58 protein-coding genes and 3 pseudogenes (2 of these 61 cut by a window edge) are annotated in these 57,671 nt (G+C 35.4%); 43 read left to right on the top strand and 18 right to left on the bottom strand.

Annotated elements, in window-relative coordinates:
- From CEQ83_RS18030 to CEQ83_RS18020, 3 genes are all read left to right on the top strand, one after another.
- Window positions 1-364, top strand: partial view of an alanine dehydrogenase gene (locus CEQ83_RS18030; RefSeq protein ID WP_033580028.1) — the final stretch only. Its footprint begins 803 nt before the window's first position; 364 of the gene's 1,167 nt are visible here — the last part of the coding sequence; its start codon lies off the left edge, out of view; its stop codon occupies window positions 362-364.
- Between the two features lie 21 nt (window positions 365-385).
- Complete coding sequence (locus tag CEQ83_RS18025; RefSeq protein ID WP_098112463.1) at window positions 386-1,804, top strand: sodium/glutamate symporter; 1,419 nt, start codon at window positions 386-388, stop codon at window positions 1,802-1,804.
- 385 nt (window positions 1,805-2,189) lie between these two features.
- Window positions 2,190-2,576: a hypothetical protein gene (locus CEQ83_RS18020; protein ID WP_098112464.1), complete on the top strand. Its 387-nt coding sequence runs from the start codon at window positions 2,190-2,192 to the stop codon at window positions 2,574-2,576.
- A 134-nt stretch (window positions 2,577-2,710) separates the two neighbouring features.
- Here CEQ83_RS18020 and CEQ83_RS18015 read toward each other — a convergent pair whose 3' ends face one another.
- Entirely contained in the window at window positions 2,711-3,823 is a 1,113-nt protein-coding gene (locus tag CEQ83_RS18015) for a type II asparaginase (protein ID WP_155017458.1), read from the bottom strand.
- Window positions 3,824-4,097: 274 nt separating this feature from the next.
- Between CEQ83_RS18015 and CEQ83_RS18010 the strand changes: the two genes are divergently transcribed.
- Window positions 4,098-4,580 carry a PTS sugar transporter subunit IIA gene (locus tag CEQ83_RS18010; RefSeq protein ID WP_228123017.1) on the top strand — a complete coding sequence of 161 codons (483 nt, stop codon included), beginning with the start codon at window positions 4,098-4,100 and terminating at the stop codon, window positions 4,578-4,580.
- A 111-nt stretch (window positions 4,581-4,691) separates the two neighbouring features.
- Here CEQ83_RS18010 and bioC read toward each other — a convergent pair whose 3' ends face one another.
- Genes bioC through bioF form a run of 3 tightly spaced genes read right to left on the bottom strand, consistent with a single transcriptional unit; the run spans window position 4,692 to window position 7,427 of the window.
- A complete protein-coding gene (gene bioC / locus CEQ83_RS18005) occupies window positions 4,692-5,513 on the bottom strand; it encodes a malonyl-ACP O-methyltransferase BioC (protein ID WP_155017457.1) in 822 nt (273 codons plus the stop codon).
- The gene (locus CEQ83_RS18000; protein ID WP_155017456.1) at window positions 5,506-6,252 is read right to left on the bottom strand and encodes an alpha/beta fold hydrolase; all 747 of its coding nucleotides are present in this window, start codon (window positions 6,250-6,252) and stop codon (window positions 5,506-5,508) included. Before CEQ83_RS18000 ends, bioC begins: the two co-directional genes overlap by 8 nt.
- Window positions 6,249-7,427: an 8-amino-7-oxononanoate synthase gene (gene bioF / locus CEQ83_RS17995; RefSeq protein WP_155017455.1), complete on the bottom strand. Its 1,179-nt coding sequence runs from the start codon at window positions 7,425-7,427 to the stop codon at window positions 6,249-6,251. The genes CEQ83_RS18000 and bioF overlap by 4 nt, the downstream gene beginning before the upstream one ends.
- An 854-nt stretch (window positions 7,428-8,281) precedes the next feature.
- Between bioF and CEQ83_RS17990 the strand changes: the two genes are divergently transcribed.
- Both CEQ83_RS17990 and CEQ83_RS27200 read left to right on the top strand, forming a co-directional pair.
- Window positions 8,282-9,202: a CPBP family intramembrane glutamic endopeptidase gene (locus CEQ83_RS17990; RefSeq protein ID WP_155017454.1), complete on the top strand. Its 921-nt coding sequence runs from the start codon at window positions 8,282-8,284 to the stop codon at window positions 9,200-9,202.
- A 43-nt stretch (window positions 9,203-9,245) separates the two neighbouring features.
- Window positions 9,246-9,392: a hypothetical protein gene (locus CEQ83_RS27200; protein WP_014458831.1), complete on the top strand. Its 147-nt coding sequence runs from the start codon at window positions 9,246-9,248 to the stop codon at window positions 9,390-9,392.
- A 53-nt stretch (window positions 9,393-9,445) separates the two neighbouring features.
- Here the strand turns inward: CEQ83_RS27200 and CEQ83_RS17985 are convergent, their stop codons facing one another.
- Window positions 9,446-10,159, bottom strand: coding sequence for a hypothetical protein (locus tag CEQ83_RS17985; protein WP_014458832.1), 714 nt, complete (start codon window positions 10,157-10,159; stop codon window positions 9,446-9,448).
- 608 nt (window positions 10,160-10,767) lie between these two features.
- On the opposite strand from CEQ83_RS17985, the gene CEQ83_RS17980 reads away from it, so the two are divergent.
- Window positions 10,768-11,151, top strand: a complete 384-nt coding sequence (locus CEQ83_RS17980; RefSeq protein WP_028414874.1) for a hypothetical protein — start codon at window positions 10,768-10,770, stop codon at window positions 11,149-11,151.
- Between the two features lie 196 nt (window positions 11,152-11,347).
- The gene (locus CEQ83_RS27195; protein WP_165573610.1) at window positions 11,348-11,515 is read left to right on the top strand and encodes a hypothetical protein; all 168 of its coding nucleotides are present in this window, start codon (window positions 11,348-11,350) and stop codon (window positions 11,513-11,515) included.
- 401 nt (window positions 11,516-11,916) lie between these two features.
- On the opposite strand, the gene CEQ83_RS17975 is transcribed toward CEQ83_RS27195, so the two are convergent.
- Window positions 11,917-12,108 (bottom strand): hypothetical protein, encoded by a 192-nt coding sequence (locus CEQ83_RS17975; protein WP_028414873.1) that lies wholly within the window; start codon window positions 12,106-12,108, stop codon window positions 11,917-11,919.
- Window positions 12,109-12,519: 411 nt separating this feature from the next.
- Here CEQ83_RS17975 and CEQ83_RS17970 point away from each other — a divergent pair, with 411 nt between their 5' ends.
- Both CEQ83_RS17970 and CEQ83_RS17965 read left to right on the top strand, forming a co-directional pair.
- Window positions 12,520-13,029, top strand: a complete 510-nt coding sequence (locus tag CEQ83_RS17970; protein ID WP_028414872.1) for a GNAT family N-acetyltransferase — start codon at window positions 12,520-12,522, stop codon at window positions 13,027-13,029.
- Between the two features lie 80 nt (window positions 13,030-13,109).
- Window positions 13,110-14,312: an iron-containing alcohol dehydrogenase gene (locus CEQ83_RS17965; protein WP_028414871.1), complete on the top strand. Its 1,203-nt coding sequence runs from the start codon at window positions 13,110-13,112 to the stop codon at window positions 14,310-14,312.
- 79 nt (window positions 14,313-14,391) lie between these two features.
- Here the strand turns inward: CEQ83_RS17965 and CEQ83_RS17960 are convergent, their stop codons facing one another.
- From CEQ83_RS17960 to CEQ83_RS17945, 4 genes are all read right to left on the bottom strand, one after another.
- Complete coding sequence (locus CEQ83_RS17960; RefSeq protein ID WP_028414870.1) at window positions 14,392-14,985, bottom strand: hypothetical protein; 594 nt, start codon at window positions 14,983-14,985, stop codon at window positions 14,392-14,394.
- Window positions 14,986-15,096: 111 nt separating this feature from the next.
- Window positions 15,097-15,330: a hypothetical protein gene (locus CEQ83_RS17955; protein WP_028414869.1), complete on the bottom strand. Its 234-nt coding sequence runs from the start codon at window positions 15,328-15,330 to the stop codon at window positions 15,097-15,099.
- A 144-nt stretch (window positions 15,331-15,474) separates the two neighbouring features.
- A complete protein-coding gene (locus CEQ83_RS17950) occupies window positions 15,475-15,906 on the bottom strand; it encodes a hypothetical protein (protein WP_028414868.1) in 432 nt (143 codons plus the stop codon).
- 1,055 nt (window positions 15,907-16,961) lie between these two features.
- Complete coding sequence (locus tag CEQ83_RS17945; RefSeq protein WP_034328168.1) at window positions 16,962-18,191, bottom strand: MFS transporter; 1,230 nt, start codon at window positions 18,189-18,191, stop codon at window positions 16,962-16,964.
- A gap of 390 nt (window positions 18,192-18,581) precedes the next feature.
- On the opposite strand from CEQ83_RS17945, the gene CEQ83_RS17940 reads away from it, so the two are divergent.
- From CEQ83_RS17940 to CEQ83_RS17925, 4 genes are all read left to right on the top strand, one after another.
- Complete coding sequence (locus CEQ83_RS17940; RefSeq protein WP_155017453.1) at window positions 18,582-19,574, top strand: LacI family DNA-binding transcriptional regulator; 993 nt, start codon at window positions 18,582-18,584, stop codon at window positions 19,572-19,574.
- A 319-nt stretch (window positions 19,575-19,893) separates the two neighbouring features.
- Entirely contained in the window at window positions 19,894-21,603 is a 1,710-nt protein-coding gene (locus tag CEQ83_RS17935; RefSeq protein ID WP_081732912.1) for a glycoside hydrolase family 13 protein, read from the top strand.
- A 54-nt stretch (window positions 21,604-21,657) separates the two neighbouring features.
- The gene (locus CEQ83_RS17930) at window positions 21,658-23,172 is read left to right on the top strand and encodes a glycoside hydrolase family 32 protein (RefSeq protein ID WP_028414865.1); all 1,515 of its coding nucleotides are present in this window, start codon (window positions 21,658-21,660) and stop codon (window positions 23,170-23,172) included.
- A gap of 152 nt (window positions 23,173-23,324) precedes the next feature.
- Window positions 23,325-23,522 carry a ChaB family protein gene (locus CEQ83_RS17925; RefSeq protein ID WP_098999678.1) on the top strand — a complete coding sequence of 66 codons (198 nt, stop codon included), beginning with the start codon at window positions 23,325-23,327 and terminating at the stop codon, window positions 23,520-23,522.
- Between the two features lie 231 nt (window positions 23,523-23,753).
- Here CEQ83_RS17925 and CEQ83_RS17920 read toward each other — a convergent pair whose 3' ends face one another.
- Window positions 23,754-23,948, bottom strand: coding sequence for a hypothetical protein (locus tag CEQ83_RS17920; RefSeq protein ID WP_028414863.1), 195 nt, complete (start codon window positions 23,946-23,948; stop codon window positions 23,754-23,756).
- 286 nt (window positions 23,949-24,234) lie between these two features.
- Between CEQ83_RS17920 and CEQ83_RS17915 the strand changes: the two genes are divergently transcribed.
- From CEQ83_RS17915 to CEQ83_RS17880, 8 genes and pseudogenes are all read left to right on the top strand, one after another.
- Window positions 24,235-24,864 carry a TetR/AcrR family transcriptional regulator gene (locus CEQ83_RS17915; protein WP_028414862.1) on the top strand — a complete coding sequence of 210 codons (630 nt, stop codon included), beginning with the start codon at window positions 24,235-24,237 and terminating at the stop codon, window positions 24,862-24,864.
- A 68-nt stretch (window positions 24,865-24,932) separates the two neighbouring features.
- Entirely contained in the window at window positions 24,933-26,630 is a 1,698-nt protein-coding gene (locus CEQ83_RS17910) for an MFS transporter (protein ID WP_028414861.1), read from the top strand.
- A 149-nt stretch (window positions 26,631-26,779) separates the two neighbouring features.
- Entirely contained in the window at window positions 26,780-27,313 is a 534-nt protein-coding gene (locus CEQ83_RS17905) for an SF0329 family protein (protein WP_098999679.1), read from the top strand.
- 535 nt (window positions 27,314-27,848) lie between these two features.
- Window positions 27,849-29,294, top strand: a complete 1,446-nt coding sequence (locus CEQ83_RS17900) for a DHA2 family efflux MFS transporter permease subunit (protein WP_028414859.1) — start codon at window positions 27,849-27,851, stop codon at window positions 29,292-29,294.
- A gap of 280 nt (window positions 29,295-29,574) precedes the next feature.
- Window positions 29,575-29,940 (top strand): DUF2089 domain-containing protein, encoded by a 366-nt coding sequence (locus tag CEQ83_RS17895; protein ID WP_028409887.1) that lies wholly within the window; start codon window positions 29,575-29,577, stop codon window positions 29,938-29,940.
- Window positions 29,941-29,951: 11 nt separating this feature from the next.
- Window positions 29,952-30,341, top strand: coding sequence for an SHOCT-like domain-containing protein (locus CEQ83_RS17890; RefSeq protein ID WP_016766321.1), 390 nt, complete (start codon window positions 29,952-29,954; stop codon window positions 30,339-30,341).
- A 10-nt stretch (window positions 30,342-30,351) separates the two neighbouring features.
- Window positions 30,352-30,633: a hypothetical protein gene (locus CEQ83_RS17885; protein WP_108674859.1), complete on the top strand. Its 282-nt coding sequence runs from the start codon at window positions 30,352-30,354 to the stop codon at window positions 30,631-30,633.
- A 373-nt stretch (window positions 30,634-31,006) separates the two neighbouring features.
- Window positions 31,007-31,186, top strand: a pseudogene (locus CEQ83_RS17880) (IS3 family transposase); the annotation flags it as partial.
- Window positions 31,187-31,233: 47 nt separating this feature from the next.
- Here CEQ83_RS17880 and CEQ83_RS17875 read toward each other — a convergent pair.
- The 3 genes from CEQ83_RS17875 to CEQ83_RS17865 form a co-directional block, all read right to left on the bottom strand.
- Window positions 31,234-31,443 (bottom strand): hypothetical protein, encoded by a 210-nt coding sequence (locus CEQ83_RS17875; protein ID WP_028414856.1) that lies wholly within the window; start codon window positions 31,441-31,443, stop codon window positions 31,234-31,236.
- A 139-nt stretch (window positions 31,444-31,582) separates the two neighbouring features.
- Entirely contained in the window at window positions 31,583-32,764 is a 1,182-nt protein-coding gene (locus CEQ83_RS17870) for a cation:proton antiporter (RefSeq protein ID WP_098999680.1), read from the bottom strand.
- Between the two features lie 403 nt (window positions 32,765-33,167).
- Window positions 33,168-34,670, bottom strand: a complete 1,503-nt coding sequence (locus CEQ83_RS17865; protein ID WP_108674267.1) for a BCCT family transporter — start codon at window positions 34,668-34,670, stop codon at window positions 33,168-33,170.
- Window positions 34,671-35,243: 573 nt separating this feature from the next.
- On the opposite strand from CEQ83_RS17865, the gene CEQ83_RS17860 reads away from it, so the two are divergent.
- The 11 genes from CEQ83_RS17860 to CEQ83_RS17810 all read left to right on the top strand — a co-directional run bounded on the left by CEQ83_RS17860 (window position 35,244) and on the right by CEQ83_RS17810 (window position 47,377).
- Window positions 35,244-36,512 (top strand): glycosyltransferase, encoded by a 1,269-nt coding sequence (locus CEQ83_RS17860; RefSeq protein ID WP_098112472.1) that lies wholly within the window; start codon window positions 35,244-35,246, stop codon window positions 36,510-36,512.
- A gap of 184 nt (window positions 36,513-36,696) precedes the next feature.
- Window positions 36,697-37,464 carry an FUSC family protein gene (locus tag CEQ83_RS17855; RefSeq protein WP_224980445.1) on the top strand — a complete coding sequence of 256 codons (768 nt, stop codon included), beginning with the start codon at window positions 36,697-36,699 and terminating at the stop codon, window positions 37,462-37,464.
- Between the two features lie 611 nt (window positions 37,465-38,075).
- The gene (locus CEQ83_RS17850; protein WP_013084346.1) at window positions 38,076-38,474 is read left to right on the top strand and encodes a DoxX family protein; all 399 of its coding nucleotides are present in this window, start codon (window positions 38,076-38,078) and stop codon (window positions 38,472-38,474) included.
- A 142-nt stretch (window positions 38,475-38,616) separates the two neighbouring features.
- Window positions 38,617-39,555 carry a ring-cleaving dioxygenase gene (locus tag CEQ83_RS17845; protein ID WP_108674266.1) on the top strand — a complete coding sequence of 313 codons (939 nt, stop codon included), beginning with the start codon at window positions 38,617-38,619 and terminating at the stop codon, window positions 39,553-39,555.
- A gap of 155 nt (window positions 39,556-39,710) precedes the next feature.
- A complete protein-coding gene (locus tag CEQ83_RS17840) occupies window positions 39,711-40,277 on the top strand; it encodes an NADPH-dependent FMN reductase (protein WP_028414849.1) in 567 nt (188 codons plus the stop codon).
- A gap of 172 nt (window positions 40,278-40,449) precedes the next feature.
- Entirely contained in the window at window positions 40,450-41,094 is a 645-nt protein-coding gene (gene ycaC / locus CEQ83_RS17835) for an isochorismate family cysteine hydrolase YcaC (protein ID WP_033580062.1), read from the top strand.
- Between the two features lie 256 nt (window positions 41,095-41,350).
- On the top strand, window positions 41,351-42,442 hold the full coding sequence (locus CEQ83_RS17830) for a low temperature requirement protein A (protein ID WP_189643470.1): 1,092 nt from the start codon (window positions 41,351-41,353) through the stop codon (window positions 42,440-42,442).
- Window positions 42,443-42,478: 36 nt separating this feature from the next.
- On the top strand, window positions 42,479-43,315 hold the full coding sequence (locus tag CEQ83_RS17825; RefSeq protein ID WP_098112475.1) for an alpha/beta fold hydrolase: 837 nt from the start codon (window positions 42,479-42,481) through the stop codon (window positions 43,313-43,315).
- Between the two features lie 337 nt (window positions 43,316-43,652).
- Window positions 43,653-45,695 carry a BglG family transcription antiterminator gene (locus tag CEQ83_RS17820; protein ID WP_098112476.1) on the top strand — a complete coding sequence of 681 codons (2,043 nt, stop codon included), beginning with the start codon at window positions 43,653-43,655 and terminating at the stop codon, window positions 45,693-45,695.
- The gene (locus CEQ83_RS17815; protein ID WP_028414844.1) at window positions 45,695-45,976 is read left to right on the top strand and encodes a PTS sugar transporter subunit IIB; all 282 of its coding nucleotides are present in this window, start codon (window positions 45,695-45,697) and stop codon (window positions 45,974-45,976) included. Before CEQ83_RS17820 ends, CEQ83_RS17815 begins: the two co-directional genes overlap by 1 nt.
- A 21-nt stretch (window positions 45,977-45,997) precedes the next feature.
- Window positions 45,998-47,377 (top strand): PTS ascorbate transporter subunit IIC, encoded by a 1,380-nt coding sequence (locus tag CEQ83_RS17810; RefSeq protein WP_028414843.1) that lies wholly within the window; start codon window positions 45,998-46,000, stop codon window positions 47,375-47,377.
- 233 nt (window positions 47,378-47,610) lie between these two features.
- On the opposite strand, the gene CEQ83_RS17805 is transcribed toward CEQ83_RS17810, so the two are convergent.
- Window positions 47,611-48,510 (bottom strand): alpha/beta hydrolase family protein, encoded by a 900-nt coding sequence (locus CEQ83_RS17805; RefSeq protein ID WP_098112477.1) that lies wholly within the window; start codon window positions 48,508-48,510, stop codon window positions 47,611-47,613.
- 133 nt (window positions 48,511-48,643) lie between these two features.
- Window positions 48,644-49,087 (bottom strand): Lrp/AsnC family transcriptional regulator, encoded by a 444-nt coding sequence (locus CEQ83_RS17800; protein ID WP_098112478.1) that lies wholly within the window; start codon window positions 49,085-49,087, stop codon window positions 48,644-48,646.
- Window positions 49,088-49,224: 137 nt separating this feature from the next.
- On the opposite strand from CEQ83_RS17800, the gene CEQ83_RS17795 reads away from it, so the two are divergent.
- From CEQ83_RS17795 to CEQ83_RS27490, 7 genes and pseudogenes are all read left to right on the top strand, one after another.
- The gene (locus tag CEQ83_RS17795) at window positions 49,225-49,809 is read left to right on the top strand and encodes a DJ-1/PfpI family protein (RefSeq protein WP_098112479.1); all 585 of its coding nucleotides are present in this window, start codon (window positions 49,225-49,227) and stop codon (window positions 49,807-49,809) included.
- Window positions 49,810-50,051: 242 nt separating this feature from the next.
- On the top strand, window positions 50,052-50,279 hold the full coding sequence (locus CEQ83_RS17790; protein WP_028414839.1) for a helix-turn-helix transcriptional regulator: 228 nt from the start codon (window positions 50,052-50,054) through the stop codon (window positions 50,277-50,279).
- Between the two features lies 1 nt (window position 50,280).
- Entirely contained in the window at window positions 50,281-50,631 is a 351-nt protein-coding gene (locus CEQ83_RS17785) for a DUF2178 domain-containing protein (RefSeq protein WP_014458864.1), read from the top strand.
- Between the two features lie 1,016 nt (window positions 50,632-51,647).
- Window positions 51,648-52,202 (top strand): SF0329 family protein, encoded by a 555-nt coding sequence (locus CEQ83_RS17780; protein ID WP_155017452.1) that lies wholly within the window; start codon window positions 51,648-51,650, stop codon window positions 52,200-52,202.
- A 19-nt stretch (window positions 52,203-52,221) separates the two neighbouring features.
- Window positions 52,222-52,848: a hypothetical protein gene (locus CEQ83_RS17775; RefSeq protein WP_155007766.1), complete on the top strand. Its 627-nt coding sequence runs from the start codon at window positions 52,222-52,224 to the stop codon at window positions 52,846-52,848.
- A gap of 114 nt (window positions 52,849-52,962) precedes the next feature.
- Window positions 52,963-53,154 (top strand): annotated as a pseudogene (locus tag CEQ83_RS17770) (tautomerase family protein); the annotation flags it as partial.
- A gap of 66 nt (window positions 53,155-53,220) precedes the next feature.
- Window positions 53,221-53,391, top strand: a pseudogene (locus CEQ83_RS27490) (carboxymuconolactone decarboxylase family protein); the annotation flags it as partial.
- Between the two features lie 85 nt (window positions 53,392-53,476).
- On the opposite strand, the gene lepB reads toward CEQ83_RS27490, so the two are convergent.
- Window positions 53,477-54,031: a signal peptidase I gene (gene lepB, locus CEQ83_RS17760; protein WP_155017451.1), complete on the bottom strand. Its 555-nt coding sequence runs from the start codon at window positions 54,029-54,031 to the stop codon at window positions 53,477-53,479.
- Between the two features lie 404 nt (window positions 54,032-54,435).
- Complete coding sequence (locus tag CEQ83_RS17755; RefSeq protein WP_228123016.1) at window positions 54,436-54,783, bottom strand: DUF2834 domain-containing protein; 348 nt, start codon at window positions 54,781-54,783, stop codon at window positions 54,436-54,438.
- 130 nt (window positions 54,784-54,913) lie between these two features.
- Here CEQ83_RS17755 and CEQ83_RS17750 point away from each other — a divergent pair, with 130 nt between their 5' ends.
- The 3 genes from CEQ83_RS17750 to CEQ83_RS17740 all read left to right on the top strand — a co-directional run.
- Window positions 54,914-55,453: a TetR/AcrR family transcriptional regulator gene (locus tag CEQ83_RS17750; RefSeq protein WP_028414833.1), complete on the top strand. Its 540-nt coding sequence runs from the start codon at window positions 54,914-54,916 to the stop codon at window positions 55,451-55,453.
- 674 nt (window positions 55,454-56,127) lie between these two features.
- The gene (locus tag CEQ83_RS17745; RefSeq protein ID WP_028414832.1) at window positions 56,128-56,337 is read left to right on the top strand and encodes a hypothetical protein; all 210 of its coding nucleotides are present in this window, start codon (window positions 56,128-56,130) and stop codon (window positions 56,335-56,337) included.
- 406 nt (window positions 56,338-56,743) lie between these two features.
- Window positions 56,744-57,671: the 5' portion of a DUF418 domain-containing protein gene (locus CEQ83_RS17740; RefSeq protein ID WP_098112481.1), read on the top strand. The gene runs 251 nt beyond the window's last position; the window shows 928 of its 1,179 coding nt (coding positions 1-928); it begins with the start codon at window positions 56,744-56,746; the stop codon falls past the right edge of the window.

The raw sequence follows: 57,671 nt of genomic DNA, 5'->3' as shown, positions 1-57,671 counted from the left end.
GATTGAGTCCTTCCGTGAAACAACTCATGAAAATCCTACATATATCGAAAATGGTGTCGTTCATTATTGTGTCAGCAATATTCCTGGAGCTATTGCTAATTCTACTTCTGTAGCTTATGCGGCATCTGTATTGCCACATATCCAATCTATCCTAAATTCAGGTGTGAAATCAGCCTGTATTAAAGACGGATTTTTAAGACGAAGCTTAACCGCTTATAAAGGATACCTTACACATGAAGAAACAAGTGCTATCCAAAATAGACCTTGGATCAAACCAGAAGACGTATTACATATAAAAGAAGAAAAACTAGACCCAGCACCACCGGCTACATCAACAAGATCAACTAATTTTTTAAGCATGTAACGTTACGAAAGGAGGATATGAATGACTGTATATACGATACTAGTAGATTTTGCTTGTGCCAGCGTCCTGATTCTAATAGGCATGCTGCTTCGCGCAAAATTTAAATTTATTCAAAGAAGCTTCATTCCAGCAAGCTTATTGGCAGGTTTTTTAGGTTTAGCACTAGGACCTAGCTTTCTAAATGTTCTACCTTTTTCTGAAGATATTAGCTCCTATGCAGGAATCATCACCATCTTTGTGTTTGCGGCAGTTGGGATAAACGGGTTTTCTTTTTCACCAGGCAATATGAAAAAGGATATTAATCGAATGGGCGCATATGCCACTTATAAAATTCTTTGTATAGGTCTTCAAATGTCTATTCCAATTGTTTTTTCTATTTTAGTGATTTCAAAGTTTGCCCCGGAGATTAATAACGGATTTGGTTTGCTTTTAGCAGCCGGATTTTATGGAGGTCATGGAACGGCGGCAGCGGTAGGTACAACCTTTGAAAATTTAGGATGGGAAAATGCAACTGACTTAGGAATGACAGCTGCTACCGGCGGTATTTTAGCAGGTATTTTTGGTGGACTTATCTTTATAAAATGGGCAACGCGAAAAGGTTATACTCACTATGTGAAAGATTTTTCGGAAATTTCGGAGGATCTAAAAACAGGATTAGTTCAGCCTAAAAATAGAACGGCAATGGGGAATGACACGATTTCACCAATTGCCATGGATCCATTAGCTTTTCATTTAGCATTATTAGTTGTGCCGTCAGGTTTGGGCTATCTATTAAATAACTATATTGCTACTGCTTGGGGACTAGAATTCCCAACGTTTACAATAGCATTTTTGATAGCACTGCTTATGTACATATTTCTAGGCAAAGGAGAAAAAGGCGTTTACAAATACGTTGATAGTAAGATAGTCGATCGTTTAGGAAGTGCAGCAACCGATTTTCTTGTATTTTTCGGTGTAGCGTCAATTAAATTACCGATTGTGGTTGAATATGCACTTCCGCTTGGTTTATTAATGCTTTCAGGCATAGTAGTAGTGGTGGTGATGTTAGTCGTAATTGGACCTGCTATGAACTATGAAAGCTGGTTTGAACGTTCTATATTCGTGTATGGCTACTCAACAGGTGTATTCGCTATCGGACTTACATTACTAAGAATTATTGATCCTAACAATAAATCAAAAACACTTACAGACACAGCGGTAGTTGGACCGCTTAATACGCCATTAGAATTATTTGCATGGTCAGCGGGGCCTGTTATGCTGCTAAGCGGACAGCACTGGACGTTTGTTGGAATTTTTGCAGGCATATCAATTCTATGTTTCGTCATCGCTCGAATCTTCAAATGGTGGCACTGGAAGGTTCCTTTAGGCGAGCGTCCTCCTGTTCCATTAGATAGAAATGAAGGCTTTATTCGGATATCGGGAGAACATATTGAAAAATAACGTAGGTTAAATAAAATATGTATACTTGACTAATTATATTTATATCTTATGAACGAGAAACAAGAGCCCGTAAACATATGTTTACGGGCTCTTACAATCCGATGAGAAGTTTGTGATAGAGAAGGATAAATTCGTCCGTTTTCTACCATGATTTATCTCTTGTTTTTCTTAATTAATGGATTGTTAGTGCTTGACCTATATTAAGCTGATTGTCTAGATATTTATAGTCTCTGTAGGTAGAAATCTTTAAAAATATACCTTCTTTTACTCGGAAACCGGAATATTTTTCAGAGTTGTACGATACTATTTTCTGATACAACCTATTCTTACAACAGGTGGTTTCTTTGTTTTACCTATAAATCGCTATTGAAAGGAGCAAAAGTAAATGAAACGAAATGTTGTGTATGGCTTATTACTAACAGTGTCTTTAGTATTTGCGCTTTTTTTAATTGTTGATTGGCGTCAATATGAAACTGGGTTAGAACACGCTATTAAACCTGCTGATCAAAACTATGAAAACAGCGAAAACTATATTTCTGACAAACGTATGATAGATGTAATTGTAAAGCTAACGGAAGAAAGTCCTGCAACATTTGGAACGAGATTAAAAAGTGCGCAAAGAATAGACGAGAAGCGTGTCCATGTGAATACCAATAAGCTCGAGGGAACTATTGAACTAAAAGATATAGAAGGTAAGACCTTGGTATGGCGTGTGCTAGACGCCACATCCAATCATTTAATTATAGAAAGCAAGAACTGGGGAAATGAATAAGGGACCTGCTGATGTTTCTTCTTATGAAAACAGGCTGAGACAAAAGTATGCTAGTGGTGGTGTCTCGGCCTGTTTATACTTTTGTTACCGATTGTTCTTAAAATACCAAAATAGAGGAGAAAAGATATTTTTGATTAATACTCATTAAAATATTCTTGAATCTTTTTAGGATCCTTTGTTTTCGTTAAAGCAAGCATTAAAAGAATACGGGCTTTTTGTGGATTTAATGAATCCGATGTAACAAACGTATCTTTATCATCTGATTCTTCATGTGTCACAACCCCGCTTCCTACGCGGCTGGATCTCACAATAACTACGCCTTTTTTTACCGCATCTCTAGCACCTGCTAGAGCAGCATCGGATAGCAGCCCATTTCCTGCTCCTGCGACGACTATTCCTTTTGCTCCGGCTTTTACGGCTGCGTCATAAAAGTTCCTAGAGTCGTTTTGATACCCATATATGATGTCTACTCGAGGAAGCTTATCTAATTTTGATACATCGAATAGTGATTGCGTTGTATGCTTACGAGTTGCTTTATTATAAAATAATACCTGATCTCCAGCTATTTCTCCTACATATCCCTGTTCAGGGGATTTAAACGTATCCACTGCCGTTGTATGTGTTTTCGTTATATAACGAGCTGCGCCAATTCGATCGTTAAGCGCTACTAAAACGCCGTTATTTCGTGCTTCTTTTGTAGAAGCAATTTTTACTGCGTTATACAAGTTTAGCGGTCCATCTGCACTTATAGCGGTAGCGGGTCTCATTGAACCAACCACAACCACAGGCTTGTCACTCTTTACTACTAAGTTTAGAAAATAAGCCGTTTCCTCCATCGTATCAGATCCGTGTGTCACGACAATCCCGTCAACATCCTTAGACGCTAATAGCGTATTAATTCGTTTGGCTAACTTTAACAAAATGCTGTTATCTATATTTTGACTTCCGATATTTACAACTTGTTCTCCGCTTACATTCGCTAGTTTTTTTAACTCAGGAACAGCTTTAATGATGGTTTTAATATCAAGGGCTCCTGATTCATATCCAGTTGTGTCTGTGCTGCTTTCAGAAGAACCTGCAATCGTACCTCCAGTGGCCAAAATCTTTATATTGGGCAACTCTTCTTTCACTGAATGTTTTACAGTCATTTTAGAATCATTTATAGATGCATTGACCAATGATAAAGGTCCCGAAAATAAGATAACGCTTGATAAACAGGTGATGCCTATTATTCTTTTCAGTTCCATCGTTACGTAGCTCCTTTTACGCCAAAGACATGTAACGGTATTATTAGTAATTTGAGTTTGAAATATCCAATCATTTGTCCGCACGAAGAATAAATAGATAAACGCATTATTTTTATGAGATTTCTTTTTGCTTTTTCTCTTAACAATTTTCTAATCTCCTCACATAAGTGAATTTGGCATACCAAAAGAGGCTATTACAGAAGGCTCTAATAACAAAGAAGTACTTGAAGCGAAGACAAAAACTGAAGTTGCTGCAACAGGTTAGAAAAAAGAAATGAAGGATACAACTTTAGGAAGCGTATTCAAACTTCCGTTTGATGGATATATTGTGCCTCTAGAAGAAGTCCCTGATGCTGTTTTTTCTTCAAAGATGATGGGAGACGGTTTTGCCATCGAACCAACTAATAATACTCTTATTTCTCCTATCAATGGGGAGGTTGTTAGCATCTTTCCTACAAAACATGCCATAGGTCTAAAAACAGATCAAGGTCTAGAGTTATTAATTCACGTAGGGTTAGAAACAGTGAACTTGAATGGGAAAGGGTTTACATGTCTAATTAAAGAGGGAGAAAAGGTTACACAAGGAACCCCGCTTTTAAAAATAGACCTAAACTACATTAAAGAAAATGCTAAATCACTTGTTACACCAATCATTTTTACAAATTTATCTGAACATAATCAAATACAGTTATTAAAAACAGGGTACAATGAGCAAGGTATAACAAATATTATTGAATTAGCTTCTAAAAAACAGTAAGTTAATTAAATCTAATTGATTATTTAAGGGTACTTTTCTAAATAGAAGAGTACCCTTTTTTACTGGCGGTAATTCATCACTTCTAGAGAGTAGCCAGGGCTGGATTGGCTATTAGTTCGTTTTTGTAATATTAAACATTAAGCAATGATAGGTTACTTTTACGCCATTTTTGTCACGATGATTATTTTCGTATAGGTTGATTAATTCACGAAAAAAGGAAGGGCGCTGACAGTAGCTTTCCTCGTTACTGTTACTTGCTCCAATCTTTTTTATTGATGTAAAAAATGCCTTAACCGTCGGAAAGTATTGAACCTCTAGCTCCTCAGTTTTTGATAGTTTAAATGGATGCTCTCTCAATGGAACTAATGCTTGTTCACAAATTTGAGACAACTCTTCAAGAGAAAAAAACGATTGGCCAGGTGAACTGTTACTGAAAAGACCAAGCTTTTGTTTCACATGGCTGTAGCATGAATGAAGCTCTTGAAATGTACGGTTACCAAAGGTTGAAAATAGCAGGCTGCCTGTAGGCTTAAGTTGTTTATACAATTTTTTAATTGTCGTATGAAGACTATTAAACCACTGAAATGTTGCATTCGAAATAATAAGGTCATAATGTCTTTCTATACTTAGTTCCTCGATATCTCCGCATATGAAAGAAACTCGATCTTCCCTTACTTTTTCCTTTGCTAACTCAATCATTCCTGATGACAAATCAACTGCTGTAATAGCAGCCTTAGGGAATTTTTCGCACAATAATTGTGTTAAATAACCTGTGCCGCAGCCAATTTCAAGAATAGCTATTTCCTCGTTAAAGAAATTGGTGGAAAGCTGATCTATTAATTGGTTTGCCATGCTTTTTTGTACATCGGCATAAGCATCATAAGTTTTAGCATGATTATTGAATCTTTTCTTTAAAAGTTGCTTATTAATCATAAATGAGCTCCTTTTCGAGAAATTTCTCTATAAGTTGCGTACATTGGTGAGGCTTTGTAAAAAAAGGAATATGGCCAGCTTTTTCTAAAATACACAGCTGCGCTTTTCCACCAATTCTTTCAGCTATGAAAGAAGAAGACTCAGTCAAACATATTTGATCATCTCTTCCATGGATCAACAAACAAGGAGTTTGAATTTGATTGAGGTGCATTCTAACATCTTTTTGAAGTAAATAATCTAGCCCTTTAAGGAGAGAGTACGTACTGTCTCCTTGATAATCACGCTGAACAACTTCAATAAATTGATGATGAAATTCTTCTTCTTTTTCAGATTTAGTGAACATGGCGTTATAAAATGCAGTAAGGGTTTTTTCTTTATTACGCTGTAGTTGTTTTTTCATACGTTCAACGATGCGTTGCTCCCATCCAAATGTATTATGCATGTCGTTTATAAAGCGACTAGTTCCGCCAATTAATATGAGTCCTTCTATCTTGTTAGGGTATAAATTTGCAAGTTCAAGCGTTACAAGAGAACCTAATGACCAACCCATTAAATAAACAGTACCTGGAGTAGAAATAAGCAATTGGATTGCTCGTTCTCTAAAGTCACTTAGTTCTTTTACGCCTCTCCAGTCTGTACACAAAACGTTACATATAGTAGACAATGATTTTATGATTGGTTGAAACGCTGCTTTTTCCATTCCCCATCCGGGAAATATTATAATAGTTGATGGTTTCATTGAATCACACTCATTTCTTTTCCAATTAGAGAAATTCTCTTTATGGCCCAATCTAAATCTTCTCGCGTATGATCGGCTGTTACAGTAAAACGAATTCTTGCTTTATTTTCAGGAACAGTAGGAGGCCTAACTGCAATAGCAGCAATTCCTTCTTTCTGTAAACGCTCTGCAAACTGCATTGTTCTTTTGTTTTCTCCCGTTAAAATTGGAATGATTTGAGATTGACTATTACATGTGTTAAATCCTTCGTATGTAAGTGCCTTCCTAAAAAATAGTGCATGTTCTTGAAGAAGTGCGCGGCGCTCTGTGTCTTGTTGCACCTTTTCAATTGCAGCCGTTATTGCACCGAGTATAGCAGGGGGAAGAGCAGTTGAATAAATGAGTCCTCGCATTCTATTTTTCAAATAATCTATGAGCCACTGTTTTCCCGTAACATAAGCTCCAAATGACCCTAGCGCTTTACTAAACGTTCCCATTTGAATATCAATTTTATCTTGCAGATTAAGAAAATGTGCATATCCTTCACCATTTCTTCCGTATACACCGCTTGCATGAGCCTCATCAACCATTAGTAGGGCGTTATATTGCTCTTTTAATTTAACAAGCTCCTTGAGCTTGGCGAAATCACCATCCATGCTGAAAACAGTATCTGTTACAACTAACTTCCGTGACTCTAAGGGAACTTTTTTTAATAAATTTTCTAGATGGTTCATATCGTTATGGCGATAGCGTTGAAGTTTTGCACGGCTTAGTAGGGCCCCATCAATGATACTTGCATGATTTAACTTATCGCTGAAGATGAAGCCATTACGCGGAACCAAGGCTGAGACGATTCCTAGGTTTGCATTATAACCACTATTGATAATAAGTCCTGCCTCAGCTTTTTTCCAATTAACAAGGGCTCTTTCTGCTTTCTCGTAAAGGAAGTGATTTCCTACTATTAAGCGTGAAGCTGTTGCTCCTACTCCATACGTCATCACAGCATCACTCATTGTTTTCTTCAGTCCACTATCTCCTGCATAGCCTAAATAGTTATTAGAGGCAAGGTTTAACATTTTACGTCCATTGACTGTAAGCCATGGTTGTTCAGCAAATTCTGTAGTAACAAGGTGCCGTTTTTGAAAAATTTCATCTAAATAGGCAAGTTCTCTCTTAATATCTTCTTCCCAATACAATACACTCTCACCACCGACAATGAAATAAGTTAACTTTAATTTTTAAATAGTTAACATATATATCTAATCACTCCTTTAGAAGAGTGTCAAGATGAGAGAGGTTATAAAAACTCTTGAATAAAAGAAGTAAACTCCTAACGGTAGGGAGTTTGCTTTTTTTGTTCTTTAAATATTCCTGTTTAATAACAAACGTCTTTTCCAACATGTTTTGGATTTATTTACACGCATCATATTAATCTAGCAATTTTATTTGCTTTACTAAACACTTCATATTGATTATCCTCATTTTCTTAGTTATAATGTAATTGTTACATTTGTAATAATAATGTAATATAATTGTAACTTATATACATTTTTGCGGTGTTAGATAGAATGGTAGCTAATTTTAAAAAATGAAAAGCTATTTATGGATAAGCCCTTAGCGATTGTCGAAGCAGCCGCGAGGGGAAAACTTTAGATAAAAAGGTGAGGACGATGTTGAAAAAAATATTTATTTTAGTTGTTCTAGGATATATATTCTTGAGTAGCAAGTATTTTCTTCAAAATTATGTGTATGCGGGCACGTATGAGCAGGATATAAAGGTTAACGATGACTTAGTGTCGAGTCTTCTTTTAGAAGAAGCTGTTTTTTGACGGCTTTTAAGGCGCTAAATTTTATATAAAGAGGTAATGGGTAGAGTTGTAATTTCTTAATGTTGTCAGTCTCTTCCCTTATCTTCAAAGGTAAAAAGCAGGCGGTAGTTAACATAATTGCAGGACCTCGGGTCCTAATAGATTTTTACATTGCCTAGACAACAACGAAGTAGAGAAGAACGATGTAGTTGAGAAGAGAAGGCTGAGGGAGTAAGAATAAAATGAAAAACTATTTAAATTTGGAAGAAGGAAAAAATAGCTGGAAGCGTTATGTAAGTACAACAATCCTTGCTTCTGTGTTTATGCTGTTAGGATCCATTATTTATATTATTGCTGAAATGATAATGGTTGCAGCTGATGAAAGTGGAAAATCATATGTTGATTTTGATAGCGGATTAGCTGTAGGAATCAATGCTAATCTTGATTTTCTGTTGTCTCATATTATGTACATATGCTGGATTTTTGGTTTATGGATCGGGATTCGTTTTATTCACAAACGAAAAATGAAATCACTAATCACTGCTAACAAACGTGTGAACTGGAAGAAAGTAATATGGTCTTTTGGAGCTTTTAGTCTGTTACTAATCGTTTCACAGTTAATTGATGTCGTGTTTAACCACTCGGATTATTCATGGAATCATGTAAGTTTAAAAGAGTATGTCCTGTTAGTACTGATTACGCTTTTGTTAGTACCTATTCAAACAACAACGGAGGAGCTGTTTTTTAGAGGACTTCTTCTTCAATGGGTGAGTAAGAAAGTGAAGCGTCCAATTTTACTTGCTATTATTGTTGGGCTAATGTTTTCAATAGGTCATTTTGCTAATCCCGAAATGAATAAATCCATTATATTGGTGGGACTAGATTATATTGTAGCTGGTTTTGCTCTTACATATATCGCGGTTAAAACAAAAAGCTTAGAAATTACCATTGGCGCACACGCAGCCAACAACATGTTTCTCGCTCTGTTCCTTACAACGAATGATTCTGTTTTCGGGTCTATACCGAGTTTGTTTAAGGTAGCTAACACTGAGCCAGGAGCTAACCTTATTTGGTCGATTGTTATGTTCAGTGTTTTCTATATCTTATGTAGAGGGAAGATAAAAAAGGAAGAAGCAGCTGACAAAGATCAGCTTATTGCTTAAATTAGTAGAACCAATACCTAAACAGGATAGGAGATGTAACAGAGTGAGTGGAAATCACGATGAAAATAAACCATTGACTCGTGCAGAAATGAAGCGGGGCCACTTAGCTACTCAACATCGCATTTTAAATGTGCTTATCGTTCTTGCATCGATTGCTGCAGTATATCTAGTAATAAAAACCATACTTTAAAAGAGCAGCCTTAAAGGCTGCTCTTTTTATTTTGTAAAAACACGCGCACGCAACTACCAATTGAAAAAAGCTTTTAACGAAATCATTGTAGCCGCGTAGACAAGAGATGAGATTAAAAAGGTTGGCAAATGCGCATGTTTTTCAAAAGGGAGCTCTTTACTGATGACGTTAAATAACATTGCACCTGAACTAAAAGCAATCATCGACTCAATAAGCAGGCCTGATGAGGGGCCAAAGACGCCCAAAATTGACCCAAGAAAAGTTGCTCCGGCAAGCATATAGCGACCTCTAGTTTTGTGTAAGCGCGGATGTTTTTTTCCTAGATGGTAAGACCACCCGATAAAATGAAGGCTGATAGCCAGTCCGTAGAATACTGATTCAACTCGCTTAACATCGGTTGAAAACACGACATAAGAAATGATAAAAGAATAAATCATAAAAAAACTAGCCTGTACCATATAAACGGTCAGTTCCGTTAGGTGAGTGGCTGCTTTTGTCTGAGCAAATGAATACACTGAAAAATAGACGAGTAAGCCGAGAAGACCAAGAAAATATAGTTCAGTATCAAGGGCTAGCGATCCTCCAAACTCTTCTTGTTTCTTATGAAGCGTCGGTAAGATATAAATAAATACATAAGCAATAGCTACACCGCCTGATAATGAGAGCAGCTTTTGCTCCCCGATTGGAGAACGTTCGACAATCGTTAATGCGTATAATTGAATGAGGATAAAAACAATACCTATTATAATTGATTCAATTGTAACCATGGTGGTCTCCTTTTAAGGTTCACTTTTAGGGTTTAATTCCCTTTAATAGAAGAAGAGAAACCATGATTTAGATAGAAACATTGCTCAATTATAGGTAGATGTTCGTAACCATCATACTTTTAAGAATGGTGTTAGTTTATAGTATATACATATTTTACTTACTTATTATTAGCTAGAGAAAGGGTATTTATTATAAAGGAAAGCTGTTGAGTTCGTGGATGAAGGCAAATTCATTCTGTATTTTGGTATAGCTAGAACGTTTAAATGGCGGCCCTGAAGGTTTTCTTTAAGAGAACACTTTCCTATTCCTTTTATTTATTATGTTAACTAAGAAACAACATTATGATATAAAATATAGAAAAAATGTTATTATATAGATATTGTTCTGAAAATAAAATGATGTATGGGGGATATCAGCTAATATGTTTTTTGTCATTATAGGATTTATAGCCGTCTTTATCACTTTATGTTCGTTAGAAGCTAAGCTAAGAACGATAGTGAAACAAAATGATAGATTAATTAAATTACTTGAAAAAAAGAACAGATACTAACAAAAAATCACCTAATAGGATAGTTGGGTGCTTTTTTATCGTGTAGGAGGATTTAAATTGAAAAGGAAGTTTTTGTTTTTAGGACTTATATCTATTTTTTTATTAGTATTGGGTAGCTGTGGCAGCAAAGAAGAAAGTGTGCGTTTCGAAGGTGAAGGAGATCATTGGAAAGCTTTATATCTTTTAAATAAAGGAGAGAATACTGAAAATGGGCAAGGCAGTATCATCTATAAAGGAAAAGACAAGGAGAAAGTAGGAAAAGTTTCTTATGTTGTTGAAGGGGAAACAAGCAAATTATCAGGTACGGATGACGAGACAGAAGGGAAAATTAATTTAAATGGAAGCTGCAGCGGGTGTTCGACTCAAAGCAGCAACGCTCCTTATCACGTGACAATAAAATGGAATGGGAAAGAAGATAAATTTGATTTAACATCAAAGTAGAACGATAAAACGTTGTATGTATATGAAACTAAAAATCTGGCCACGTTAATAACATATTTTTCCTATTCTAATCAAGTTAAAAATCCTTTGCCTACATCAGGGAAGGATTTTTTTAAAAAATTTTGCATTTATTGGTTGTTAATCTGAATAAAGGGGAATTACATCTAGTAAGAGCATACAAAGGGGATAAATAGTAGTGACAAATTATAGGTACTATACGGGATCCCTGTTCGTCAGGGAATTAGAACGTTTAAAAGAAGAATATATTCAACTTGATCTCGATGATATGAAAAGAATGGTTGAAGAAGATATTTTACTGTTGGAAAAAGCGGTTAATATGCTGTCTACGAATACCATTTCTTAAGTTAAGCAACTTACTCAAGAAGCAATAAAGCATTATTTAATGACTACTGTTCATTCAATTTTTAAAAAAAGCTACCTCTTTTGACTGGGAAGAGGTGGTCTTTTTCAATTTCTAGACTGGATAGGGCATATGAAACAAAAAAAGCGTTTGAAAGAAGTTTTATAACATTTCCTAGTTTCTAACAAATGTTGCCCAAACAAAAAAAGGACATTTCTTCTATGCCCTGTTCCCTCATATCAGCCCCGCCTACGCTAAATACTATGACAGCCACTCATGCCATCCAACCTATACTTAGTATAAACGAAAACGTTTACAAAGTAAAGATATTAATGAAATATTCTGTCTATTTTTATATTAAACGTATCTATTTCGAATAATATCAAATATAATAGATGAAATTTTTAATGTCTAGAGATTAGCTCACTCATTAATCTGTTTAAAGCAATGTGTAATATATCATGTTCTGTATACTCTTGTTCAAAGGCTAGACTTCTTTTTTCTTTTTTCCTCAACAGCTTTCTAATTTCCTCACATAAGTAAAGTTGAGAATCCAAAAGCTTTATTTCTTTTCTATCTTTTGTTTGTTTAGACATGAAATCAACTCCTTTATGATTCTTTAAGGAACTATTCTACCTTAAAAAGTAAAAATCCTTCTTCTATTACATCGGATTAACGTAATGGGGTTTATTAGAAGAACCAACCTCAGATTAGAGAAAATTGATTTAATAGCTCAAACCGATGAATTAACCCTAATTAAAAACAAAGATTAACTATACGTAAAATGTAAGAGAGGGTTTTTTTATTGATTCCAGAATTATATACAAAAGTGTTCTATTTAAACAGATTAATGGCTTCATTCAATTATGCACCTACTTATTTTAATTTGGCTGTTGTATATCGTAAGTAGAAATACACATTTACCTTTGTCAGCGATATTTATGGAATCAAGTATGGAATGAATTGTAATTTGTGATTGCATTTCTTTAGAAGGAGAAGATAAATCAATGAGTACAAAAAGAATACATCTTACGCCATTTGAAACTACTCACATTCAATACTTACATAAATGGTTAAATGATGAACGGGCAATACGAATGATAGGCAGAACACCTTTAACTTATGAAGAGGTGGTACAAGAAGTAGAAAACAAAAGAATGAACAACGATTTAATTTTAGGAATTGAAAGCAATGAAAAAGAATTAGTCGGATGGGTATTTCTGAAGGATATAGACTATGCACATGGAAGAGCTAGTATAGGAATTCTCCTATCTTCAGAATCTAGAGGTCACGGATATGGTCGAATGGCTATGGAGCAAATGATTGATCTAGGGTTTAAACAGCTTCGTCTAAATAAAATCTATTTAACCACAAGGGGAATAAACGAACAGGCCATTGCACTATATGAAAAGATTGGTTTTGTTACCGAAGGAAAATTAAGAAACCATGCCTATGTGGATGGGAAATACGTAGATACATATTTTATGGGTATATTAGCTTCAGAGTGGAATAAGTAAGCTTACCGGCCATGATGAAATTTTAAAAACTAGTACTTCTTAAGATATGTATTTGATTTTAGACAACGGGAGGGGTATAAATGAAATCTTATAACTATTTTTGTTCTACTCAAATTGAGGTAGGAATGGGGAAAGCTAGAGAATTACCAGAAATGCTGACATCTTTAAATATTGGTTCATCAATTTTAGTCGTGAGTGACCCTGGTGTAGTTCGTGCAGGATTAGTTTCACCAATTGTAACTTCCCTGGAGGATTCTGGTTACCGGGTGCTGGTATTTGATTCAATTGAACAAAACCCTCGAGATACGAACTGCTTGGAAGGTGCTAAGTTATTTCATGACTTTAGTGCGGATGCAGTTGTTGCCATTGGTGGCGGGAGTGCGATGGACACGGGAAAAGCTATTGCGCTGTGCGGCCCAAACGGCGGAGAACCATCTGACTATGCAGACGGCCGACTTCTGTATTCAAACGTCGCACCAGTTATTTGTATTCCAACTACTTCAGGTACGGGCTCAGAGGTTACTCGGTCTGCTGTAATTACGGAAGCATCTACACATCGAAAGATGACGCTCAAACATGCTTCATTAAGACCTGTCTTGGCGATTCTTGATGCTGAACTAACATTAAGTCTTCCTCCTTCTGTTACGGCTGCGACTGGCATTGATGCACTCGTTCATGCGATTGAAGGTTATACGTGTAAAGTAACAAATCCTATATCACAAGCGCTTGGGGCTCAAGCAATGAGAACGATTGTTTCAGCATTGCCTATCGTTTTCCGAGATGGTAAAAATGAAGCGGCTCGTCAAGATATGCTGGAAGGAAGTCTCTTAGCTGGCTTGTGTTTCGGATCTGCAGATGTTGCTTCGGTACACTGCCTAGCAGAAGCGCTTGGAGGACTTTATGATACCCCGCATGGAGTTGCTAACGCAGTATTTTTACCATACGTATTACGATTTAATTCTATGGAGAATAAGCAGCTGCATGCTACATTAGCAAGGTATATGAGTTTTGCCAAAGATTTAGATTCAGATGAAATAGCTGTTGAAAAATTAATTCAAGGAATTATAGAATTAACAGAATCATTAAATATTCCTAAATTAAAAGAGCTAGAGGGTGTAAAGAAAGAAGACTTTCCGAGCATTGTAAAGTTGGCTATGCAAAACAACTCAACGCCAAGTAACGTCCGCTTAATTACCGAGGCTGATTATATGCAAATTCTTGAACAAGCTTACTTTGACCGTGTAGATAAAAAACGGCATTCTGAAGTAGAGAGCTTGAAGTAAAGAATGAAAATTAAAAACTAGCCCTAATTGTCAGACAGTGTCTAACGATTTGGGGCTAGTTTTTAAGTAGTATCTATTTTTAATAAGAAGATACATAATACCAGTTCTTATGTACTTTTTCTATCTGTTTAAAATCTCCGTCAAAATCGCTTTTTGAAGGTTTATGATCATTTGGGTCATAAACAAATCCTGAGAAATTGTCTAGCATCCCGCGGTACGTAAAGAAAAGAATTGATGTCGACTTTCCTTTTGTCTCTACTTCAATGTCGCCTCCGCCTTTAGACAATTGAGTATACTCTTTTGGCAATTGAATAAGTGATGGACTATCGGGTACGTTAGGTTTAATCATGCCATTTTCTATTTTAGCCGCAGCTTCTTCTCTCTTCTCTTGATGGATTTTAAAGTTCAAATCCAAGTTGACTTGAGTAAAGGGAAAGAAGAACCATAATATAATAGTAATGAGCTGAATAACAAGCGGCTGCCACTTTCTATTTTTAAAAAGATGAATCAATGCCCATACAGTTATGATGATAAAGAAGGCATATACAAATAACCAAACAGGCAACATTAAAAATTCCGTTATCATATCAACCAGATCCCACTGGAACAACGATACTGAAATAATTAACAAACTACTCATTAACGATAAAAGCAACAAACGACTACGTTTCACACATTTTCCTCTTCCTGAAATCATTCTTTTTTAGTGTTCATTATATATCAAAATCCTTATAAAGACGTATGTATTATAATGTAATTTGTCGATAGAAACAAAAGCAGATCTTTAATTAAAGATCTGCTTCTTTTCTTTGGCAAAAACTAAATATGTTCCCACTATAAGCATAATGCCCAAGCCAATAAAACCTAACCAATATACCCAAGGGTAACTATACGAAACTGTCACTGCTCCCGTATTGTTATTCACTGTTGTAGTTGTATAAGGAGTATAAATCATATTAATAGTTAAGTACGTTAATAAAGCTTGAGCAATAAGAAATATTCCTATTGCACGTTTCATTACCTTGCCTCCAGACTCATCGATATTTCTATGTACAGTTTAACATAGGACTAGTGAATATTTTTACTATAACAATTCTTTACGAAATAAAAATCAGAGAGACTCCAACAACAGAAATGCTCATCGTTGCTACAGGTTCTTTCATTAAATTTTCTGCTTATTAAAAACCTTATTTATAAGTAGCAAAACATGATAAAAAGTATTAGATGCAAAAATACCCAGGGCAAAAAAATAAAATAACAATTGATAATCTAACTGAATTCCTTCAAACAGAAAGTAAAATGCTAAACCAGGAACTATTCCTGCTAACGAGTACATTAAGAGTTTAGACAAGTACATTTTTCTTGTCTGCCTGTTATGTGCTAGCATATCAATTAGATAGGAACAAATAATTCCAACAACTATATAAACGGGTAAAGTATACATAAATGTAAATACGAATGTATCTGTAAAGCTGAAGTAATAAATATTAGGTTCTTTTTCACTTTCAGGTGTTAAGCTGATTATCCCGTAGACAGCACCAAAAATAGCAGTAGATAAAAGGGAAGTAACAACTAATTTTATAAAACGACTCAAGACAGTGCTCCTTTAATTTTATACTTAGTTCAGCTTTTTATCTTTTCTAGTCTTCTTGTTTGCTTAAAATGAATTTTAGTAGAGGTAAATCACTAATGCTAAATAAATCTGTGGGCTAGCTTGCCCCACCCCAAGTAAGAGATTCCTAAAATAAAAGCCCAAAGAAATGCTACACGAATATTTCTAGGTATAGAAATCCACAGCTTTAACATGTTCCAAAGTAAATGATCTTTATTCGATTTTTTCATTGTTCGTAGATCCTTCCTCAGTTAAGTAGTTCTAAACCATTCTTGCTTACTTAATAGACTAAGTTTCTTTTTAGCAGCAATTGTTTTCTTGGAAGGCAAAAACGGTAGTGTTCCTCCAAATAAATCTTCTATCAACAAAATCACCTATTATACAATTAAAGGTAATTATATCATTAGTTCCCATAAGTAGAGTTCTTTTTTAATTAACTATCATATGAATTCCTTAAAATGTAGTATGTACAGCAACGACATAATAAAATTCTTGTTTTTTCACACAATGTTTACGTATATACCTTACTAGAAGGGGATTCTTTCTATCTAAAATTGTATGACAACCTTTCAATTAATATGCTATAATTATTTATAGACCTAATCTTTCTTAAACTTTTGCAATGCTTAAAATTCGAAAAAGCCATCTCACTTTTTAATATCAAAAGAATGAGGTGGCTTTTTATTTTATTTTATGATGTAGTTTATTCCTCTTCAGGAATCTTAATTAAAATAGTGATAGCAACTGTTGTCAGAAATATAACCCCTAAAATGATCAATAGATTTGTACTCATATGTCCCATCTGCCCTTCTGCTATAATCCCTATAATTTCATTCTAACAAAGGAAATGAGTTAATAGAATAAAAAAATGAAAGCGTTTTATTTTTTGTTTTTATCCATGAACTCTTTTGAAAAGATATATACTTTAGTTCCATATATTATTAATAGAAGAAACTCATCAAAAAGAAGCCCTTGCTAAAATTAGCAAGGGCTTTCAAAATTATGAGAATCACAGTTAATAAATATTTTTCCTTGTTCTAAGCAGTAAGCTTTGAATCATTATTATCTTTAGATGCTTGATTGTTGTTTCTTAAAAGAAATGCACCAAATAGAGTAAAGACAGTCACGATAACCCCCATGATTAAGTATGTGTGACGAAAGCCAATGGAATCGTATAGGTTTCCTACAATAGGGGAGAGTATAACCGCTCCTAGTTGCATTGCGAATTGGTATCCAACTAAATATAAGATGGAAGAGAATTTCGTATCAAAATGTGTAGCCAGATATTTAAATACAGAAACGATGATAATGGCAAACTCTGGTGCGTTAAGAAGCTTGATAAAGGAAATGCTGTATGGATCGGATACTAGCCCTGAACCTACTACGCGTAAAATCATAATGATTCCCGCTAAAATTAAACCGCCTTTAGGACCTACTTTGCGCACAATGAATGGAGCAACTAATAACATCCCGGATTCTAAAAAGACTTGACCTGCATTCAAGTAACCAAAGATTTGATTTCCTAATTGTTCTGTTGGGAACAGGGAGGCATAATATACAGGAAATTGCTGGTCAAAAACATTATAAATGCAGCCAGTCCCGAGCATAAAAATCATAAAAATCCAGAAGTCTTTTCGTTTAAATAAGCTACCTAAATCTTGAATAGAAAGGGACTTTGCTTTCTTTTCTTCAATAGTGGATACTTCTACTTTTGTAAGGAAAATAACAAGTAATAAGATAACGCCTGATCCCGATGCAATCCAAAAGTTGATATCAGGGTTAATATTAAGCATTCGTCCTCCAATAGCAGCAGCAACGGCAGCTCCTATTGATCCCCAAAGTCTTGCACGACCGAATTCAAACGCATACTTTCTGCCAACTTTTTCGATATATGACTCGATGACTGAGATTCCAGCTAAAAAGGTGATGGCAAGATAAGCTCCGCCTGTCAGAGCTCCTACCCAAAAATTCCAGTTTAAAAGAGGTTGATAGATGAAAATTAGAAACGGTCCAGATAAAATAACTAAAATTGAAATGAAGTATAATAAATTCTTTCGTAACCCCAATTTATCAGAGATATATCCATAAAGAGGTTGAAAAAGCATAGTAAAGACAGCGTTTACAGAAAAAACAATACCTGTTTGTGCTCCGGAAAGGTTAAGGCTTTGTCCCAACCAGATAGCAAAAAAAGTAAAAATAGAGGCAATAGATAAGAAGAATAAGAAAAAGAAACTGCTTAGTTTCCAATAAAGTTTATTGTTTTCCATATTTAAATCCCCTTTGCTGTTTATGTATCTAAATATTATTTAGAAAGCGTTTTCGATTGATTGTATTATATATGGTACCGATTTCATATGTCAACAAGAAAATAATTAACAAAAATACCTTCCAAAAAAGGTTTGTTTAAGTGTAATGTGTTTTTTTAATATGGTACTGATTTCTTACATATAAAATAAACAATTTGATATGTACTGATTTATTAATCATGAAACATTTTATATAAAAAGGGCTGTTTCAAAGACCTATAGGGATTCTACTGTATTCTTATTGAACAGATGGTATAGAGTTGCAAACGAATTCATTCATTGCATTTTGCCTCTTTTTTAACGTAAAATAAGTATGAAACTGATTTCAGTTAGTGATGGAGTGATAAACACATGCCTACAATATACGACGTAGCCAAATTATCGGGGTTATCAAAAACAACGGTTTCCCGTGTTATAAACAATCATTCGTATGTTTCAGAAGAGAAAAAAAATCGTGTGCTAAAAGCAATGAAAGAGCTTAATTATACGCCAAATCCTTCGGCAAGAAAGTTAAGAGGACAGGTAACGACTACAATTGGTGTTATTGTACCAAGGATTATAAATCCATTTTTCTCTTATTTAGTCGATTCAATTGAACAAGTTGCTTATAAAAAGGACTATCATGTATTAATCTTTCAAAGTAATGAAGATAAAGAGAAAGAATTAGCATTTTTAAATTTACTGAAAACAAAGCAAGTTGACGGAATTATTATGACGTCCATTGAAAATGACTGGAGTCTCATAGAGCCTTTTACTGAGTATGGTCCTATTTTGTTGTGCAACGAATATGTAAACAACGCAAATGTTCCAATCGTTCGATTAAATCAATATAAGGGTGCGTATATAGGCGTAAAGCATTTACTTGAAAAGGGACACCGGAAAATCGGGTACTGTACAGGTGGATTGTTCGCTGAGGAAGGTAAGGACAAGGACCGTAACCAAGGTTATCAAAAAGCACTTCAAGAGGCAGGAATTCAGCCGGATCCAAAATGGATTTTTGTTAATCAACATAGTATTGAAGACGGAAAACAAGTAGTTAAAAAAATCCTGTCAATGGAGGATCGCCCAACGGCTATATTTACAGGAAGTGATGAAATTGCTGGAGGAATGATGATCGAAGCCAAAGAGTCTGGTCTAAGTATACCTAATGATTTGGCGATTATTGGATTTGATGACCAACCTCTTGCACAAATGTTAGATCCAAAGCTAACAACTATACGACAACCGATTGATCAAATGGGGATTAAAGCAATGGAAATCCTGATCGATATGCTGAATGATTCTGAATCGACAGTAGAAACGTTTGAACTCCCAATCGAGCTAGTTGTTCGAAGCTCAACGTGATAGGAGATAATAGATGAAGGTGAGAGCTAAATCTATTAGTTCTCACCTTTTTTGAAAAATTTTCAGAAAAGTAATTGAAACCGTTCCCATAATATAATACAATAAATTTACCTTAAAGCAGAAGACAGTTCCTCTACATTCAGCTATTTATCGCATACTAGAACAAAGAGTTTGAGGTAAGTATAGAAGCGTGAGGTATAAAGGGTTATATCAGATTTTTTAATAACATAAATTTTTTTAATTACATATGGTATCGATACCATAAAAGCAGAAGAATATATACATCATTTTAATATAAATACATAGGAGCTGATAAGCAATGGTTCAACTAAGCGAAAGAAAGAATCCAGAAAGCGCTATAACGATGAATAAACAGTGGTGGAAAGAAGCAGTTGTATATCAAATTTATCCGAAAAGTTTTTACGATTCGAATGGTGATGGAATTGGCGACTTAAAAGGAGTTATTCAAAAATTAGATTACTTAAAAGAGTTAGGTATCGACGTTATTTGGCTAAGTCCAGTTTATCAATCTCCAATGGATGATAACGGATATGACATCTCTGATTATCAAGCCATTGCAGAAGAATTTGGCTCTATGGAAGATATGGATCTACTGATTGATGAAGCCAAAAAAAGAAATATAAAGATTATTATGGACCTAGTCGTTAACCATACTTCGGATGAACATGAGTGGTTCCTAGAATCAAAAAGTGATGTAAATCATCCGAAAAGAGATTGGTATATTTGGAAAGATGGAAAAGAAGATAGAAGCCCTCCTAATAATTGGGAATCTATTTTTGGCGGTTCATGCTGGGAGTATGATGAACAAACAGAACAGTATTATCTTCATGCATTTTCTAAAAAGCAGCCTGATCTTAATTGGGAAAACCCTGATCTTCGAAATGCTGTCTATAACATGGTCACATGGTGGTTAGAAAAAGGAATTAGCGGCTTTCGAGTAGATGCCATTACATTTATAAAAAAACGACAGGACTTTGCTAATTCGGATGGTGAAATGAATGTAATTGAAACAAATCAAGAAGGCATTCATGAATTTTTAAGTGAACTAAGTAAAGAAGCTTTTGCTTCACATGATATCTTAACTGTGGCGGAAGCTCCTGGAGTATCACACAAAGAACTGCCTATTTACGCGGGAGAAGAAGGACATTTTAGTATGCTTTTTGAATTCGATCATGTCGATTTAGACGTAGGAAAAAAAGGAAAATGGTATGAACCGCATAAGTGGAATCTGCTTGATTTCAAAAGAGCCATCTCTGATAGTCAAACGTTCTATAACAATACAGGGTGGGGAGCGCTTTATTTAGAAAACCATGACCAGCCTCGTTCTTTAAATAAATTTATTAAACCAGAAGATATAGGACCTACGTCAGCAAAAATGTTAGCTACGGTCTATTTTTTACTAAAAGGCACACCATTCATCTATCAAGGACAAGAAATCGGAATGACAAATGTAGAGTATCCGTCGATTGAGCATTACAATGACTTAGCTTCAATTGATCAATATCACTCTGCGCTGAAAGAAGGATTTTCAAAAGAAGAAGCATTAGCAGCAATTTGGAGACGCAGCCGTGATAATTCCCGAACACCTATGCAGTGGAATCATTCTCAATATGCAGGGTTTAGCCAAGGCACACCGTGGCTAGAGATAAATGCTAATTACTCTTCTATTAACGTTGAGAATGCTTTAAAAGATGATAATTCTTTATTTTATTTCTATAAAAATTTAATTAAATTAAGAAAAAGCAGTCCATATTCAGAGGTTATCGCTTTTGGTAAATACGAAGATTTGTTTGAAGATAGTCTACAAATCATGGCTTACGCAAGGGAGTTTAATAATAAAAAAATAGCGGTAATCGCTAACTTTGATCATAAAGAAGTAGCTTTAAACTTAGATTTTACTATGAAAGAAGTTATTTTATCGAACTACGATCATTTGGAATTACACCCAAATCAACTAAAATTGCGACCTTACGAATCCATTGTTTGTGAGATTGATTCATCGTTTTAATCTCTTTTTATCACACGTAACTCATTCACGTAGAGAAAGGCAGGGAGAAATCGGTTGAAAACATTAAAAAATCAACATCAAGAAAAAATCTCAAAGGCAATGAAGAGTGTGTTAAACGAGCAGGAGGCTGTTAATCAGAATTATTGGCGATTACAATACCATGTGTCTACACCGGCATATTGGATGAATGACCCGAACGGATTTTGCTTTTACAAAGGTGAGTATCATTTATTCTATCAGCATCATCCATATTCTCCCGAGTGGGGGCCAATGTTTTGGGGGCATATAAAAAGTAGAGATCTCACTCATTGGGAACATCTCCCTATTGCTCTTGCTCCGAGTGAAGAATATGACCAAGATGGATGCTTTTCAGGAAGTGCAGTTGAAAAAGATGGAAAGCTTTATGCCATGTATACAGGGAATGTGTGGACGGGAGCTAACTATGATACGGACTTACGACAAGTTCAGTGTCTTGCTGTAAGCGAAGACGGCGTTCATTTTAATAAAGCAGTTCAAAACCCAGTTATTGATTCAGTGCCTGAAGGGAATATTCACCCTGATCATTTTAGAGATCCAAAAGTATGGAAGAAAGATGACTATTATTATTGTGTTCTTGGATCACGCACGAAGGATCATGAGGGCCAAGTTCTTTTGTATCGTTCAAGAGATCTAATGGATTGGGAGTTTATAAATATAATGGCCAAAAGCCAAGGGAATCTTGGTTTTATGTGGGAATGTCCAGATCTTTTTAGTCTCGACGGACAGGACGTGCTTGTCATGTCGCCTCAAGGAGTAAAACCAGAAGGAGATCTCTATCATAACTTACATCAAGCTGGATATATAAAAGGAAAATTAGACTATAAAACGGGGCTGCTTCAACATGAAGATTTTCAACTTTTAGACTACGGGTTTGACTTTTATGCTCCTCAAACAACAGAAGATGAACATGGCAGACGAATTATGATAGCGTGGATGGCTATGTGGGAAAGCTGCATGCCTGAACAAAAATACAATTGGGCAGGAGCAATGACTATTCCGCGTGAGCTTTCTATTAAACAAGGGAACATAATTAGTAAACCAATTCCAGAGCTTAAGCAGCTTCGTCAACATCACGTGCAGTATAAAAATATTATCGTTAGTGGAGAACAAGAACTTGCAGGTATTTCAGGTGATTGTTACGAACTTGAAGTGAAAATTAACGCAAAAGCCGCTTCAAAATTCGGAGTGAAATTGCGAACAGATAACGAAACTCACCAAGAAACGCTTTTAACCTATGATAGATTAGAAAGTTTGTTTATCTTTAATCGCGATAACTCAGGTGAAGGTGATGGAGGAGTAAGAAAAGCACCTGTTGGATTAAATGATAACCACCTGCATCTTCATCTCTTTGTCGATAAATCGTCCATTGAAGTTTTTATTAATGAAGGCGAGAAAGTGATGACGAGCAGAATCTATCCTGTAGAAAATGCAAAAGGTATTTGTTTCTTTGCTGATCAAGAAATTGAATTGATTACCTTAAGCAAATGGAACTTAAGTAAGGGCGTTTCCCCGCTGATGTTTAAAGGATAATTAGATTCACTTGAAGAACAGGCTTCCTAGAGAGGTGCTGTTCTTTTTTATAGAGTCAAAACTCCCATTCGTTTTCAGAGTTTATTAAATGTTTATACTCATTAAGAACAGGTAAATCAGTAGTAAAAGACGTTTTCAAGGAGGAATACTATATGCCTTACAATTCATTAAAAGAATTGCCTGATGGAGTAAAAGATAACCTTCCTCATCATGCTCAGGAAATTTATAAAGAAGCATTTAACTCAGCGAGTGACGAATACAAAGAAGAAGCTACGGCGCATAAAGTTGCGTGGAATGCAGTGAAAACAAAGTACAAAAAAAATAGTAATGATAACTGGGTGAAAAAATAGCGAGAAAAGAGCTTAAAAGTAGTTTAGTGGAAGGAAGATCCGAACGATAAACTGTTCGGATTTTTTTATTATGAGGGTGAATGTAGGTGCTTGTAGCCGTTAATTGGATAGCAAGGCGAAAGACTCCTGCAGACTCACTTGCCGCCTGCGAAAAGCGAAGCCTTGCATGGAAATTAACAGCGGTGTAACAAGCCATTCATACTCGATCATTTATCCCTTTTATATCATTACTTATTCTTTTTCAGCTACGGTAAAGTATTGAACGCTGCTTTTAACGAGTACCAAGTCATTTGCTAAGTCCAATACTTTACTTTTATCTTCAAATCTATATTGTATGTAGTTCTTTGCACGAATAAGTGATTTAGTTTCAACTATATGACTGATTTCACCATTGATTAAATGAAACGTTACTTCAAACTTTTTCATAAGAAAACACCTCCATAATATCAATTTTTACTATTCCTTCATTTCTAATACCATTTCTTTTGAACGTTTTTACAAAAGATTACACTCTTGAGTTCACTCAATCCATGTCTAACGAATGTTTTAACGCTACCCAATTTTTGATATTGACAGATTGGCAATACTTTGTGAGACTTAATATACATGATGTTCATTAGTTTACATTATGTATAAAATGTATGTTGACGATACAGGATAGTTTAAATAGTCTATCGTATGTCTTAATAAAAGTGATACAAGGAGATCAACTATGACTAAAAAAAAAGTAGATCCTAGGATAAAAAGAACAAATAAATACTTAAGAGACGCTTTAGTCGAACTTCTTAAGGAGAAAGATGTCACGTCCATTACGATTCAAGAAATTACGGAAAAAGCGGAATTAACGCGAGGAACATTTTATTTACATTATCAAGATAAGCAAGACTTTCTTGTTCAGATTATGAATGAAGTTCTAGAAGAGCTAATAGAGCAAGTAAAGCCTAAACAAAATAACGAGGTTTCCTCAGAAGTGGAAGAAAAAGATGAGTCTGTTTCTTTTTTAAAGCTTTTTGAATTCATCTACGAACACGCGGATTATTTTAAAGTCATGCTAAGTGACCGAGGATTGCCTCAATTCAGAAGTCATATGACGGAAATTGTAAAGAAAAGAGTGTACGGAGAGCTAATCTCTTCGATTGGAGAAGAAGAGGATGGACTGGATATTCCTAAAGATATCCTGATTAGCTATATTACATCAGCTCATATAGGTGTCATTTGTTCTTGGTTAGAAAGCGATATGAAATTTAGCCCTGCATTTATGGCTGATAAATTAACCCGTTTAACTCTTCTAGGGCCAATTCGAGTGGCAGGTTTAGAAAATAAAATAAAGCTTCCTTACTGAAGCTTTATTTTTTAGTTTGTTCAAATAAAGATATTTTACAATCATGAAAGGCAGAAAGGAATTGTGGTATGAAAATAGAAAAACACTGGGGGATTTCCTTACTGGCAGTTTTAGCTATTGGTCCTGGTTTAATGTTAAACACGTCATTAAATTCTATACGTGACATTCTCCAACAAACGTTTCACAATCAATCTTATATTTCGATAACACCGGTTTTAATAGGGGTTATAAGCTTTGCATTTTGTATTCCGTTTGGACCTATCCTTCGACACAAGTTAGGGGAGAGAAGGAATTATGTTCTTTCGATGTGTTTGTTTCTTATAGGAGCTATCGTAAGTATTGCTTCTAACAGCTTCTTAGGAATGGGAATTGGTCGTTTTTTACAAGGGATAGGAACGGGTTTAGCACTTATGATGATGATTCCAATGCTGGTTCTTTCTTTTCCGATTCAGAAACGGAACTTGGCATTACTGATTCTTATTGGCGGATTTTATGGCTCTAGCGTTGTGGGTATTTTTCTCGGAATGTTAGTGAAAAGCTACGGACACTGGAGATGGTTATTTTATATAGCGGCCGTACTTTCCTTACTGGGAATAGGTTTTAGCTACAAATTTTTAACAAATGATCATGCCAAGCAACAGCAAAAACATCATGAACCATTTGACATCATCGGTGCAGCGTTAATGTTTATGGTTACTGCATTTATTACGTTTACATTACTTAATCTCCAAAAATCAGGATGGGCATCTACTTATGTATGGATAGGCATAGTAGGAAGCATCATTTTTTTATGTTTTTTATTTATAGCAGAATGGCATATTAAAAATCCTTTAATTCCCTTTCGATTAGTGGCTTCTCGAAAACCAGCTCTCGCTATCTTAATCGCTGTTATAGGAAATATTAGTATGAGTCTCACTCTTTTATCCCTACAAGGATTGCTTAAAAGTGAATCTGGTTTTGATAAAGGAGAGATGTCACTGATCTATATCGGGCTTTTTGCCGGGATAGTAATTGCAGCCATATTAAGTGCCGTATTATATGATAAAGTCGGGCCGGGCGTATTAGGTATTATAGGAGCCGTCATTATTATGGGAGTAAACATACAGTGGATGTATGTGGACGGTCATGCTTCAGCTTTTCTCTTTATTATCAGCTTTGCCGCTTTAATCGCAGGAGTAGGATTCACAGTCGCTGCAGGTCTGATGGGTGCTGCTTTAGGCGGACCACTACCAAGCTTAGTCCCTCGGATGGTCACGGTTCAATTTATACGAGTGACAGTATCTGCGGTCATTCCTGTAATCAGCAGTATTGTTTTTGCAAAGGTGTATAAAGATCACCTTGCAACGGTAAGTGCAGAGAGCCAGGTGGCTAGTAAAGAAAATTTCACGCAATCTCTACATGTAAAATCTGAAATCATTACGTATCATACCTTTTCTACGTTTTCGTGTGTATTGAGCATTGTGGTATTCATTCTCTCGTTTTTGATGTTTTTAACAGGTAAGGGACACAAGCTGGCTCATAAGTCGCATGATAAAGAAAAAAATAAAGAAAAGCCGAGTACCGAAAAGGTTCACAGTAAAAAAGCTACTCCCGTTTTTGAGCGTTCGCCTAAAGAGATTGTTTCGAATGGAGTCATTGGTGACAGCGAGTATAGAGAAGCTTTGAAAAAGTTTGGCCAGCCTAAACCTTCTCCTGATAAAATGCTGCATATGAGAGATCAAGAATATAGAAAAGCTCTTAAAAGGATGAAGGATATAGGACAATAAGTTAAACTTAAGAAATTTGAATGAAGAAGAGAAAGAGCAAACTCACGTGTAAGAGAGTTTGCTCTTTTAATTCTTGCATATACTTCTTTTCTACTACCACAGATATGTTATAATGGTAAAATTTAATAGGTTGAAAGGGAGGGAGTTTATTGCTGTATCATCCAAAATGGAGCAAAGCAAAGAAACGTTTACTGAGTTTTGTATGCGAATCTTTGCATTCAAGAGTAGATTTTCAAGTGATTAATTATCGAAAAGCACATGACCAGTTAGGTAGGGCTGTCATAACTGTTGATAAAGTAGAAATGTTAAATATGTGTACGATTACTGCTGAAAAAGAAGAATATTATAGAGAAAGAGATATTCGTATTCAGTTAGACGATTTTACTTATGATAATGTTTTTAATAATCGAGCAATCCAAGAACAAGCTCAAGAACAATTAAAAACGGAAGGCATTTATGCACAATATGATTTCTTTTCTGCTTTGGAGGAATATTTTAATTCACCAATTGAATTATCTTTAAAGTCGAATGATATGTTAATAAAAATATTGTGTATGCTTGACCGTCGTGTAGGAAAAAGAACTTTACGTAAAATGAAAGAATCCATTTTAGAAGAAAACACATTCGTTCAGGATTTTTATAAATTACGTTATGAAGCAGAGAATATACATAGTAGCCAATGAACATAAACAGAACTTCTATTACATTCAAAAATGACTATATACGTCATTGCTAATGAAATAACAGAAACAAATTTTAATTGTCACAGGGCACTAAGTTAGGTATATAGATATCATTATTTAGTATATTTTAGATAGAAACAGTACTTATAGATGTGTTACAATATTCCTGGTATACAAAGTGGAAATTCATTTTTCCTTTGTGCAGGGGAATGGTATAAATATGTGCCTTTCCTCTTTTCATTTTTTAGTTCTATCTTGCTTATTGAAAAAGCATATACATAAATGGGAAACAGTTTACATACGTAATTTAGAAATGAAATGGAGAGAGAGGTATCTGTGGAAAGAAACGAATTTAGAAGACAAAAAGCAATCCGGTCAAAAGAGAAGAGAAGGAAAAAGCTTAATCAGCACAATGTCTTAAACTTATTACTAATCTTTATATCGGTATGTATCGTTTGTCTGCTAATCAACTTATCATTGAGATAGAAAAAAATTTATCAAAAAGAGTACGTAAAAGAGAGGAAGACAATTTAATATGAGTAATCAACAAACAGCAGCCGAAGGCTCTAACATCAAAGTGCTGCCGATTATTACGTCGTTTCTTATTGCCGGGTTTATCGGCTTATTTAGTGAAACAGCGCTAAATATGGCGTTAAAAGAGCTAATTTCAGGCTTTGGTATTCACGAAACAACGGCACAATGGCTAACAACAGGATATCTATTAACGTTAGGAATTCTGGTACCTATTTCAGGTTTTATTCTTCAGCGGTTTACGACGAGACAGCTTTTTATAGCATCGCTAATCTGCTCGATTATCGGAACATTTATTGCCGCTATCGCACCAACGTTTGGGGTACTAATGATTGCCCGTGTCGTGCAAGCCGTGGGAACAGCTTTGCTTTTACCGCTTATGTTCAACACGATTCTTGTTATTATTCCACCGCATAAGCGTGGAAAGTCAATGGGGATCATTGGCCTTGTTATTATGTTTGCTCCAGCTGTTGGACCAACTGTATCAGGCTTAATCTTAAAAACATTAACGTGGCACTGGATTTTCTGGATTTCACTTCCATTATTAGTGGTTGCCTTGGTGTTTGGAGCTTTCTTTATGCAGAACGTTACCACACCAACAAAGCCAAAAATCGATATGATTTCTGTTGTTCTTTCAACAATAGGTTTTGGAGGAATTGTATTTGGATTTAGCAGCGCTGGAGAAGGCGGGGGCTGGGGAAGTCTACAGGTTATTCTAACTCTTGTGATTGGAACTGTTGCACTAGTTGCATTCTCTATTCGTCAAACGAAGATGAAAGAGCCAATGTTAGACCTTAAAGCCTTTAAGTATCCAATGTTTACAATTGGTCTTTTATTAATTCTAGTCTGCATGATGGTACTACTGTCTGCCATGATGATTTTACCCCTGTACTTACAAACATCATTAGCTTTATCAACCTTTGCCGCTGGCCTAATGCTTCTTCCAGGAGGAGTGATTAACGGAATTCTTTCACCGGTTATGGGCGGATTATTTGACCGTTTTGGTCCCAAATGGCTAGTTATTCCTGGTCTTTTGATTGTAGTCGGCACCATGTATGGTTTTTCAACCGTAACGCTGGAAACGTCAACAGGGTTTATCATTGGGTTACACATTGCGCTTATGATTGCCATTTCGATGATTATGATGCCAGCTCAAACAAATGGTTTAAACCAGCTTCCACCAGAGCTGTACCCGCATGGAACAGCGATTATGAACACCTTGCAGCAGGTTTCTGGAGCAATCGGAACAGCTGTTGGAATCTCGATTCTGTCATCAGGTTCAAGAAGCTTCCTTGAGACGGTGTCAGATAAAATGGATCCATTAAACCAAGTTCTTGCCTTTACCAACGGTGTTCAACATGCATTCGTCTTTGCGATTATTGTTTCCATTGTTGGATTAGTGATCTCGTTCTTTATCAAGAGAGTTAATGTTGAACAAAAAGCGCATTAATAAAAAACACAGACCATTGTATGGTCTGTGTTTTTTTAGGTTTGGGGAAGGTTTTAAGGTACTCTTTTTTGTATAGCTGTATGTGTCTTTTTAAACCTCAAGCATCTAATTCAGCAAATATTTATTAGTTTTCATTGTGCGTGATTTAAAATATTTTATTGATTTTTTTGAAGTATAAATTATTATATTTAATTTTTTATTTAAAATTATTTAATTTTATTGTTTTTAATATTAAATAATTGTTATATAATCAAATTAACTAAAAGAAGGAGATTTGATTATGGCTTATAAAGTACTTACAAATTGTCCTGTCTGCAGTGAAACGTTAAAAATTACAAAGCTACAGTGCAGCCATTGTCACACGACGATTGAAAATGAGTTTGAATTATCTAAGCTGGCATCTTTATCGAGTGATCAGCTTCATTTTGTAGAAGTGTTTTTAACATGCAGAGGAAATATCAAAGAAGTTGAGAAAGAACTGGGCGTTTCGTACCCAACTGTTCGCGGAAAGCTGACTGACATCATTTCATCTCTTGGATATGTAGAAAAGAAGAAAAACGAAGTAGACGAGAAAAAAGTTGTGTCTATGTTAGAAAATGGTGAAATTACAGCAGAAGAAGCCATCAAGCTCTTAAAAGAAGAATAGGGGGATTGTCTATGAAAGAGGAAATTACAAAAGTGTTAACAATGGTTCAAGAAGGAAAAATTGATGCAGAAAAGGGATCAGAACTGATTCAAGTATTAAAAGAAAAAGAAGAAACAGGCAATAAGCTTTTGAAGAAACCGAATGCGTATTTAGATAAAACGTTGAAAATTCGAGTTGTTTCAACTGAAAATGATAATGTGAAGGTTAATTTGCCAATAAAGCTTGTCAAGCTGGTATTAATGGCTGGACACAGCATCGCAGCAAGTATTCCTCAATCAGAAAAATATGTAAAAGATATAGACATAAACCTGATTGTTGAAGCAATTGAAAACGAGTTAGATGGCCAGATTGTTGATATTAAATCGGCGAACGGAGATACCGTTTCAGTCATCATTGAATAACGGTGCGCTTATGATTCATGTAAAAGTGAAAACCAAAGAAGTTCGGTTTAGTATCCCAATTCCATATGCTCTTTTAAACGTTGCTATTAGCGTTGCTTTTTCGAAATTTATCCAGAAGCATATAGATAAATGGACAAAAGAACATTTTAAAAGAAAAGAGCTGAACTTTACTTTTCCGCTAATAGATAAAAGTGTGCTAAAGCCTATCGTCAAGGAACTAAAGAAACATAAGGGGATGGTGCTAGTAGATGTCAAAGCTACAGATGGTACGGAAGTAAGAGTTAGACTATGATGTAGCTTTGTAAAGTGAAAATCGCTTTAGGTGTCTACCTTCGTGTAAAAATAAAACCTTATTAGTCTATATAAAAGCGAAAAGGCAGAAAAAAGACACTACACAGCGTGCTATCTTGCTGTATAATCTCTTTTTTTTTCTGCTTCTTTACTTTTTCTATTTAATCTATACCCGGAGTATGTGCCCTGAAATGTGGAAACAAACGTAACGATCTAGATTCCTATTCATACCGAAATCGTATTAAAGCCCCCCTTTGCTACATGATTTTATTAAGGATTTCTTTTTATCAAGCAGCTCCTTAATTGATTTTAGCTTTTTCTGTTAAATCTAAAACTCACTATATAAGCTATTACTAACAAAATAACAGAATTGAATTGAATCGTTTCATTTCACCCTAAAGTCTGAAACATTTTACCTCGATGAGTTAACATGTACTACGACTGCCATCGTAGAACAAACTGTCGAAAGCTACATTACTTATTATAACCATATCTGTATTCAAACAAAACTAAACAACCAGTCACCGGTACAATACCGAAAACTGGCTGTTTAAAAGGTGTTTGGATCCTTGTCTCGAAATCAGGGGTCAGTCCCATATAACTAAGTGCTTTTTGGTGAATGAGGAGCAAGTTTCTTTTTCAACGGTAGAACAATCATAAAAACACCTATGATACTCAATATGCTCTCTAAAACGTAGAATTGATGTTCTTTTATATATCCCATAACGCATTGGCTACCAAAGATGAGAAATAAAACAGCTCCCAAATAAAACGAAGGATTTTTAATACACCAACTCATTCTTGATTCCATCTAATTCCTCCTTGTAAGCTTTCTATCGCGTATTTATTGTATGTTGACTAAGAAAGGAGTAAGGGTGTTCCTTATGGATATACGAGTGGGTGTAAGAAAAGTTTCAAACATAACATCAGCTTTCTTTTAGTATAGGCTTTTATTTTACATTCAAAAATGAAACTAATTTTTTTAGTGTTGTTCCTTGAATAAGAAGAGAAAAGACTACATTACTAAATGTCATTGCTAATAACAGATTTTTTCCTTCAAATTCGGGTGTAATGCCTAAAACAAGCGCAATTGAAAGAGATCCCTTTAATCCTCCCCATGAAATAATAGGTTTCCATGAAGTTGGAATGGATTTATCAAAAGCTAAGCTTATATAGACAGCGAGAAAACGTGCTAAAAGAACAATAAGAATACTTCCAACGATAAGCCATCCTTTATCTAAAAAATCAATACGACTCACTTCTAATCCTACTAGTAAGAAAATAAGCGCATTGGAGAGAAAGGCGATTGTTTCCCAAAAGGAATTCACTTTTTCATGTGTTAGATCTGACATGCCTACGTTTCGTCCATAAGTTCCTAAGATTACGCCACCTACTACTACAGATATTACCCCAGAAACGTCAAAGTGTTCAGCAAGCTGAAAAGTACCATAAAATAGAACCATCGATAATCCAGTCTCCACTAAATAATGATCAATCTTAGATGTAATACGAGAAGCTAATAAACCAAACACTCCACCAATCAATATGCCTCCACTTACAACTTTCAGAAATTCAAGCAGCGCATTCAATGTACCTGTTAAGCTCAAGGCAGTAGTTACCACAGCAATTTGAAATAGTACAACAGCAACTCCGTCATTTGCTAAACTTTCTCCTTCGACCACAATGGAGAGGCGCTTGTTTAGGCCCATTGACTTAAAAATGCTTAGAACGGATACAGGGTCAGTAGCTGCCATAAGTGCACCGAAAATTAAGGATTCTTGCAAAGAAAGGTGCAAGAAAAAATAAGTAGAAGCAGCAACTAGTAAGAAGGTAAGAAATGTACCTAAAAAAGCTAATAAAGAAATCGATTTCTTATTACGTTTTAATTCATCAAAGGGAAGTTTAAGTGCTGCATCCCCTAACAAAGCTGATAAGAAGATGAAAATAACGGTCGTTTGAAACACGGTATCATTGGCTGCATAACTTTTTATTTCTCCCAACGCAGGAATGGGTACCAAACCAATAATTAATCCTATTACTACAAGGAAAGTGGGATAAGGTTGTTTCAGTTTTTCCGCGATAAACACTACCCCTACAGCGATAGCTAATAAAATAATCCAATATGTAACCATTTTTATGCTCCTTTGTCTCTTTAAAACTGAAATTATGCTTCATGTGCCAAGTATTGTTAAGAGTACATTCTCTTTATGGATAGGTTTCTGTCACCTTGAGAGATATACGGCTTTTCTTATAACTTTGTTTATTATAGATAATATTTTCCTAAGGTATCATTAGCAATAAATTACTTATATAATGCTAAATAATATAAATTTGAATACAACTTCAATCAAAAAAATAAGTTGGTACTTACAAACATGCAAGAAGAGAAAGGTTGTTTCCTCACTAAAAGGAAACAACCTTTAACAAAGCTTACATACATGATGTTTACTATAAAGTTTCCCTCAAACAAAAGATATAAATATCAGTTTAAAAATAAATCATACACCTTTTAAAGCTGCTTCATATTGAAATAAGTTAAGCAGTTTTTTTATTTTGCTTTTTATCTTCAGAAACTTCTTGTCGGAAGGACTTAATTAATGCATAGGACATGAATAGAAGAACAATCCCTAATGGTAATGCACTGACAATAATAGCTGCTTGCATGCCTTGCAGGCCACCTGTACCTAATAAAATTGCTGAAATAGCAGCTAAAATGATTCCCCAAATAAATGTAACAAAGAAAGGTGGATTTAAATTCCCATTTGTAGTTTGCATCCCCAGAACAAAAGTGGCCGAATCTGCAGAAGTCACAAAGAACGTCAAAATAAGGACTACAGAGATGGTAGAAAGAAACCTTCCAAACGGCATTTGATCATACACAAAGAATAGAGAGGTTTCTAAGCTTTGTTTTGCCACATCTAATCCTTTCACAAAATCAAAATAAATACCGGTACCTCCAAATATGCCAAACCATATTGAGCATACAAGTGTTGGAACGATTAATACAGCCATAATAAATTCACGAACCGTTCTTCCTTTAGATACGCGTGCAATGAAAGTTCCCACAAATGGGGTCCATGATATCCACCAAGCCCAGTAAAAAATGGTCCAATCTTTTACCCACTGGTTATTGTCCGAATTAAAGGGAGCAAATCGCAGCCCCATGCTTGGTAATTGTTGAACGTAGGAACCAAAGGTTGTAGAGAAAAGCTCTATTAAGTATTGTGTAGGTCCAAGAAAAAGAAAAGAAACAAATAGAATGACGGCTAAAACCATGTTAGCGTTGCTCAAATATTTGATACCTCTTGAAACACCGGTTCCTGCAGATGTAATAAATAAAATAGTTGTAATGGCAATAATAACGAGTTGAACTTTATAGCTAATAGGCATGCCAGTTAGGTAATGAAATCCACTATTTATCTGTGAAGCTCCTAATCCTAAAGATGCGGCCACCCCAAATATGGTAGCAAATACAGCTATGATGTCTACTGCGTAGCCAATTGGTCCTTTACTCTTATTTCCAATAAGAGGGGTTAGGGTTGCGCTCATTAGTCCAGGCATGTTTTTTCGGAATTTATAATAGGCTAAGGCAAGTGCTACTACAGCATAAATTGCCCAAGCATGAAATCCCCAGTGTAAATATGTATATTCTAGGCTCAGTTTTGCAGATTCAGTAGTTTGAGGTTTCCCAAAAGGGGGTGTAGCATAGTGGGAGATTGGCTCAGAAATCCCATAAAAAAGTAAACCAATTCCCATCCCAGCGCTAAATAACATAGCGAACCAAGTAGGGGTACTAAACTCAGGTTTTTCATGGGGTTTGCCCAGTTTTATTTTTCCAAATCGACTAAAAGCTAATACTAAGGCAAATATTAAAAAGAATGTGGCAGAAAATTGATAAAACCAACCAAAGCGATTAAGCAAATAACTTTCCGCGGTGGTCATGACGTGAAGTAGATTAGTTGGTTTTAATATACCCCAGCCTACAAATAAAACGCTAATGATTAAAGAGATCCAAAAAATAGGTGTTGTTTTCTTCATCATCTTCCTCCTTCATATTTTTAATTAACATTAATGACTTCCAGAAAGACTTAAATTTACTATTTTGCCATTTTAGCTCCTTTTTCTAAAATTTCTATCTTAATTCCCTTAATACGGAATGAAAAAACGTCTTTTATACCAGCTATTTGGTAAGGAGAGAGCTTTTGCAACCTTTTAATCATTTCAGTAGATTAAGTCCGGAATAGACTTCTTTTAAAATAGAAATGAGTTTTTCTTTTAATGACGATGAAAAGGAGACATGAGAATATAAAGACTCTGATTCAACATTTTATCCAGTATAAGTTGGCTATAGCAATCAAACTGAAAACTATAAATCTTGCAATTTTTAAAGGATGAGTAATTTTATATTCAACAAAGGGATTAATCTGCCTTATTACCTTTGCAAAGAGTAAATTATCTGTGAATGCAAGAACTATCGCAAACCATAAAACATTATCATTTAACTTAACGAAATCAAAAATTAAATAAATAAGAAAAATTCATACATAAGCTAAAATATAGTTGCAGCAAAACAAAAAAGTTAAGTTATTATTTATTATGGGGGTGGAAATTATGAAAGTGACAATTTTAACGTTAGGCAGTAGAGGAGATGTACAGCCTTATATTGCACTTGCTCGAGAAATGATTAAGATTGGACATGAAGTAGTCATTTGTACAGGTGCGACGTTTCAACATTTTATTGAAGAAAATAAGGTTTCCTTTCATCCCGCTGCTACTGATTTGATGGCGATAATGGAGAGCGAGGAAGGAAGAGATATACTTAATGGTAAGAAGTTTTCACCTTTTAAAATAATGAAATTTTCAAAAGAAAAAATTGCTCCATCCTACAGAAGAAGTATGGATGATTTTTATCAGGCTTCCCAAGGAGCCGATCTAATCATTTATCATCCTAAAGCTCTTGGTGCCGTTGATATTGCGCTGTACTATCATATTCCTTGCATTTGCTTACCGCCCGTTCCAATTATGTATCCAATTACAGAGTTCCCAAATTTCTCTTTATCGTCAAAACAAAGCTTTGGTCCTACATTAAATAGATTATCCTACAAGATAGTAAAGTTCAGTGAGTACCCTTTTATGAAAGAAATTAACGATTTTAGAGAAAAAACGTTAAAATTCCCGAAGAGAAAAGCCGGACTTTACACATATGACGTAAACGGTGCACCTATTCCTATAATTTATCCTATTAGTCCTTTTCTTTTCAAAGAAGTAGAGAGTTGGAAAGGTTCTGTATGTCTACCAGGTTTTTTCTTTTTAGAAGTAGAGGAAGAGGTGCTACCCAATGAAATAGAAAACTTTCTAGAAAAAGGAAAGAAGCCTATTGTAGTATCATTTAGTTCTATGCCTTTAAAGAGTCCATCAATTTTTAAACAAAAGTTAATTCAGGCATTAAAGGAGACGGACAATCGCGCAATAGTGCTAACAGGAACAAGCGGTATGAAGTTTAATCAACAAGAGAATATACTCGCCGTTAAAGGTGCATCCCATAGACTTTTATTTAAACGTGCTAAAGGCATTATTCATCATGGAGGTGTTGGAACAATGTCTGAAGCTTTACTGAGTGGCGTACCACAAATTATCATTCCGTTTACAGTGGATCAACCGTTTTGGGCAAATCTTCTCTATAAAAAAGGGTATTCACTAAAGCCGTTACAAGAAAAAAATCTCCAAGTATTCGAATTGGTTCACGCGTTAGAACAAGTAGAAAATAAAGAGTATATTGAAAATGCTCAACAAATAAAAAGCATCATTCAATCGGAAAATGGTGTATACCAAGCGGTGAAGCATATAGAAAGCGTAGTACACAAATTGCGGGATAAATAGATGGATTGAAGGATAGCTAAACAGCTAGTATGTGTTTTAAGAGAAGAGTTTTATCCAATCAACTCTTATATATGAAAACAGCTTTGTTTGTAATAAAGTTACGTTCTCCAGTTAATAGTAAGTAACGACAGGAAGTGACTGTAAGTCGACTTACATACATAGGTGTTTAAATAAAGGAGTTTTTATGGATATAAATAAGGGAAAGCAAAAGCTCGAACTAATAAAAGGATTACTACTTATAGCCAAAATATCTATAGCTTCTGGTGTATCGTGGGAACTGGCAAAAATGTTAGGCTCTAAGCATCCTTATTTGGCGCCTTTAACTGTGATTCTTTCTATTCAAGAAACCATCCAGCATTCTGCTGTGTATGCTTTTTATCGAATTATCGGCACTCTTTTTGGAATTGCTGCTACGATTTTTATCATTAAACATGTAGAAGTGAACGGATGGACGATAGGGTTATTATTAACAATGGGAATGGTGCTTCCTGTTGTATTAAGGCTACATAAGACGATCATTCATCAAATTGCGCTTACTATTTTATTAGTTTTTGTATTTGTTCATAAAACAAATTATTATGTCTCTGATCGAATAAGAGACACGATCATAGGAGCTCTTGTCGCTATTATTGTTCATATCATAATTGTTCCACCAAATTACGTAAAAGAAGCTCGTAGAACTTTAACTCAATTTGGAATAGACCTTGGACAATTATTTGAAAAGGTGGCTTACTGGGTAAATAATAACTGTACATTTGTTGAAGGAGAAAATTTAATAGATGATACAACCAACTTGCTTCAGGAACTTCACCAGGTCGAAAAGGAATTAAGGAAAGCAGAAAAGAGTTTAAGGTTGAACCCATTTGGCAGAAATAAAAAGCAGCAGTTAAAACAAAATGAACAATTCCTTTTATGGGTATACCTATATTTCGAGTGTACTCACTACATTTAACGACTGGTCCAAAACGAATTCTCTACCCACAGTTGATGGACAAAAATGGGCTGTTCAACTACAGGTATTAGGAGAATACATAACAGAACAAGCTAATAAAAACGTAGAAAATTACTCTATAAAGAAATCATCTTTGGATGTACTCGATCTTTCTTCGATACCTTTACAAATCCGTATCCCACCTGAACTAGAGTCCCAGAGATATCAATTAAGTCTATATAATGATACGCTTAAATTAATTGATAAATTAAAAGCAAAATGATACTAATTCAAGTGATCCAGATATCCCTTTTATAAGTGGGGTGATAACTTCAGTATCCAGTTATTGAACTATACATGCACAGTAGAAGAGGGAAAGAAGTTACCAAGGGGTGACTTCTTTTTTTTATTGAATAAATAATACAATTTAGCTTTTATATTTTCCGCTCCAGTGCTCATATCCACATAAAATCTAGAATATGTTTTTAATAAGTCGTTAAGCCTTTTAACTAGCTACAAAAAAATATAAAAATTTATATTGACAGTAGGAGCATATGATTTTATAATTATCCTTAATTAAAGATATTTTAATTCGAGATTTTAAAGTGATGAAAAAATAGGAGGAATAAAAAATGGTGAGCATTGGTTTATTGTTAATACGTTTAGTCATTGGATTATCTTTTATGGCACATGGAACTCAGAAATTATTTGGATGGTTTGGCGGCCACGGCTTAAAAGGAACGGGCGGATGGTTTGAATCTATCGGAATGAAGCCAGGCGTTAGAATGGCGTTAATGGCTGGTTTATCTGAGCTAGTAGGCGGAGCTTTATTTGCTGCAGGACTTCTTACGCCGCTTGGAGCACTTTTGATTGCCGGAACAATGGTTATGGCGATTGTGAAAGTACACGGTCCAAATGGATACTGGGCAACACAAAACGGATATGAATATAATCTTACGCTTTTAGTCGTAGCAATCGGTGTAGCTATTGCAGGACCAGGTTATTATGCACTAGATACTTTTATTTTCTAAAAGAGAAAATGGGTTGGAATAAGCAAGGTGCTTTTATTTTTTGACTAATATCTTGAATTCGAGATATTTACGATAAATAGTTGTAATTTTAAGAGGGATAACGAAACATATGACGAAAAATGTATCGAAGGAGATGGTAGTAATGAGTAAAAAAACAGCGGGTATTCATCATATCACGGCGATTGTAGGTCATCCTCAGGAAAATGTTAATTTCTATGCGGGCGTGTTAGGGTTACGCTTGGTCAAACAAACGGTAAACTTTGATGATCCAGGAACGTATCACCTTTACTTTGGGAATGAAGGCGGAAAACCTGGAACGATTATCACATTCTTTCCGTGGGCAAATGCACGACAAGGAAAAATAGGCGACGGGCAAGTTGGCGTAACTTCCTATGTGGTTCCAAAAGGTGCGATGGGCTTTTGGGAACAGCGATTAGCTAAGTTTGGAGTTCCAGCTACAAAGATGGAGCGATTTGGAGAGCAGTATTTAGAGTTTGACGATCCTCATGGTTTGCATCTAGAGATTGTGGAAAGAGAAGAAGGTGAAAAGAATACGTGGCAAGCTGGTGAAATTAATTCAGATGTTGCTATTAAAGGATTCGGAGGCGCTACGTTATTATCGGTTCGACCTGATGAAACAGCTCAATTATTAGAAAACGTAATGGGGCTAAAAAAAGTAGGTCAAGAAGGAGATTTTATACGGTTTCAATCATCAGCTGACATTGGAAATATCATCGATTTAAAATTAACAACCATTGGACGCGGGCAAATGGGCGTTGGAACGGTTCACCATATTGCATGGCGAGCAAAAGATGATGAAGATCAGTTGGAATGGCAGAAATACGTAGCCGATAGCGGATACGGAGTGACGGCTGTTCGAGATCGAAATTACTTTAATGCGATTTACTTTAAAGAACACGGAGAAATTTTATTTGAAATTGCAACAGACCCTCCAGGTTTTGCACATGATGAGTCACTTGAAACAATGGGAGAAAAGCTCATGCTTCCTGAACAGTACGAAACCCATCGAGATCAAATTGAAAGAGCTTTGATTCCTTTTGAAGTGAGAGAATTAGACTGAATTTTACTGAAATAATTCTTTTAGTAATGGTAAAACGCTAGTTTAACCCTAAATTAGGTACAAAGAAGGAATTAATTTATCTATATATAAAACTAATATCTATATTTGAAACACCGTGGTAATATGAAATTAATTCCAAGTAAGGAGGTGAATAGATGACAAAAACCATTGGTCTTATTTGTGGAAGTTTACGAAAGAATTCGTATAACCGAATGATTGCTGAGTCATTGACTACATTAGATGACTCAGCTCAATATCGCTGGATCGAAATAAGCAGCCTGCCTTTTTTTAATGAAGACTTAGAAGCTGACGGATCACCAGAATCTGTCGCATCCTTTAGAGCTGCGATTCAAGATGTTGATGGTGTTATCATTGTAAGTCCAGAGTACAATTCCGGAATTACAGGAGTATTAAAAAATGCTTTGGACTGGGCATCAAGGCCTCGGACTTCTTCTGTTTTAAACAGAAAACCAGTTGGTCTCATTGGCGCAACTCCAGGAGGCTTCGGTACGGCTTTTGCTCAAAAGCAAACGAGAGAAGTACTAGAAGCTATGCAAGTTCATGTTTTACCATTTCAAAAAATGCTGATTTCGCAAGTTCATGAAAAAGTTGATGCTCAGCAAAAGGTCCTAACTGATGAGTCAACGAAACGCTATCTTCAGCGCTACTTACAGCAGTTCATTCATTGGATTGATCAAGCGCCTGTTCCTGTTCTAGATTAAGAAAGAGAACACACCTCACGAACCTTCACCTCAGAAATAACTTTTCTTTCTATACATGTTTTACTCAACAGATCATAAATGAAATCTAAAAAACCGTTCAAATGATAGACCGCTTGTAAGGAATGAAAAAGGTACGTGTCCTTACTTGCCTTAATTTAAGGAGGATGATAAAATGTCTGATCTTTACTCTCGCCTTTCAAAAGATGATGCTGCCGTGCTTTTAGTTGACCACCAAACGGGTCTTATTTCTGGCCTTGTACGTGATTATGGTGTTGATGAATTTAAAAACAACGTATTGGCTCTTGGTGATACGGCTAAATTCTTTGATTTACCGGTTATTTTAACAACTAGCTTTGAAAATGGACCCAACGGCCCGCTAATGGGGGAACTCGTTGATTTGTTTCCTGACGCGCCAAAAATAGCTCGTCCTGGACAAATTAACGCGTGGGACAACGAAGAGTTTGTTAAAGCCATTAAAGCGACCGGGAAAAAACAGCTGATTATCGCGGGTGTAGTGACAGACGTCTGCGTTGCTTTTCCTGCGCTTTCTGCCATTAAAGCAGGCTACGAAGTGTTTGTTGTGACAGATGCTTCCGGGACGTTCAACAAGCAAGTCGCAGATGCGGCATTAACGCGTATGGCTCACGGCGGCGCGCAGCTTATGAACTGGTTTAGCGTAGCGTGCGAGCTGCAGCGTGACTGGCGCAACGACGTTGAAGGTTTTGGCAATTTAATTTCTAGTCATCTTCCTGGTTATCAAAACTTAATGGGCAGCTATAGAGGAGCTCAGCGCGATTTCAGCAAGCAGAGTGTCTAACGTAGCGGAGCTTAAGTTTGGCATCGGTCGTTCTCTTTACATATAAAACACGAAAGTAGAATGGCATCTATGGATCATTTATGTGACGGAGAAAATGTAACAACATAAAAGTAACTGTTAGATAGGTGAGCCGACTGATGAACCGTTGGCTCACCTATCTTTTACTAAGCTGCCTTTCATGAAGTATGCGTCTCTTATATATAAAATAAAGTACATTCACGACAGCCTGGTAAATGATAGGAAGGGATGCGGAGTAGTGGAAGAAAAAAAAGTTACGTGGCTGGAGCTTTTTTATGATTTGTTATTTGTGGCAGCCGTTGCTACTGCTACGCATGTTTTGCTTCACGTTGAACAAGGGTATATTCATGGAGAGTATTTGTTAAAGTTTGTACTAATCTTTATTCCTATATGGTGGGCGTGGACCGGACAAACGATGTTTATCAATCGGTTTGGACAAGACTTTTTGCATCAGCGCATTTTTATGATTCTTCAAATGCTGTTTGTTCTTATCATGATCTCAAGCTTGTCCGTAGATTTTAATCAATATTACGTCTCTTTTTTGATTGGCTATATTGGGCTAAGAGCGTTAACCTCGATTCAATACCTTATTGTTCAAAAATTTGAACGAGATGAACGAAAAAAAGTTGCTGTGTTTTTAGGCACATGCTTTGGAATTGGGATTTTCATCTCACTTCTTTCGCTTCTTTTTGATTCATGGATTCGCTACGCCGTGTTGTATACAGGAATTGCAGTGGATATGATTTTACCTGTTTTAGGGCATAATAGACTGGCAAAATTACCGACCAACACCGCTCATTTATTAGAGCGTTTTGCTTTGTTAACATTAATCCTGTTTGGAGAATCCGTTGTCAGCATTCTTGCTGTGATACAGCCACAAAAAGGGGACTGGAATACCATTTTATTTTCGGTTATTTCATTTGTCCTAATTATTGCTATGTGGTGGCAGTACTTTGAGAATGTAGAAAAGAAAGTAAACAAGTCTATTCAAAGAGCCGGACAAACGATTATTTACGGACACTTACTTATCCTCATGTCTCTAAGCATGATTGCAGCATCGATTAAGCTCATGTTTTTACATGAAGTTCAGTACACATTCAGCTTATATTTTGTATTCGGATCCGTGCTGCTTTATTTCATGGCAACCACTCTTGTTTTTCACCAATATAGATTTGAACAACATCGTTTGAAAGTGTATCACTTGGGAATGTTTTTAGGAATTTTAGCGGTATTTTTTATTGTTAACTTAATACTTATTGTTCCCAGCACTGTCGTCATAGGAGAATTAGCGATCTTTTTTATGATCTACGCTAGGTTTACGACCACTTAACCAAATAAAGAATGACTATATAATGGAGGTAGCGAAATGGCAAAAATTACGGTAGGAACAGAAAATGAAGCACCTATTGAACTATACTACGAGGATCACGGGACAGGAAAGCCGGTCGTCTTAATCCATGGCTGGCCACTAAGCGGACGGTCTTGGGAATATCAAGTTCCGGCTCTTATTGAGGCTGGACACAGAGTCATCACGTATGACCGCCGAGGATTCGGCAAGTCTTCTCAGCCATGGGACGGATACGATTATGATACATTTGCTGCTGATCTACATCAGCTGCTAGAACATTTGGATTTAAAAAATGTGACACTAGTTGGGTTTTCAATGGGTGGCGGAGAAGTAGCCCGTTATGTAGGAACATACGGCACAGATAGAGTAGAAAAAGCCGTATTTGCAGGAGCCGTACCACCATTTCTTTACAAGTCAGAGGATCATCCTGAAGGAGCATTGGATGATGCAGGAATCCAAGAATTTGAAAACGGCGTAAAAAATGATCGTTTAGCTTTTCTTGAGGATTTTACAAAAACATTTTTTGGAGCTGAAGACGGAAAGGGCTTAGTCAGCGAACCATTTCGACTGTACAACCGGGATATTGCAGCAGCTGCATCACCTAAAGGGACGCTAGACTGTATAGCTGCTTTCAGCAAAACGGATTTCAGAGACGATTTAGCTAAGTTTACAATACCGACTCTTATTATTCACGGTGATGCAGACGAGATCGTTCCATTTGAATATAGCGGAAAGCGAACGCATGAAGCCATTTCTGATTCGAAATTAGCTTTAATAAAAGGCGGTCCTCACGGCTTAAATGCAACGCATGCACATGAATTTAACGAAGCGCTGCTTTCGTTTTTAAGAGACTGAATATAAGTGAATGTTTGATAAGTAAAAACAGCTCGGAAAATAGTTAATGAACAGAAGAAGTGACCAAAGGGTCACTTCTTTTTTGTTTTTTTACGCCGGTAGAAAAGCTTACTATAGTAAGGGAGGCCATTTAAATTGCTTTACTATAGCTTTAAAAGATAAAAATCAAATAATAAACGTTTGCCATTCTGTGGTGCGAGAGCTTATGTTAAACTTTTAAATGGGAAATATAACCTTCAGTCCAACAGCTATTCTAAAATGACAACAAAGATTGGATTGAACAGTTATGTAATCGCTAACACTTCTATTTTATAATAAACATGAGGAGGATAATAAGATGTTTGATCATAAATCATTGCAGCTGCTTGAGCAGATGATTAATTACCCGAAGTTATCAATTCCGGAGTTGAGACTTCAAATAAATTTATCACCTCGACAATTTGCCTATACGCTTGATAAGTTGAACAATGCATTAAGCAATTTAGATTTACCGAAAATTCAAGTGATTGATATAGAATTTAAGGTTGATGAAAGAATTAAAAATTATTGGAAACTAGAAGGAACATCGCTTAACCGTCAGCAGTCAGTTTTTCAAGAGACTGAGCGGATATACTTAATTTATTTATACACGTATATAAGAAAAGAGCCTATAGCAAATATACATTATCAGTCTTTTCTGCAGGTAAGCAGGAATACAGCACTAGCGGATATTAAAAAGCTTCGTTCGTATTGTGAGAAAGAAGGCATTCAGTTATCTTATAACCGGACAGATGGCTTTCATCTAGAGGGAGAAGAGAGGCTTAAGCGTCGATTTGCAACTATTTGTATTGGAACACTTTTGCAATTGCCAATGGGCATTTCAGGGATGAAGCAGGTTCTTAATAGTTGGAATTATGAAAATACGGGTTCAGTAATTAGAGAGAACGTAAATGATTTAGCTAAAAAATATCGGATTGATTTTGTTAGTAACCGGCTAGATCAGCTAGTTTATGAACTCTTATTTCTACAGTGCAGGTCTGGGCATCATAAACTGATTCTACCAATCAAGCAAATTAAATTAATGAAAGAACAGCCCTTACTAAAAATGGGGGAAGAGCTATCAGCTTATTTATTTGATGAAGTGGCTGAAGCAGAGGTTATCTATCTAACGGTTCAATTGTTATCTGCTATGCAGAATATAGACGAGCTCCATATTGATGAAAAGCTTGACCTTGTATCGAGTACTATTATTTCAGAAGTAGAGCGCTTAATATTAGTACCATTTAAGGAAAGGCATATTTTAAAATCGCTCTTATATAAACATTTGGTACCAGCCTATTTTAGAATCATCTGTGAAGTGCCATTATCAAATCCGTTAATTGACACAATTAAAACAGAGCACGGTGTACTCTTTGAATTTGTTAAACAGGCGTTGAAGCCGCTTTCTGAATATACGGGAAAATGTATTTCAGATGAAGAGATAGGGTATTTTACGATTTTATTCGGTGGGCATGTTCGAAAACTGGAGGCTAAACCTAAAGTGTATAAAGCCACAATCGTTTGCCCAAACGGGATTAGTTCCTCTATGATGCTACGAACGCAATTACGACAACTGTTTCCAAAATTGCATTTTACAGAATCATATTCGGCTGCAGAAATCGAAAAACTGTCACCAGACAGTTACGATATGATTTTTTCAACTATTTATTTGGAATCATCCAAGCCTGTTTATTTAACACGTCCACTATTAACAGCGCTAGAGGAAAACTATTTGCAGCAGGCCGTGGCAGCTGATTTCAATTTGCCGGTTCAATCGACTATCCCAATGGATAAGTTAATGGCGACCATACGAAAATATGCAACTATTAAAAATGAAAAAGCGCTTTATGAAGATTTAACGAAACATTTAAGACAAAGCCATACACGTGAAAGGAGTTACGCCCCTATGCTTTCTGAACTTTTAACAGAGGATAAGATTCAATTCTCTGACGATTCTCTAGAGTGGGAAGAAGCAATCCAATTGGCAGCAAAACCTTTGGAGGAACAGCATTATATTACCTCAGCCTATACTCAAGCAATGATTGATAGAGTTTTAGAAATGGGAGCTTTTATTCATATAGGGAAAGGAATTGCTATTCCTCATGCCCGGCCAGAACAAGGTGTACAAGAGCTTGGTATGTCCCTTCTACGAATGAAGAAACCAGTTTTGTTACTGAACCAAGAAGAACATGCAATTGACTTGTTTATCTGTCTAGCAGCCATTGATAACAAATTACATTTAAAAGCACTGTCAGAATTGACCTCATTTTTAGTAAATGAAGACTCATTAAAACGTTTAAAAGAAGCTGAAACTTCAGCTGAAATTATAGCTATGATGCGAAAAAAAGGAGAAGATGAATAATGAAAATTTTAACAGTATGTGGATCAGGATTAGGAACAAGTTTTATGGTGGAAATGAATATTCAACAGTTGTTGAATGAGATGGGAGTAAGCGGCGTAGAAGTAAATCATTCTGATTTAGGTTCTGCAACACCAGAGGATGCAGACGTGTTCTTTCTTGCAAAAGATATTGCAGAAGGCGGGGCAAGCTTAGGAAACGTCGTAATTTTGGATAATATTATTGATTTAGAAGAATTACGCGCTAAATTAACAGGGGTTCTGCAAGAAAAAAATCTACTGTAAAGAAATTGAGAGGTGATAGCGATGAATCAGGTGTTAAATGTATTAGTTAACGTTCTGAGTGAACCCTCAGTTTTAGTAGCCATAATTGCTCTAGTAGGTCTACTTGCACAAAAGAAAAATCTTTCAGATACACTAAAAGGAACAACAAAAACGTTTGTTGGGTTCCTGGTTATTACAGCAGGTGCAGGGATTCTTCAACAAGCCCTTGCTCCATTTGGAGAAATGTTCAAAGCAGCATTTAACGTAAACGGTGTCGTTCCAAATAATGAAGCCATCGTTGCGATTGCACTGAGTAAATATGGTTCTTCGACCGCATTAATTATGTTTTTTGGTATGATTGTAAACCTGCTGATTGCTCGTTTTACACGATTTAAATATATTTTTCTGACAGGACATATCACTTTGTACATGTCATGTATGATTGCCATCATTTTATCCGTAAGTGGTTTTACATCGTTTTCATTAATTCTCTTTGGTGCTTTAACGGTGGGAATTTTCATGACGCTTTCTCCAGCCCTCGTTCAGCCTTTTATCCGTAAACTAACAGGTAATGATAATGTGGCATTAGGACATTCTGGAGCAGTTGGTTTTGCAGTTGGTGGTCTCGTGGGGATGGCTGTAAAGGGAAAGAAAGAGATTGTATCAACAGAAAAAATTAACTTTCCAAAAGGTCTCGGCTTCTTACGAGACAGTACGGTTAGTATTGCATTAACTATGGCGATTTTCTACGTTATTGTCGCTCTTTTTGCGGGGCCTGGTTATGTCGAAGGTAAATTAAGTGACGGAAAAAACTATATTTTATTTGCGGTACTTCAAGCAGGAATGTTTTCTGCCGGCGTTTTCGTCATTTTAGCTGGTGTACGATTGGTATTAGCTGAAATTGTACCAGCATTTAAAGGAATATCTTCTAAAATTGTGCCAAATTCAAAGCCAGCATTAGATGTTCCAATTATATATACTTATGCACCAAATGCTGTATTAATTGGTTTCTTTTCAAGTTTTTTAGGCGGCATTGTTAGTATGTTAATACTAGTTTTATCAGGAGGAATCATTATTTTACCAGGTGTAGTACCTCACTTCTTTACGGGTGCAGCTGCAGGGGTGTTTGGAAATGCAATGGGTGGTGTACGCGGTGCGATTTTAGGCTCATTTGTGAACGGCCTTTTAATCAGTTTCATGCCAATTCTATTAATACCCGTGTTGGGAGATTTGGGTCTATCAAATGCTACATTTTCAGATTCAGACTTCGGTATAGTGGGACTATTCTTGAGTGGGCTAGCTCATTTCGGTGGAAAAACTACCATTATGGTTGGTATTGGTTTAGTGTTACTGATAATGATCTTGGCCAGTATACGCAAGCAAGAAAGTCATGCAGTGCCTTACAAAAAAGTTGAGAAATAAAAAATGATAGACAAGAGCTTGAAGTAGTATCGTCAATCCATTCATTATCAGTTCATGCAATTAACAAAGGCATTCTGACCGCTTCAAGGATTCTTTAGGGTGACGCATCTGATTCGTAAGCATAAGGTTACAAATAAAATCCCTTAGAAGCTCATCAGTTTCTAAGGGATTTTAACTGCTCTTTTCTAGATATAATTGCTTCAAAAGAAAAGGTGGTACAACTGACTAATCTGTTAAAAAGAATGTAATAAAAAATTCAATATAGTGTTTTGCAGGTTTTCATGAAACTCTTTGCGATTAAAGCCTTCCGGATCCTGAGAAGGGAGGAAGGTAGGAGATTTCATAAAGTCCGGAAATGGACTGAGAAATGAAAAATGTCCTCCATTTTCTACAACGATATACTGAACTTTTTCCGCATCAGAAACCCCATTTAACACAAATTCCCCGTGAAAAGAAGGAGTAATCGTATCCTTTTCTCCTGTAATCATTAAAATAGGTATATTCACGTCTTCAAGAGCTCCTCTTTCTCTAAACCATCCGGCGGCTGGCGCTAAAAGAATAAGTGATTGAACCCGCTTATCATGATCAACAGATAAACAATAAGGCTTTTGATCAGGAGATTCAGAAGGAAAAGAAGTGGGAACTCCACCTGCTACGGCAAGAGCCGTATATCCTCCCATTGAATGGCCAATAAGAGAAATGTTATTTGAATGAATGGACGGAGAAAAGGGACTTTCTTTTAAAAACCAATCAATTACAGTACGTATATGAGTAGGTCGATTTTTTAGGTTATCTATTGTTCCAGATAGCGTATTATTTTCTCGATTATTAAATGGATGCTGAGGTACCCCTACAATAAAACCATTACGTGCTAAAAACTGGGCAATGGTTCGATAAGCAAGAGGCGTGCTTCCATCTCCATGAGAAATAATGACCAAAGGAAATAATCCGTCTGAAAGTGGAGCATCTTGCGCAGCGCTTATCGTGTAAGGTCCCATCTTTTCAACTTTTTCTTCTTTATATGTAGGATACATAATAAGTAAAGGAAAGCCGTGTTCATTTCCTTGATCTTCTATATCTACGAATTGACATCCGGCATAAAATGACTGTCTTTCATCTTTTTTTATTTGCACGTATATCCTCCTCCTTGTTTTTAAAGATCCCTATTACAACAGGCTCATATATGAAATTTGATTGATTTAGCTCTCTTGGAAAATCAATTTGGATACTGTTAACTAACAAATATATAAACATGCTTTTTTAAAGTTATCCACTGCTAGTATCTTGAAATAATTTAAGTTCCATATTCGTATGTGATGATAAAACGATGTTTGTTGAAGGTGTACCAAACTCCATAGCTTTATGAATAAATTCTTCTAAAGTATGTACGGACTCTGTACATATTTTTGCTATGTAACTTATTTTTCCTGCCACACGATAACATTCCATTACATCAGGATGAACGCTACAAAACGCGGCATGATCCTTACATTTTGTCGTTTCAAATAAAACAAACGCAGTTATGTTTCTATTCAATTTTTCTGCATCAACAATTGTTTTATAGCCTTTTATAATCCCGTTTTCCTCTAACCTTCTCACTCGTTCAATGGTAGAAGGAGAAGATAAGTAAACTTTTTGAGCTAATTCTTTCATTGAAATCTTAGCATTTGGCTGCAGTTCATGAAGTATTTTTCTATCTATTACGCCCATTTTATCGTCAACCTTTTTTTATTAATTATTATCAAGTAATTACCTAATTTAGTAAAGATATCTTTAGAAATAACCTAATTATTTGTATATAACATTGCATGAATATTTCATAAAATTTACTGAAAGGAGATGATTCTATGAAGAAAATATTATTACTTTTAGCAAATGGATTTGAAGCTGTAGAAGCAAGCGTTTTTACAGATGTGTTTGGATGGAATAAATTTGAGGGAGACGGCACGACTGAACTAATAACAGCGGGCTTACATCCAAAACTAACATGTACATGGAACTTTACTGTAATTCCAGAAATGCTAGTATCAGATATTAATGTAAAAGAATTTGATGCGCTTGCTATACCAGGTGGCTTTGAAGAAGCAAATTTTTACGAAGATGCTTACGATGAGAGATTCTTGCAGGTTATTCGAGAATTTCACTCAGCAGGAAAACCTATAGCCAGTGTCTGTGTTGCCGCTCTTTCACTTGGAAAAAGTGGAATTCTGGAAGGTAAAAAAGCTACTACCTATAATCACCCCACAAGTATAAGAAGAGCACAGTTAAGAGAATTTGGTGTACTTGTTCAAGACGATTATATTGTCGTAGACCACAATATAATTACTTCGTCAAACCCCAGCACCGGGTTTGATGTGGCCTTTTTACTATTAGAGAAATTAACTTCTATAGAAAATGTTCAACAGGTGAAAAACTTAATGGGATTTAACTAATCAACGAATATTGTTTTTAGCGAAGAAACGAAAATGAACCGTTTTTAAACAGTAAAAGGAAATGAGTACTTTATTTTTTGATGTTGAAATAGAAAAAGAGTTAGACTTCTCGCTAAGAGTCTAACTCTTTTTGTTTCCCTAGAATGTATAATAATATTTATCTTTTGTATAAGTTTACTTTACCTTTATCAAAGTTTGTTGTATTATATAGTTGTAGTCAAAAAAAAAGGAAGGTGATTACATTGAAAGAAAAAAATGGTGACTACGTTGAAAATAAAGTGTATGAACATCGGGTTTTAAACAGGATGTCTCAAAAAGAACTGGCTGACGCAGTTGGAGTATCTAAACAAACTATATATGTGATGGAGAAGAACAATTATTCGCCTTCTCTTGTTTTAGCTTTTCGAATAGCTGATTTCTTTAACGTAGATGTGAACGATATTTTTAGTTATGTGAAAGGAAGGGATTAAAATGATAACTGACAAAATAGAAAATGCCATTTTTACTCCTTTGAGAACCTGGACAGAACAATCAAATAGTAACTGGAATATGCTTATTTGTATTGGATTTATATCGCTTATAGTAGGAGCAGTTTTAATATATGTTTTTCAAAAGAAAATGGGCATGAGTGTGTCTGACGAAAGAACAAGCCAAATCGGTTTAAAAAGTGCCCTCGTTGTACTGTATGGAGTCATTTTGTGTGACCTGATTTTCCCAAAAGAATATATGTGGCAAATTTTCTTCTTATTTAAATATTCCATTGCATTCATTGCTTCAGGTATATATCTTGCTGTTCGATATAAAAGGGATTTTTTAAACTAGAGAATGACGCAGATTTGCCAGCAGTAAAAAAGCCATAGAAGGCTATACATTTCTTTGGCTTTAGTGTTTTAACTATAATTTTCTTACAACAACCTTATTAACTTCATGACAATCCTACTCTTATTTTTATGGTCGTCTTTAAACGAATAAGATTGATACATTTCTATAGACCAACCATCATTCATTCTCTTTCTTTAGTGCTCAACATTTCAGACATTCAATTATAGTAGACCATCGGTTACGTTTTATAAAATGAAATAGATGATGATCAATAACTAAATCATATTTATCATTAAATTTATAGTTAACTATATTCTCTACCTAGACGAGTGTGTCTCTACAGGAAAATATAGTGTTTACCGGAAAAGTATACTATAATTTATAGTAAAACAGATTCTATATTAAATTTCTCGTGAAAGCTGCCTTATCTGACAAACCGAGGCGGCTTTTACGTTTTTTATTTAAAAGGAGTATGACTATGAACAAGTATGATGAAATAGATTTTGAAAAGATCGCGCTTCACATACAGAAGCAAGTGGAAACAGACTCAAACAACGTACAGCTAAGAAAGGATGGGGTGATGGAAATAAGAGCATAAAAAAAGCTATTTCAATCGTATTGGCATCGGAGTGAAATAGCTTTTTCTATTTTACATTCAAGAGTTTGTTAGTTCATATGAAGATCCTTATATGTGAAGTATATCACAAACTATTTTTGTTGTGAAGGTAGCAAACGAAATTTGTATGACAAATTTTAAGGTGCAAGAAGCAATCTCATTATTTGCGAGAGGCTGCTTCTTTATTGCGTTGATGGGGTTTGAATATTCGGTTTAGCATAACTCGTACGCAGATAGAAAAGAGTGCTTGACTTAGAAGAGAAAGAGCAGCAAGAAATAGATCTTGATAAGGTATATGGATATGCTGAATACATTAGGAAAAACAAATATCTTATATAATATAATGTTTCTATAAGCTGAAGCGTATAGTTTTAGGAAAGAATAGGGGTACAAGGATAGTATGAAATGGACAAAAGTAAAGAAAGATATGGGGAATTTAATCTGTGGTAAATTGAAGCATAGATTGAGTATTCATCTAACTAAATATAACGTTTCTCGTGGAGAGCGGACGCGTATTTGGATTACTTTAGATAAAAAGGAAGTTTTTAATGCTTCTTCAGCAGAATATTTAATGGAACATGATAACCTCTGGGAGGAAGTGAAGAGAAAAACAAGCAAACCTTTTCCCGAGTGTTTATATGAATGTTTCCCAGAATTCATTGGCCAGGTAGATGATATGGACTACACTGCAAGTATTCTAAAACATAGAGGCGTTTTTAACGCTGAACATGTTTATAGCGCTTTTATCCAGTATCCTCAGCTGACCATTCATCGAGCATTAAATTCTGAGAATATTATTCTTCAAGCTCTTGCATTAGTAGATAGAAGGTTAGGCAAGAGGACATTGGAAGCTTTAAGATATGATTCTAATGTCCCCCCCCCCTTAATCATGAAATTTTATGAACTAAGATGCGAGGTTGATAACATCACGCCGTTCAAACATACGCCCAGTTAATAAAAAAGGAGGCTAAACTGTGAAGCCCACAAATTTTTTCATTAAAGATATCCAAGAATTTCAATCCACTAATAAAAATTTAAAAAGTATCTTTAACACAAATAAAGAATTGCCTGACCAAGTATTTAACCAAAGGTGTGATTATTATTTATTTGAAGAGTTCTATTGGGTGATGTGTGATGATTTTTGGCCTACCGTACAATATTTAACAAAAATCTTTAGTGAAAAGGAAGTTACAGTTGCGGTTTTAGATCCACACCCCACAAACTATTTTTATAAAGAGTTTGGCTATTTTAATTACTTGAAGCTTCCTACTTCTTTATCAAGTGAAGAGTATAGGAATGCCTTAGAAATTGGACCGGAGGATTACCCTGCGGATGCCCCTTACTATAATTCAGAGAAGGTGGTATGGTTTTCTTCTTCTAAGCAGTGGGCGATATGGGGAGAAAGGAGCTTAGATATATGTGTCATAGGTTTTAATGAATCTGTTTTGTTAGACCATTTAATGACATCACCATCTAAATGGTCGTATTTAAATGAAGATGTTGAAGATTTAATTGGCTTAAATTTTAGAAATATGAAGCTTTCTCAAGACTTTAAAGACAGCTTATCAAAAAACTATGCTCATGATAGAGATAGTGGATGAGTATTATATTAATCTGTAAAAGGGACAAAGCTCTCTATAACTGCAAAAAAATTCTTTGCCCTGGAAGCAAAGGATTTTTTTATAGATAAATTCATTACGTTCAATAAGTTTCCTTCTATTACATGTGGGCAGGGGAGAACTATTGAGCAGAAAAAGAAGCTACATCAGTCCATTGCAGAGGGACTTCACACTGACTTAGACCTTTCTACAAACAATATCTTTATTACAGTAAACGAAACAACCCTTGAAAACTGGTCATTTGGGCAAGGAATCGCACAAATGGTTAATCAAAAGGAGGCACAATAAATATGAATAACGGTATTAATTCTAAGCTGCTGAACGACATGAGAGATCTTGCTCCTAACTTTGTGACTTTCTGCTTTAATCAGTATTGGCAACACTGAACAAATGTCTTTTCATCTGCAGCTGGCAAAAAAGAATGGAGTGACTGAAAAAGAAATTATTGTACTAATAACTCATATGGCTTTTTACGTGGGGTGGCCAAAAGCAGCTGCAGTACTGAATATAGTAGCGGAGAAATAATAAAGGTAAAGCACATAAATATCGTTATTTTTTAGTTTGTATTTAATAGAAAAAGCTCCCTTTAATAAGGGAGCTTTTAAAGACTTTATTTAATCCATTGAAATTCTTTTAAAGGCCAATAAGCTAATTTTGCTTTTCCTACGATTTTGTCTACGGAGATTGTTCCTACTTGAGGTGATCTGCTATCTAAGCTATACATTCTATTATCTCCCATGACAAACAATTGACCTTCTGGAACTGTTTTGCTGCCTGTAAAATCCTCAAGTTTAAAATCCTCAGTTAACGGGCCTGTTACTATTTCTTTTTTGTATTGATCCAAATAAGGCTCTTCATATTTTTTTCCGTTTATATATAGCGTGTCATTGCGATATTCTATATGATCACCCGGTAAACCAATTACTCTTTTAATATAGTCTTTTTCCTTTGTAGCGTGAAAAACGATAATATCAAATCTTTTTATATTATCTGCGTTATTTTTACCCATTTCATTAAGAATAATATGTTCACTATCTTTTAAAGTAGGCATCATCGATTCACCGTCTACTACTATAGGCGTAAATATGTACTCTCTCACCACACAAGCCAGGATACAAGCAATAACGATGGATTTGATCCACGAAAAAATCTCTTTCTGTTTCAATTTAAAACTCCTCTACAACCGTAATACATGTTTAAGAGTATAACACAATATATAGAAATAAACCTTTAATTTAACAATTAAAGGTTTACTTAGATGATTTTTTAACAAGTTCAATAAACTTCATTGCATGATTTTGATCCTGCTTTATTATCTTTACTTTTTGGGGATCTAAAGGAATCTTTTTTATTTTATTATCTTTCCAAATGATAGTGTTATAAGATGGAACCTTATATAAATCTCTAAACCACTCCTCGAAGGAAGAAACACGTACAGCAAAGATGCTCGCAAAGGCTATTAAAGTTGTACTAGAGGAAACAGCTGATTAATACTTAATTAGATAAAAAGAAAGCCTTGTTTTATTTTGCAAAAGGCTTTCTTTTTGCAATACAAAGTCTTTTAATCTGCTAAATGCGTTTGCGCAGCAACAGATACAAAAGGGGACCGAACGAGCCAATTATTAGTGTGACTAGTGCCCATGGCCAAAAAGAACGATTTGTCTTTTTTGTATCATGCCACATCCATACAAGCACTAGAATTAGTGCTATCAATAAATCAAAGAATATTTGCATAGAAGCATAGTTGTTAAATGCCTGAGAAAAAATACCAAGGAAGCCATAATGATATACGGCCAGACCTGTTAAAACAGAAAAAGATACTAATACTAAAATAAGTAATGCTTTTGGTATTCGATTATTTCTAGAAAATGTGTTACTGTCCATTGATTTGTCGTTTTTACTTACCAATTCAATCATCCCCCTTTCTTAAAATGTAGCACTCATTACATTTTTTATCAACAAAAAAATGAATGGGAATAATGCAAAGCAGCTAAGTTTCCTTCATAATTGTATCTATACGACAGAAAAAGACAGTAAGGAGCTTTATATGAAAAAAGGTGAAAAGAAAAAACAAGAAATTATAGAAAAAACGGCTGACTATATTTTATTAAATGGTCTGCAGGCCTCCAGTTTGCGAAATCTTGCGAAAGCAGCGGAAACCAGCGATAGAATGCTACTTCATTATTTTAATGACAAAGAGGAATTATTTACGGTTGTGCTATCCTTTATTTCTCAAAAGCTTATTTACATGCTTCACAATACAGAAATGGAGAAGCATTCATTTCAGACGCTAGTTCCCCATTTGTATAACATGATGAGAGATCCTGAAGTTCGTCCATACATTAAGCTGTGGCTTGAATTAGTTGCGGTTGCATCAAAAGAAGGGGACCCATTTCATTCTGTAGCAAAGGAAATCTGCGACAGCTTTTATCAGTTCTACCTAGATATCATTAAGGTAGACGAAGGAGAGGATAAAGAACAAGTAGCAGCACTAGCTCTTGTTACAATTGAAGGAATAGCTCTCTTAGATGCAGTAGGTGACGATGCTCGTATTACAAAAGCGATTGCGGCAATTAATAAGGGTTGATCTGCAATAAGCGGAAAATAGAACCCTCTCTATTTTTTGAGTGATAGGTTAGGAACATCAAACTCTAAAAGCAAGCGAGTAAGATAGATGTAACTACTTCTCCTAGAGAACTGTACAGAAGGCCATAGCAGTAGAAATGGTGGGGGTTCTCAAAATAAGAGCATAAAAAAAGCTATTTCAATCGTATTGGCATCGGAGTGAAATAGCTTTTTCTACTTTACATTCAAGAGTTTGTTAGTTCATGTGAACATCCTTACATGTGAAGTATATCACAAACTATTTTTGTTGTGAAGATGAAAAACGAAATTTGTATGACAAATTTTATTGCGTTGAGAGATTTTGAATGGGTTATTTAGCGTGGCCCTTACGCAGAGGCTATTTTAGAACAGCTGAGCATCTTAATAAAAATTGACGTCACCTCTCAATACCTCAAAAAAACCTGCTTCTTTTAAAGGAACCTTTCAACTTCTACAGATAAACAAACACTAGTTTATCAGGTATATTGTTAAGAGAAGTTTTAAGTGGTAAGTTTGTGTTCACTATATTTGGTATAATAAACATTTTTGGATGGCTACTCATGTACAGGAAATATAGATAACAGTAGCTCTGCCGATAAACAACCTTTTTAAAGAAAGCCATCTTATCGATAAAAATGATAAAAAGGAGGGACTCCAATGAAATTTGACGTACCTGAATTAGTTGAAGCAAAACGTCAAATTGATTCAACTTTACATAAACTCAGACAGACAGTAAAAACGTTTGAAGCTAAAGAAAATGCCGATAGATATAAATCTCAAATAACCTTAGCTAAAAGAAGGATACAAGCATTCGAACTTTCAGTAGCTCTTATTGAAAGGGAGATAAACGAACTTTCTAAAAGCTAGATGCCAGCTTTTAGAATATGAATTACAAAACGTTGGAAAACGTTATATTGCAGTAAAAGCATTTTAATTTATCTTCAATTGTCGCTTAGAGTGGAATATCAGAAAGAAAGAAACCTTAAAAATACTAGGGTTTCTTTTTTTTGTAATTAGTACTCTGCGTAAGCCAGTATATCTTTTGGATTTTGGCTAAACCTGTTTCCAAAGCAGGCAGCCTTCGCACTTCTCAAAACGTATCTACGCTCTCTTTATTGCACTAAAAATAATTCATTCATTTAAAAATAAGGGTTGAAGGTGACGCGACGTAATCTAATATAGTTGAACTATGACATATCAAGAAGGAGAGTAACGAAAATAAACAATCCTTTTTAGAAATGTATTCGGAACGTTATTAGAATGAAAGTAAAGGATGGGGGCATGGGAAGTGGAGAATAAAAAACGAATTCGCTCTTTAGATATATTAAGAGGACTAGCGATTCTGGGAACATTAGGAACAAATATTTGGCTGTTTGCCTATCTGGGAGATATAAATTATATATTTACTTTTAACCATAATCAATGGTGGTTATCAGGAGATGACTTTTTAAGAATCCTTTTTCTGTCCTTAATTAACGGAAAATTACTTGGCCTCTTAGCCATTATGTTTGGTGTTGGTTTAGAACTGAAATATCAGCAATCAAAACGATTAAATCAGACTTGGCCGGGAAGGTACATATGGCTGTCTTTACTTTTATTAATGGAAGGGCTTTTGCACTTTATTTTTGTCTTAGAGTACGACATTTTAATGTCTTATGCAGTAACTGCCATTGTCGTATCACTTATCGTAAAAATGCGAAAGAGAATGATACGAATAACAATGATTAGTGCAGCAGCGATTCATCTTTTCTTTATAGTACTTGTGTTCTTAGGTGTGCTAACTAACTCAATAGGAGATGAGCTAGTTGCTGTGCCAAAAGAAGTGATGAACCTTTATCAACATGGATCATGGATGAATCAAATTCAGTATCGACTTTTTCATTTTTGGGAGCTGCGCACAGAAGCAATTTTCGTCATTCCATTTAATATATGTATGTTTTTAATTGGTGTTTTACTAGTGAGAATAGGGGCTTTTGACAATAACTCCAATGGTATTAATATCAGAAAGAGGATGATGAAGACAGGACTTTTAGTTGGGCTACCTCTAAACCTATTATTATTTGTTCCTGGAGGATACTTTGATTTTCCAGTAAGGTATGTGTTTGCCCCTATTTTATCGATTGGATACATGGGAGCTATTAGTTTCCTAATTGAAAAATTTCAGGCCTTTTCATTATGGAGAGTTTTAGAAAAAGTAGGTA

This window comes from Priestia megaterium (assembly GCF_009497655.1).
GTDB classification, from domain to species: domain Bacteria; phylum Bacillota; class Bacilli; order Bacillales; family Bacillaceae_H; genus Priestia; species Priestia zanthoxyli.
The sequence above is the reverse complement of the archived record's forward strand: the minus strand, read 5'-3'. Positions and strand labels throughout refer to the sequence as shown.

Excerpts from the sequence above, each read along its gene's own strand:
- CEQ83_RS17820 (WP_098112476.1), top strand. The coding sequence starts at position 43,653 with ATGTTTGATCATAAATCATTGCAGCTGCTTGAGCAGATGATTAATTAC.
- CEQ83_RS17785 (WP_014458864.1), top strand. The coding sequence starts at position 50,281 with ATGATAACTGACAAAATAGAAAATGCCATTTTTACTCCTTTGAGAACC.
- CEQ83_RS17875 (WP_028414856.1), bottom strand. The coding sequence starts at position 31,443 with ATGGAATCAAGAATGAGTTGGTGTATTAAAAATCCTTCGTTTTATTTG.
- CEQ83_RS17925 (WP_098999678.1), top strand. The coding sequence starts at position 23,325 with ATGCCTTACAATTCATTAAAAGAATTGCCTGATGGAGTAAAAGATAAC.
- CEQ83_RS17895 (WP_028409887.1), top strand. The coding sequence starts at position 29,575 with ATGGCTTATAAAGTACTTACAAATTGTCCTGTCTGCAGTGAAACGTTA.
- CEQ83_RS17915 (WP_028414862.1), top strand. The coding sequence starts at position 24,235 with ATGACTAAAAAAAAAGTAGATCCTAGGATAAAAAGAACAAATAAATAC.
- CEQ83_RS17870 (WP_098999680.1), bottom strand. The coding sequence starts at position 32,764 with ATGGTTACATATTGGATTATTTTATTAGCTATCGCTGTAGGGGTAGTG.
- CEQ83_RS18000 (WP_155017456.1), bottom strand. The coding sequence starts at position 6,252 with ATGAAACCATCAACTATTATAATATTTCCCGGATGGGGAATGGAAAAA.
- CEQ83_RS17860 (WP_098112472.1), top strand. The coding sequence starts at position 35,244 with ATGAAAGTGACAATTTTAACGTTAGGCAGTAGAGGAGATGTACAGCCT.
- CEQ83_RS17940 (WP_155017453.1), top strand. The coding sequence starts at position 18,582 with ATGCCTACAATATACGACGTAGCCAAATTATCGGGGTTATCAAAAACA.
- CEQ83_RS17855 (WP_224980445.1), top strand. The coding sequence starts at position 36,697 with ATGGATATAAATAAGGGAAAGCAAAAGCTCGAACTAATAAAAGGATTA.
- CEQ83_RS17945 (WP_034328168.1), bottom strand. The coding sequence starts at position 18,191 with ATGGAAAACAATAAACTTTATTGGAAACTAAGCAGTTTCTTTTTCTTA.
- CEQ83_RS17890 (WP_016766321.1), top strand. The coding sequence starts at position 29,952 with ATGAAAGAGGAAATTACAAAAGTGTTAACAATGGTTCAAGAAGGAAAA.
- CEQ83_RS17755 (WP_228123016.1), bottom strand. The coding sequence starts at position 54,783 with ATGATTGAATTGGTAAGTAAAAACGACAAATCAATGGACAGTAACACA.
- CEQ83_RS18010 (WP_228123017.1), top strand. The coding sequence starts at position 4,098 with ATGAAGGATACAACTTTAGGAAGCGTATTCAAACTTCCGTTTGATGGA.
- CEQ83_RS17840 (WP_028414849.1), top strand. The coding sequence starts at position 39,711 with ATGACAAAAACCATTGGTCTTATTTGTGGAAGTTTACGAAAGAATTCG.
- CEQ83_RS17965 (WP_028414871.1), top strand. The coding sequence starts at position 13,110 with ATGAAATCTTATAACTATTTTTGTTCTACTCAAATTGAGGTAGGAATG.
- CEQ83_RS17985 (WP_014458832.1), bottom strand. The coding sequence starts at position 10,159 with ATGGTTACAATTGAATCAATTATAATAGGTATTGTTTTTATCCTCATT.
- CEQ83_RS17955 (WP_028414869.1), bottom strand. The coding sequence starts at position 15,330 with ATGAAACGTGCAATAGGAATATTTCTTATTGCTCAAGCTTTATTAACG.
- CEQ83_RS17910 (WP_028414861.1), top strand. The coding sequence starts at position 24,933 with ATGAAAATAGAAAAACACTGGGGGATTTCCTTACTGGCAGTTTTAGCT.
- CEQ83_RS18020 (WP_098112464.1), top strand. The coding sequence starts at position 2,190 with ATGAAACGAAATGTTGTGTATGGCTTATTACTAACAGTGTCTTTAGTA.
- CEQ83_RS17780 (WP_155017452.1), top strand. The coding sequence starts at position 51,648 with ATGAAATGGACAAAAGTAAAGAAAGATATGGGGAATTTAATCTGTGGT.
- CEQ83_RS17885 (WP_108674859.1), top strand. The coding sequence starts at position 30,352 with ATGATTCATGTAAAAGTGAAAACCAAAGAAGTTCGGTTTAGTATCCCA.
- CEQ83_RS17810 (WP_028414843.1), top strand. The coding sequence starts at position 45,998 with ATGAATCAGGTGTTAAATGTATTAGTTAACGTTCTGAGTGAACCCTCA.
- bioC (WP_155017457.1), bottom strand. The coding sequence starts at position 5,513 with ATGATTAATAAGCAACTTTTAAAGAAAAGATTCAATAATCATGCTAAA.
- CEQ83_RS17850 (WP_013084346.1), top strand. The coding sequence starts at position 38,076 with ATGGTGAGCATTGGTTTATTGTTAATACGTTTAGTCATTGGATTATCT.
- CEQ83_RS17935 (WP_081732912.1), top strand. The coding sequence starts at position 19,894 with ATGGTTCAACTAAGCGAAAGAAAGAATCCAGAAAGCGCTATAACGATG.
- CEQ83_RS17795 (WP_098112479.1), top strand. The coding sequence starts at position 49,225 with ATGAAGAAAATATTATTACTTTTAGCAAATGGATTTGAAGCTGTAGAA.
- CEQ83_RS17970 (WP_028414872.1), top strand. The coding sequence starts at position 12,520 with ATGAGTACAAAAAGAATACATCTTACGCCATTTGAAACTACTCACATT.
- CEQ83_RS17745 (WP_028414832.1), top strand. The coding sequence starts at position 56,128 with ATGAAATTTGACGTACCTGAATTAGTTGAAGCAAAACGTCAAATTGAT.
- CEQ83_RS17990 (WP_155017454.1), top strand. The coding sequence starts at position 8,282 with ATGAAAAACTATTTAAATTTGGAAGAAGGAAAAAATAGCTGGAAGCGT.
- CEQ83_RS18025 (WP_098112463.1), top strand. The coding sequence starts at position 386 with ATGACTGTATATACGATACTAGTAGATTTTGCTTGTGCCAGCGTCCTG.
- CEQ83_RS17750 (WP_028414833.1), top strand. The coding sequence starts at position 54,914 with ATGAAAAAAGGTGAAAAGAAAAAACAAGAAATTATAGAAAAAACGGCT.
- CEQ83_RS17975 (WP_028414873.1), bottom strand. The coding sequence starts at position 12,108 with ATGTCTAAACAAACAAAAGATAGAAAAGAAATAAAGCTTTTGGATTCT.
- CEQ83_RS17845 (WP_108674266.1), top strand. The coding sequence starts at position 38,617 with ATGAGTAAAAAAACAGCGGGTATTCATCATATCACGGCGATTGTAGGT.
- CEQ83_RS17815 (WP_028414844.1), top strand. The coding sequence starts at position 45,695 with ATGAAAATTTTAACAGTATGTGGATCAGGATTAGGAACAAGTTTTATG.
- CEQ83_RS17920 (WP_028414863.1), bottom strand. The coding sequence starts at position 23,948 with ATGAAAAAGTTTGAAGTAACGTTTCATTTAATCAATGGTGAAATCAGT.
- ycaC (WP_033580062.1), top strand. The coding sequence starts at position 40,450 with ATGTCTGATCTTTACTCTCGCCTTTCAAAAGATGATGCTGCCGTGCTT.
- CEQ83_RS17800 (WP_098112478.1), bottom strand. The coding sequence starts at position 49,087 with ATGGGCGTAATAGATAGAAAAATACTTCATGAACTGCAGCCAAATGCT.
- CEQ83_RS17865 (WP_108674267.1), bottom strand. The coding sequence starts at position 34,670 with ATGAAGAAAACAACACCTATTTTTTGGATCTCTTTAATCATTAGCGTT.
- CEQ83_RS18015 (WP_155017458.1), bottom strand. The coding sequence starts at position 3,823 with ATGGAACTGAAAAGAATAATAGGCATCACCTGTTTATCAAGCGTTATC.
- CEQ83_RS17825 (WP_098112475.1), top strand. The coding sequence starts at position 42,479 with ATGGCAAAAATTACGGTAGGAACAGAAAATGAAGCACCTATTGAACTA.
- CEQ83_RS17900 (WP_028414859.1), top strand. The coding sequence starts at position 27,849 with ATGAGTAATCAACAAACAGCAGCCGAAGGCTCTAACATCAAAGTGCTG.